The following is a 50105-nucleotide window of genomic DNA, read 5'->3' as shown; positions in this document are numbered from 1 at the left end:
TCATGGGGCGACTGGCAGCGCAGCGGACTTCGGAGCCCCATGAAGACTCAACACACCCCTTACCGGGTTGCCCGTGACTTGCTCCGGATCAGTAAACTTCCGCGATCATGCAGCGGAGTGAGCCGCCTGCCTTTTCGATTTCGTCGAGCTCGACGGCGTGCAGCGAGAAACCCCAGGCCTCGAGGGCGGCCAGGCTCTGCGGGCGCAGGGCGTCGGCGCCGGTCTGGCTCATGAACAGGTCGGTGTCGGTCAGGGCGATGCAGTTGGCGGCGAAGGCGTTCTTCTCGGCCTCGTCCAGCAGCAGGGTGCGGCCGGGGTAGGCCTGGGCGATGGCCTCGGCGGCCAGCGGCTCTGCCAGGCCGCCGGGGTGCAGCACGCAGGCGCGGTTGGCCAGCACCGACATCACCACGTTGGTGTGGTACTCGTCCGGCTGCAGGTCGAAGGCGAAGGTCAGCTGCAGGCCGAAGGCCTTGTGCATGGCCTCAAGGCCGGCCTCGTCGACGCGATTGCTCATGCCGCAAAAACCCATGCCGCGCGCGCGGTCGATGATCATCGCGCCGGTCAGTTCACCCACGCCGTCGCCCGTCGACAGGTCCACCAGGCGCCGGCCCTGCTCTTCTGTGAAGTAGTCGCGGATATCCTGGCGCCGCGCTTCGCGCTGCCGCGTGGGGTGAAACATGCGCCCGACGATCAGCCGCCCCGGCGTGGTGGCAAAGACATTGTTGGGAAAGATGTCGTCCGGGGTGTCCGGGTGACCGGGGAAACGGATCACTTCCACGCCGGCGGCTTCCACCGCGCGTGCCAGCGCTTCGCCCTGGGCGCGCGCACGGTCCGGGTCCACGCTCACCTCGGTGTCCATGTAGACGTTGTCGCGCGCCGATTCCGGGTCCACCTCGAAGGCGCGCGGCATGACCATGAACACGCCTTTGGGCAGCGCCGGGCCGGATGGCTTCGGCAGCGTCAGCAGCGCGTCCAGGAACGCGGCGGGGGTACGCGTGATCATGCCGCCTGCACCTCGCGCATCGCCGCCAGCGCGCCGTCCAGCAGCCCGGTATCGGCGTCATCGCGGTGCGCATTCTCGCTCAGGTAGCGGCGCCAGGCGCGGGCGCCGGGCTGGCCGCCGAACAGGCCCAGCATGTGGCGGGTAGCGTGCTTCACCGGCACGCCGGCCGTGGCCAGGCGCTCCAGGTAGGCCGTCATCGCCGGCAGTACGTCTTCGGGCGCTTCCGGACCACCGCCGCCCAGCAGCGCGTGCTGGCAGCGCGCCAGCACCCACGGGTCGTGATAGGCCGCGCGCCCCAGCATCACGCCGTCGACCTGCGCCAGGTGTTCGGTCACCTGGTCCACGGTCTCGACGCCGCCGTTCAGCACCACGGTCAGGTGCGGCATCTCCTGCTTCAGCCGGTAGACCCAGTCGTGGTGCAGCGGCGGCACGTCGCGGTTTTCCTTGGGGCTCAGGCCGGCCAGGAAGGCGATGCGCGCGTGCGCGATCACCGTGTCCACGCCCGTGCCGTCGGTCACTCGGCCGACGAAATCACGGAAATAGTCATAGCTGTACAGTTCGTCGACACCCAGCCGGGTCTTGACCGTCACCGGCACGTCGACGACATCGGCCATGGCCTTCAGGCCATCGCGCACGGTGTCCGGCTCCTTCATCAGGCAGGCGCCAAACCGCCCCTTCTGCACCCGGTCCGACGGGCAACCGACATTCAGGTTGATCTCGTCGTAGCCGTAATCCACGGCCACCTTCGCGCTGGCGGCCAGGTCAGCCGGCTCGCTGCCGCCCAGCTGCAACGCCACCGGGTGTTCCTCGGGGTTGTAGGCCAGCAGCCGCTCGCGATCGCCATGCAGCACGGCGCCGGTGGTGACCATCTCGGTATACAGCAGCGCCGACGGCGCCAGGCGCCGATGGAAATAGCGGCAGTGGCGGTCGGTCCAGGCCATCATCGGTGCCACCGAAAGCCGGCTGGAGTCCTTGTCGTGTGTGTACGTCATGGGCGGGGCCATGGCGGGCGGGTGCCCTTACCTAGTTCTTCACGTCCAGGAGGTGAATCTCGAACATCATCCAGGCGTTGCCGGGGATGGGGCCGCGGCCGCGTTTTCCGTAGCCGAGTTCGGGCGGGATCAGGAAGACAAACTTGCTGTCCACCGGCATCAGCTGGATGCCCTCTTCCCAGCCCTCGACGGTCTTGCGCAGCTGGATGACCAGCGGCTCGCCCCACTCGTAGGTGGTGTCGAACTGGCGCCCGTCTTCCAGGAAGCCGCGATACAGCACGGTGACCTTGCTCTTGCGGCTCTCCGGCTTGGGGCCGGTGCCCATCTTGATGACCTTGTACTGCAGGCCGGACTCGGTGGTGTGGACTTCCTGCGAATAGCCGTGCCAGCGCTTGAAGCCCTGCTCACTGGGCGGCGGCGCGCCCACGGCGGGCTCATCGGCGAATTCGTTGGCGGTAGCCGTGGCGACGGCGAACAGGCCGGCCAACAGCAGCGCCAGGCTGGCGAACGTCAGGATATTGCGGGCGTGGACTGGCTGGGTCATGCGGTCTTCCGGATTTAGCGTGAACCGCCCCATTATCCGATGAATGCCCCCGGCGGTCACCCCGGGGGCGTCCAGCCGAATCGTTCAGGCGCCGGCCTGGCCCACCACGCGCACGCGGAAGCCCAGCGCCTGGCTTAGCGCCACCATCTCCTCGAAGATGTCGCCGTAGGCCACGGCCACGTGGTTGCTCTGGTAGTGCGCCATCAGCGTCTCCTGCGAGCAGCCCAGGTCCGCCATCATCAGCGGCCACTGCGGCGTGGTGCCGTCCCAGTAATGGCGCACGCGCTCCTCGGGCAGCTCGACCACCTCGCCGCGGCCGATGTCCATGACGATCTCGTCACCGCTCAGCCAGGCGCGCGCCCAGGTCATCTCGCCCGGCTTGCTCAGGCCCGCGAAGGTGCCGCCCGGGTTGGGGAAATACATGCTCGGCTGGCGCCACGAATGCACGCCTTCGAGCGAATCCGGGTCGTGGTTGAAGGCGTAGGCGCCGCAGCTGCCGGAGTTCAGCAGCACCCACAGGAAACGACCGTTCTCTTCGCCACCCCAGCGCACGTCGTGGAACATCACCGCCTCGTGCAGGCCGCGTTTTCGCAGGATGCGCTTCATCATCTCCATCGGCACCACGTTGCCCTGGTCGGCCTCGGTGGCGGTGATCAGCGGGCTGCCGTCGGATTCCGGGCGGCAGGCCGAGTTCAGCAGTCCCTCGCAGAAATCACTGGGCGTGGTCACCGGGATCAGGCCCAGCTGGTACTGCCAGCCGATGCAGTCGGCCTTGAACTCGTGCGCCAGGTCCAGCGCGGCGAAGTACAGGCGCAGCTGCTCGCGGGTGCTGTCGGGGGTGAAGTCCCCGGCGCCGTCTTCGCCCCAGTGGAAGGTCACACCCTTCTCCTTGACGAAATCGAAGGCCTTTTCGACGCGCCCGGCGTCGATGGCGGCGGCGCGGCCAGGTAGCCAGGCCTGGTCGACCTTGTGCTCGGTGAAACCGTGGCGCAGCAGGCGGCGGTAGCCGAAATAGCCGTTGACCATGCCCATCGAGGTATCGCCCAGCATCAGCACCAGGATGCGCCGGCGCTCGATCTCGGCGGCCAGCTCGTCGGCGATGGCCTGCGCAGCGTCACCGACTGAAGGCGCACCGTGCAACTCGCCCTCGTCGTAGTGGATCTCGCCGGTCTCGCACCAGGTTTCCAGCCGGGCCATGAAGGCGTCATCGGTGGTCCAGTCGGCGGCCTCGGTCCAGGCGCGTGAGTGCTTGCGGCCCACGGACTCCAGGCAGGCGCCGGTGTTCAGCAGGCCCACCAGGCCCGGGAAGGTGCCGTCGAAATTGGACGCCAGCAGCAGCGGGTTGTCCTTGCCGGCCACGCCGTCGACGGTGTGCGGGCCATACACCCAGTGCACGAACAGGCCGATCATCGGGTCGTCGATGGGGCCCAGCTTCTCGATGGCGTCGGCAGGCCGGGCCATGAAGCCCTCCACCAGGTACGGGTCGCGGCCCAGGCGCTTCAGCGCCGCGGTCATCTGCGCGGTGGCCTCGCGCGCCAGCGGCAGGGCGAGTTCGTTGGGCTTGTCCCGGTAATCACCGGGCCAGAACAGGGCTATCTTTTTTGACATCGAATCATCCTTGGAAAACGGGCAGGCCGATCACGTTGTACGGCAGCAACAGTACCGCCACGGCCAGGGCAGCAATGCCGGCGGTGACGGCCAGCAGGCGGGCCCCGCCGCGCAGGCGGCCGGACAGCACCGCGAGTAACGTCACGATGGCGGACAGTAACAGCCCATTGGCGGCGATGACAAACACGGTAACGCGCGTGGCATGGCCGGCGAACCAGCTGCTCATCAAGGTCTCGCCTGCCGGCAGCGCGAGCGTCGCGCAGGCCGTCATCACCGCACCGGCGATACCGACACCGACCACGCCCAGGCGCGGCCAGCCGCGGTGACGGGGCGCGCGCCAGGCCAGCGCCAGAAGACCGAGAAGGGTCAGCGGCACGAGCAGGTGGATGGCGATGGCATGCCACTTGGGGTTGGCCCAGGCGGGCACACGGGTGAAGGTAAAGATGCCGATATCGGGCACCAGCACCGGCTGGTCGGTCTCCGGCGCCGACATGCGCGCGAATCGCGGCCGGGTCGGTGCATCGAACACCCAGCCACCCTGGCCGTCGGCGCGCCAGGGCGCGGCGCCGGCGATGCTGACACCGCCATCGGCGGCCTGCACCTGCAGCGGTGACTCGAAAAACACCAGCGCCGACAGCGCCTCGACCGTATCAAACGGCCGGCGGTCGGCCCGGTAGAGGCCGGCAATCTCCCGGGGAGAGCCGTCCAGCCCGGCCGCCGGCATCGGCCGACGCGGGCCAAACACCGCCGCCAGGAACTGGTCATGCGTGGCAGCCGCGCTGGCGATACCGGCCGATGGCGGCGGCGCCAGCGATGGCCTGGCGGCTCGAAGGAAACGCGTCGTCAGCGACTCCGGCGCCGGCTCGGACAGGATGCTCATGAAGAACCCGGCATCCTGGTCCGGCAGCAGGGTCATCCAGGTATGGAAGCCCGGCCAGTTGCCACCATGCGAGATCACTCGCTGGCCGGCCCAGTCCTGAAGGAAGAATGTCATGCCCATACGCCCCTGGCCGCTGGCGTTCTCGGCCAGCACGGCCCAGGCGGCCCGGCGCACGCCATCACCCAGGTCGCCATCGTGCCCCAGGTAGGCGTTCATGTAGCGCGCCATGTCTTTGACCGTCGAGACGATGGAGCCGGTCTGCGCGATGGCCGGGTTGATGGCGGTGAACGGTACCGGACCAGCCAAACCATCGGCATCCAGGTAGCCGGGGCTGCCCAGTCCCTCGGGCTCGGCCAGGTCGACCGGTAGCTCGGTATCGCGCATGCCCAGGGGACGGAAGATGCGCTCGTCCATGGCCTCTTCCATTGACTGCCCGGTAATGTCCTCGATGATCCAGCCCAGCGTGGCGACGCCGAAATTCGAGTACACCACGCGGGTGCCGGCCGGGCGGGCGAATTCGGGGCGCAATGATTCGATCACCTCCGCGCTGGCCGGTACCGGCACGGGGGTGTCGGCGCCGATAAACCAGAAGCGGTCGGCGAAGCCCGCGGTGTGGGTCAGCAGGTGCCGCAGCGTGATGACCGTGCCGTCGTTGTCGGGCAGCTGGATCCGCCGCAGGTACCGGTTGGCGGGCGTGTCGACACCCTCAATCCGCCCTTCCTGGATGAGTTGCGCGATGATCGTTGCGGTAAAGGTCTTGGTGGTCGAGCCGATGCGCACCCGGGTCGTGGCCGGGTCGGCCGGCGCGCCGGTCTCGATATCCGCCGCGCCATAGCCGCGGCTGAACAGCAGCTCACCCCCCTGCACGAAGCCAACCACGGCGCCGGTAAGCTGGTGATTTTCGAGCGCGGCCTGGAAATACCTGTCGGACCATTCGCGGACGGTGTCGGCGTCAAGGCGGGGTTCGGCCGGGGCGCCAGTGTTCTCGGCCAGAACGACCGGCGAAAACAACACCTGGAAACCTGCGATCGCGATCGCCGTAATTATCATATATGAAAAATTTTTCATAACGTGGATAATAGCAGTCACCCCGAGTTGTGCAAACGGTCAAACCACGATGCCCGAAGCGCCCCGCGACAACACCAGCAAGCCAAACACGGTAGGCCAGGGCATACGTCGCCGCCGCACTGCGCTGGGCTGGGCCCTGAAGGACCTGAGCCAGGCCAGCGGCGTACCGCTGTCGACACTGTCAAAGGTCGAAACCGGGGCCATGTCGCTGAAGATCGAGAAGCTGCTGGATGTGTGCGCCGCGCTGGGTATCGATGTCATGGACCTGGTTGCCCCGGGGGAACGGCCCGCCGGCGAACCGGAACCGGTCACCGGGCGGCGCGCGATCACGCAGTCGGCAACGGCGCCGGAGACGGTCACCGCCAACGCGGTCTACCGCCATCACGCCCACGATTTCGCCCACCGTCGCATGACGCCCAGCGTCATCCACCTGCAACCCGGCCATGAGCCGGAACTGGTGCGCCACCGCGGCGAGGAATTCATCTACGTGCTCGATGGACGCGTCGAGGTACTCACCGAGTTTTACACCCCCACGGTGCTGGAGACCGGCGACAGCATCTATATCGACGCCAACATGGCCCACAACGTCCGCGCCCTGGACGGCCAGCCGGCCCGGGTGCTCAACATCGCGGCGGCCCGCCCGGCGTGAAGGTGCCCATGTGAAGGTTTTTGCCGCCTACCTGGCGCACGAGACGAACTCGTTCTCGCCGCTGCCGACAGACCTGGACAGCTTCCGCGAGCTGGGTATCCACCGCGCCGGCATGGACCCGGAAGCGGCCGGCAACCCGCTGAAGGTGGCGGCTGGTTTCTACGCCGAGGCGCGCCGTCGCGGCGACGACATAACCGTGGGCCTGTGCGCCCATGCCCAGCCCAGCCAGCCGACCCGCCAGGCCGATTACGAGCAGCTGCGCGATGCACTGCTGGACGACCTGCGTGGCGCGCTCGATGGCCTGGACATGGTGCTGCTGATGATGCACGGCTCCATGCTGGCCGAGGGCTGCGACGATTGCGAGGCCGACGTGCTGGCACACGTGAGGAACCTGGTTGGCCCCGACCTGCCGGTGGGCCTGCTGCTTGACCTGCACTGCAACATCAGCCCCGCCATGCTGCGCCACGCCACCGTCATCAAGGCCTGCAAGGAATACCCGCATACCGACTTCGATGCCCGCGCGCGTGAGCTCTACGACATCTGCGCGCGCGTGGTCACGGGCGATGCGCGACCGGTCATGGCGTTCCAGCCCCTGCCGATGTTCGGGCTGTTCCAGACCGCGCGGCAGCCGATGCGCGGCCTGGTCGACCACGCGCTGGCGCTGGAGCAGCAGCCAGGGGTCCTGTCGATCACACTGGCGCACGGCTTTCCGTGGTCCGATGTTGCCTACTCGGGTGCCGGTGTGATCGCCGTCACCGATAACGACCCCGTGCTCGCGGCCGAGATCGCCGCCGACACTGGCCGCACCTTTTTCGCGCAGCGCCAGGCCGGCCAGGTGCCGCTGGACGGCATCGACCCCTGCCTGGACCGCGCGCTGGCCGCGCCGCCCGGCACCGTGGTCATCGCCGACATGTCCGACAACCCCGGTGGCGGGGCCGGCTCGGATTCGACATTTATCCTTCAGCGCGTGCTGGAACGCGGCATCGGCAATTGCCTGTTCGCCTATTTCTGGGACCCGGCCGCGCTTGACGCCGCCTTCGCGGCCGGCGAAAGCGCCACGCTGGCGCTTGCCATTGGCGGCAAGGCCGGGCCGGACTCCGGCCAGCCGGTTGAACTCCAGGTAACCGTCCGCGCGCTACGCACCGAAGCGACCCAGGCCCACATCGCCGACGGCGAGCCCACCGCGCTGGGCCGCACCGCGCTGGTGTCCGGCGCCGGCGTCGACATCATCCTCAACGACATCCGCCAACAGCCGTTCACACCGGAGGGCCTGCAGGCCTGTGGCGCGCGGCCCTGGGACAAACGACTGGTGGTGGTCAAATCCAGCCACCATTTCCACGCCGGCTTCCACCAGCGTGCCGCGGCCATCATCCACTGCGACGCCCCCGGCCTGCTGAACGCCGACGCGCGCGCGCGGCCCTATACCGCCATCCGCCGCCCGGTCTGGCCACTCGACGACATCGACGAGACCGCCCTGCCCCCGGTGATGACATGCTGACCGCCGCCCTCATCATCGCCCTGGTGATCGCACTGGCCGCGCTGGGCGTGTCGCTGGCCTACGCGCTGGGCACGGCCGCAGTGGTGGCTTTCGTGGTGACCGATTCGCTGCCGTTTCTGGCCGCGGCGCCGCAGCGCATCTTCAGCCAGTTGGACGTGTTTGCGATCATGGCCATGCCACTGTTTATCCTTGCCGGCGAGTTGATGAACCGCGCCGGCATCACCCGCGCGCTGATTGATGTCGCCATGCTGATGCTGGCGCGGCTGCCGGGCGGCCTGGGGCACGTCAATATCATGACCTCGGTGTTTTTCGCCGGCATCAGCGGTTCGGCCACCGCCGACATCGCCGCCATGTCCAACACCTTCGTGCCGCAGATGGAAAAACGCGGCTACGACCGCCAGTACGCCGGCGCGGTGACCGCGGCCTCGTCGGTGATCGGGCCGATCATCCCGCCATCGATTGTGCTGATCCTGTACGGCGCCATCATGTCCACCGACGTGGCCGCGCTGTTCGCCGCCGGCGTGGTGCCGGGGCTGCTGCTGGCGGCCGCGCTGTTCGCCACCAACGCCTGGTACGCGCGCCGCGAGGGCCACCCCGGCGGCGCCGGCGAGGAACGCCCGCCGCTGGGCCCGACGCTGAAGAAAGGCGCGCCGGCGCTGCTGTTGCCGGTGATCATCCTCGGCGGCATCGTCTTCGGCATCGTCACGCCCATCGAGGCCGGGGCGCTGGCCTGCCTGGCCGCCGTGGTCATCGGCTTCGCCGGCAACGGCCTGACCTGGGCGTCGATCACCCAGGCGCTGCGGCGTACGGCCACTCTGACCGGCTCGATCTTCATGATCATCGCCGCGGCCTCGCTGCTCAGCTACCTGATCGTGCTGCACCAGGTGCCCGACGACCTGGCCACGCTGGTGGCCAATATCCACGTCGACGGCATCTGGTTCGTGCTGGTCATCATGCTGACCTTCCTGCTGCTGGGCATGGGTTTCGATTTCATGCTGGGCCTGACCGTGGTGGCGCCGCTGCTGGTGCCGATCGCCGTCATGCAGGGCGCCGACCCGGTGGCCATGGGCCTGCTGATCTGCCTGAACCTGTCCATCGGCCTGATCACCCCGCCGCTGGGCGGCGCCATCATGATGGTGGCCACCATCACCGGCGACGGCTACTGGGGCCTGTGCCGGCGGGTGCTGCCGTTCGTGCTGGCGGAACTGGCGGTGCTGTTGCTGATCGCGGTGTTCCCCGAAATCGCGCTGGCGCTGCCGCGCGCACTGGGGCTGTTGTGAAGCGGCGCGCGTTCATTGGCGGCCTGGGCGCGGCCGGCGGCGTGGCCCTCGCCGGCTTGCCGGCGCAACAGGCGCTGGCGTCGCTGGCCAGCGACACCAAGGTGGGCATGTCGCTGCCCGCCAACCTGGAACGCAACGGCGCCTACGTGTGGGTGAAGGTCTGCACCGACCACCTGCGCGCCGGCGGCATGAACGTGCGCGTCTACCCCAACAGCACCATCGGCGGCGAGCGCGAGCGCACCATCCAGGCGCAGCTGGGTTTGCTGGAAATCAATGTCACCGGCGGTGACGAAATCGGCCGCTGGTCGCCGATCGCCGCGGCCGGCTCGCGGCCGTTCCTGGTCGATTCCTACGACCACATGAACCGCATCATCGACGACACCGACTACCTGGCCACCATCACCGCCGACCTGGCGGCCGTGGACCTGGTCATGGTCGATTTCGTCTACGTGGCCTCCATGGTCGGCCTGTTCACGCGCGGCAAACCGGTGCGCCGCATCGAGGACCTGCGCTCGCTACGCCTGCGGGTGCTCAGCGAGGCCGACATGAACCTGTTGCGGGCCTGGCAGGTGCGCGGCGTGCAGGTGGCCTGGGAGGAAGTGGCGCAGGCGCTGCAGACCGGCATCGTCGACGCCTACCTGAACCCGCCCAATGTCGCGCCGATGTTCGGCCACGGCTCGGTGCTGGATTACTACACCAACCTGCGCATGGGCCCGGCGATGCGCGTTGTAGTGGCCTCCAAACCCTGGATGGACGCCCTGTCGCCGGCGCAGCGCGCACTGGTCAGGCAGGCCTTCGGCGCGGCCCGCGCCGCCAACCGCGCCTGGTCGGAGCAGATGCTTGAAGCCGACCACCAGGCGCTGGACAAGGCCGGCATCGAGTGGATCGAACTGGACGACGACGAACGCGCCACCTGGCTGGAGGCCAGCGCGCGCATCGCCCCCAGCCACTGGGAAACGCCCGCCGAGGCCGAGCGTTACCTGCGCTTCGTGGAATCCACCCGGCCCGAAGGAGCCCGCCCGTGAGGCGCCTGTCCGAATGGCTGGATCGTGGCGCCCGCTTCATCGCCACCTGGGGCCTGCTGCTGATGGCCGCGGCCATGCTGTTCCAGGTGGTCGCGCGCTACGGCCTGAACGAGCCACCGGCCTGGACCGAGGAACTGGCCCGCATCGCCATGCTCTGGGCCGGCCTGGCCGGCGCCACCACGGCGCTGCTGCGGCGCCGCGACCCGGTACTGGTGCGCTCGGAACACTTCGCCTCGCCACGCCTGCGCCGGGCCGCCCACTGGGTGCAATCGGTCGCCGTGATGCTGTTCTGTGGCGTGGTGCTGTGGGTCTCGCCGCCGTGGCTGGCGGTGCACGGCTGGCGCGTCACCGAGGCCCTCGGCCTGCCCAGTCAGTGGGTGGTAGCCATCGTGCCGCTGGCTTGCGCCATACTGATCATCCATGCGCTGACCCTGCTGGTCAGCGAGTCCGCTGCGGAGAACTCCGACAATGAATGACGCCCACCCCGCCCCGTCCCACAACCCGGCCTGGCCCTGGACCTGGCTGGCCCTGTGCCTGCTCGCGCTGGCGCTGATGTACGCCGGCACCGGCATTCACCGCATCGGCCCCGACCCGGACGCGCTGGACTTCGACACCGGCGCGGCGCTGGCCACGGTGCGCCAGCTGATCCCAGAGAACCGCCCCCACCCCACGGGCTCGGCCGAGAACCGCGCCGTCGCCGACCGGGTCGAGGCCGGGTTCCGCGCCGCCGGGCTGACGGTGGAGCGCCAGGCCACCGACCTGTGCACGGCCATGAGCCCGGGCTGTAGCCGGGTGGAAAACATCATCGCCACGCTGCCCGGAAGTGGCGGCGACAACGGCGAGCGCAACGTGCTACTGCTGCTGTCCCACTACGACAGCGTGCCGGCCTCGCCCGGCGCCGGTGACGACATTTCCGGCACCGCCGTGCTGCTGCGCGCGGCCCATGAGCTGGCCGCCGAGGGCCCGTGGCGCAACGACATCGTCTTCCTGGTCACCGATGCCGAGGAGACCGGCCTGCGCGGCGCCATGGCCTTTGTCGAGCAGCACCCGCTGGCCGAGCGTGTCGGCCTGGTCATCAACCTGGAAGCGCGCGGCGCCGCCGGTTCCAGCGCCCTGTTCGAGACCAGCACCGGCAACCACGCGCTGATCAGCGCCTATGCCGACGCGGTGGAACGCCCGGTCAGCAGCTCGCTGATGGTGGAGGTTTACCGGCGCATGCCCAACGGCACCGACCTGACCATTTTCATCGACGACGGCGTGCCGGCACTGAACTTCGCCTACACAGGCGCCGGCTCGCTGTACCACACCGAGCGCGACGACAGCGACCGCCTGTCACCCGGCAGCCTGGCCCACCATGGCGAGCAGATGCTGGCGCTGGCCCGCGCCTGGGCCAACGCCGACCTGGCCGAAGCCCGCGCCGACGGCGATGCTACCTATACCGACCTGTTCGGCCGCTGGGTAGTGGCCTGGCCACAGGGCTGGAACCTGCCGCTGGCGATCCTGGCCGTGCTGCTGACGGCGGTGCTGTGGTTGCGCAGCGAAGGCGGCGTGCTGGCCAAACTGGGCGCGCTGTCGCTGCCTCTACTGCTGCTGGTCGCACACCCGCTGCTGGGCGCCGTGCTGACCTTCCCCCTGGCCAAGTGGCCGGGCGCGCACCTGCTGGACCACCCCCAGCCGATGGCCGGAGACTGGTCGATCTTTATCGGCAGCGTGCTGCTGGCCCTGCTCGCCGGCACCCTGGCGGCCCGGCGCCTGTCACCCCGCGCCCTGCTCTACGGGGCCTGGTTCGTGTATGCCCTGCTGGCCCTGCTGCTGGCGTTAACCCTGCCGGGCGGCAGCTACATTGGCCTGCTGCCGCTGGCCGCCTTCCTGTTGCCGCTGGCGATCGAGTCGCTGCTGCGGCGCGGCCGCTATCCCCTGGCCAGCGCCCTGCTGGGCCTGGCCGCGGCCACCTACATGGCCATCTACCATTACGCCGTGCTGGAGGCGCTGGGCAGTTTCAACGCCAGTGCCATGCGCATGGCCGCGCTGGCGCTGTTCGCCATCGTCGCCATGCCGTTGCTGGCGGCGCGCCCCAAAACCGGCCTGAAGCTGCGTGGCCCGGTGCTGGCCACGCTGGCGTTGCTGCTGGTGGTCACCACGGTGGCCACCACCCGGCCAGTGGCCACGCCGGACCGGCCGCGCTGGGCCAACCTGGTCTACGACCTGGACGTGGACGCCAACGGCGTGGCCACGAACCCACAATGGCGCCTGAACACCTATGGCGTCACCGCGCACGCGGCCGCCAGCCTGATGGGCTTCACCGCCCCACCGGCCGCTGTCGACCTGCCCGGCACGCCGCGCCGGCCCATGTACACGAAGCCGGCCCCGTCACTGGCGCTGGACGCGCCGGCGCTGGACATCCGCTCGCAGCGACAGGATGGCGATACCCGCGTGATCGAGGCCACGCTGCGCGGCGCCCGTGACGGCTACCTGCTGGCGCTGGTGTTCGACACCCCGGCGGACCTGCTCGGCCTGGCCGCCAGCGGCGTGATGATGACCGGCCCGGACGGCCGCGGCATCGCCACCTTCAACGGTTTCGGCAATGACGGCATCGACGTCACGCTGACACTGCCGGCGGACCGTGATGTGAGCGCCACGCTGGTGGAGTTCTCTGCGCTCCCCGATACCCCGGAAGCCAGGGAAATGCTCGAAGCGCGCCCCGCCGATACCTCGCCGGTGCAGCGTGGCGACCACGCCGAAGTGCGCCGCCGGCTGGTCCTGTAGCGCCGGCTCGCCCTAAATCAAACTGGAACGTTGACGATGAACCCCTTCGACACGCCCTGGCGCATCCCCGCCGGCATCCAATCCCGCTCGATCTCGTTCGAGAACCCCACCGGCAAACGCGGTGCCGGCGGCCGCGCCGCCAGTCCGCTGGGCCCGGGCCGCAAGGGTGACCCGGTACGCCACGTACACGACGGCGAGACCGTGGTGCTGGCGGACATCCAGGGCCGCGGCACCATCCGCCACATCTGGATGACCCTGCACGACAAGCCGCAGCTGCTGCGCGGCTCGGTCATCCGTATCTATTGGGACGGCCATGACCAGCCCTCTGTGGATGTGCCGGTGGGCGAGTTTTTCGGCTTCGCCCACGGCCGTTGCAGCGGTTTCCAGTCGGCCCTGCACTCGGTCACCAGCACGCGTGGCATGAACAGCTGGCTACCGATGCCGTTCCGCAGCGCCGCGCGCATCGAATTCCACAACCGTTCCGGCGCGCGACTGCCGCTCTTCTACCAGGTCGATTACACGCTGGGCGATGACCATGGCGATGACGCCGGCACCCTGCACGCCAGCTTCAACCGCCAGAACCCGACCACGCCGGGCCGCGATTTCGAGATCCTGCCCGAACGCGCAGGCCGCATCCGCTACCTGGGCTGCGTGCTGGGCGTGCGCCCGCTCGACCCGCTGTGGTGGGGCGAAGGCGAGATGAAGGCGTACCTGGACGGCGATGACGAGTGGCCGACCATCTGCGGCACCGGCGCCGAGGACTATGTCGGCCAGGCCTGGGGCATCCAGGACGAGGCCTGCGCGCACCATGGCTGTAACTGGCGCGAGAACGACGATGAGGCCGACACCGGCCGCGTGTCGCTGTACCGCTGGCACCTGGCCGACCCCATCGTCTGCAGTGAGCGCATGAGGATCACCATCCAGCAGATCGGCCACCGGCCCACCTACCAGGCCCGCACCATCGACGACTACAAGGCCGAACTGTTCGAGCGCAGCGACGACTGGTCGGCGGCGGCGTTCTGGTACCAGCCCGGCCCCGCCGCCGTGCCGCCCTGCCCTCCGTCCGATGTGTTGCTGGCCGACCTGCCCGAACCCGCGCCCAGCGACAAGCCAACCAACCCCGACCCCGATGCCGATACTGAACCTGGCACGTGAGCACCGTATCCGACGCGGCCCGCGCCGCCATCGATGAGTTCCGCCGCCGCGAGCAGCGCCAGCCACCCCGTCTGCCCGGCGCGGACGACCATGACGGCTGGCGGGAACTGCAGGCCTTTGTCGAAGATGCCATGACGCCGCGCATCGAGGCCGCCCTGGCCGCGCACGACGTCGACGTCGAACCGGCCGACATCGCCGACATGCCCGCGCTGCGGCTGCGCCCCAGGGTAGCCCGGCCGCGGCGGTTGCCACTGGTGTTCCTGCATGGCGGCGGCTACACCAGCTACTCGGCCCGCTCCGCGCTTCCGGGCACCCTGGCGCTGGCCACCGCGCTGCAGCGCGAGGTGCTGGTCCCGGACTACACGCTGGCGCCGGCCTCGCGCGTCGCCCAGACCGTGCCGGCCGTGAGCGGAGCACTGCGCGCGATCATGGCCGAGCGCGGCCCGTTCCACCTGGCCGGCGATTCGGCCGGTGGCGGGCTGGCCGTCGCCGCCACGCTGGCCATGATTCGCGCCGGCGGCCCGCGCCCGGAGACCGTGACGGTGTTCTCGCCCTGGACCGACCTGGCCGGCAATGGCGACAGCCACCGCGACCCGGATATCAACGACCCGCTGCTGCGCTGGGACGGCATGCTGGACCGCTGCGCCGCCGCCTATGCCGGCGACGACCCGTCGCACCCCGATGCCTCGCCGGTCAATGCCGACTTCAGCGGCGGGTTCCCCGACACCCTGGTCATCTGTGGCAGCCGCGAGATCCTGCTGTCCGACAGCCAGCGCCTGCACCAGCGCCTGCGCGGTGCCGGCCAGCGCTCACAGCTGCAGGTTTTCGACGGGCTTTACCACGCCTTCCCGGTGGTTACGCCGGACATTCCGGAGGCCGCGCAGACCCGGCAAAGGATGCGAAACTTCATTCAACACGGCGCATGACATCTGGGTATCATCAGGCGATGAAACGGACAATCGACAGGCTCACCCGAGCACGCTCACTGCCGGCCCTGCTACTGGCGCTGGCCGCCTTCACGCAACCGGCCTATGCCGAACCCGGAGACGCCCGCCTGTGGTACGACGAGCCCGCCAGCGAGTGGATCGAGGCCCTGCCCGTCGGCAACGGCCGCCTGGGCGCCATGGTCTTCGGCGGCGTCACCACCGAGCGCCTGCAGCTGAACGAGGACACACTGTGGGCCGGCGGCCCGTACAACCCGGCCAACCCGAAGGCGCGTGCCGCGTTGCCGGAAATACGCCGCCTGATGGCGAAGGGCGACTACGGCAAGGCCCAGGCGCTGGTCGACGAGGCCTTCATGTCCGTGCCGCTGCGCCAGCCGTCCTACCAGACCGTCGGTAGCCTGTTCATTTCCATGGCCCCCAGCGAGTACGCGTTTGAGTACGAGCGCGAGCTGGATCTCGACACCGCCATCGCCACCACCCGTTTCCAGGTGGGCGGTAACCAGATCGTCCGCCAGGTGCTGTCCAGCCCGGTGGATGACGTCATCGTCGTGCGCATCGAGTCGACCAAGGTGGACGACCCCGAGGAGCCCGGCTGGCTGGGCTTTTCACTGGGCTTCCAGACGCCGATGCCGGCCCGCGCGCAGACGCTGGGCAATGACACCCTGGTGCTGGAAGGCCGCAACGAGGCCATGTTTGGCATCGACAGCGCGCTCACCTACCAGGCACTGGTCAAGGTCATCGCCGACAACGCCGACGCCCAGATCAGCGCCACCGGCCAGCAACTGCACGTGGCCAACACCTCGGCGGTGACCATCGTCATCGCCGCCGCCACCAGCTACAAGCGCTTTGATGATGTCAGCGGCAACCCGCGCACGCGCACCACCGCCGCCGTGACCGCCGCCAGCAAGCGCAGCTGGGACGATATCCGCAAGGACCATGTCGCCGAGCACCAGCGGCTGTTCCGCCGTGCCCGGCTCGAACTGCCGCGCACCGATCGCGCCGACCTGCCCACCGACGAGCGCATCGCCGGCTATGCCGATGGCGGCGACGAGGCGCTGGCCGCGCTGTACTTCGACTACGGCCGCTACCTGCTGATCTCCAGCTCGCGCCCCGGCACCCAGCCCGCCAACCTGCAGGGCATCTGGAACGCCTCGACCACGCCGCCGTGGGGCTCGAAATACACCATCAACATCAACACCGAGATGAACTACTGGCCGGCCCAGCCCACGGCACTGCCCGAGCTGGCCGAGCCGCTGCACCGCATGGTGGGCGAGATTGCCGAGCGCGGCGCCGTGTTTGCCCGCGAGCACTACGGCACCGGCGGCTGGGTGACCCATCACAATATCGATTTGTGGCGCGCCACCGGCCCCATCGACGGCGCGTTCTGGGGCATGTGGCCCACCGGCGGCGCCTGGCTGAGCACGCACCTGTGGGAGCACTACCTGTATGGCGGCGACCTGGAATTCCTGGCCCGCGCGTACCCGATTTTCAAAGGCGCCTCGCAGTTCTTCATCGAGAACCTGCAGCCGGTCGAGGACGGCCTGTACCTGGCCACCGGCCCCAGCAATTCGCCGGAAAACGCCCACCACGACGGCGTCTCGCTTGCGCTGGGCCCGGCCATGGACAACCAGGTCCTGCGCGACCTGTTCGCACAGACCGCGGCCGCCGCAAGCCTGCTGAAGCTGGACCCCGAATTCGCCGCGAAAGTGCTGGAAACCCGCGCGAAACTCGCCCCGGACCGCGTCGGCGCCGACGGCCAGCTGCAGGAATGGCGCGACGACTGGGACAGCGACGCACCGGAGCCGGACCACCGCCACGTCTCGCACCTGTACGCGGTGCAGCCCGGCGCGCAGATCACCCCGCGCGGCACCCCGGAACTGGCCGACGCCGCCCGCGTCACGCTGGATCGCCGCGGCGACATCACCACCGGCTGGGCCATTGCCTGGCGCATCAACCTGTGGGCGCGGCTGTTGGATGGCGACCGCGCGCACGGCATCCTGAAGCTGCTGCTCAGCCCCGAGCGCAGCTACCCGAACCTGTTCGACGCCCACCCGCCGTTCCAGATCGACGGCAACTTCGGCGGCGTCTCGGCCATCACCGAGATGCTGATGCAGAGCCACGTCCGCCTGAACCCCGACGACCCCGCCGGCAGCGACCTGGGCTTCGAAATCGAATTGCTGCCCGCCCTGCCCTCGGCCTGGCCCGACGGCAAAATCACCGGCCTGCGCGCACGCGGCGGCTTCGATGTCGACCTCGAATGGACCGGCGGCTGCCTGGCCAGCGTCACGCTGACCTCCCGCCTGGGCAAGCCCACCCGCCTGCGCTACGGCGAAACCACCCACCCGCTCACCCTGGAGAAAGGCCAGTCCACGACGTGGACCCCCGAAACCTGTCACGGGTGACGGGTGACGGGTGACGCGTGACGCGTGACGCGTGACGGGCTAGTCAATTAACGGGTCGGGTGTCGCACAAGTGGTGGCGGGTTGCGTTAACCCGGCACCTTCGGCGGCATGGATGCCGCCGATGAGCGATACAGGGATGTACTCGAGCGCGTGCCGGGTTAGCGCAACCCGCCACCACTTCCCGCGACACACCCACCCTGTTAATTAATTAACTGTTCAGTTAATATGCGGCCATGAACCGCAGACCACGACAGCGCGGCCGGCCCGCGGACGCTGAGAATGAGGACCGCCGCGCCGATTTACTGGACGAGGCCGAGCGGCAGTTCGCCGAGCAGGGTTATGCCGCCACCTCCGTGCGCAGCATCGCCGAGGCCGCCGGGGTCACGCCGGCGATGGTGCATTATTACTTTGGCAGCAAGCGCGAACTGCTGACCGCCGTACTGGACCGTGTACTGCAGCCGCTGATGGAAAAAATGGCCGCGCTCAAGGCCGCGCCAGAACCGGCCCTGGACCCGGTCATCGAGGCGCTGGCCTCGACAATGGCCGCCCACCCCGCCCTGCCACGCCTGGTCACCCGCGAGGCGCTGTTACCCGGCGGCGAACTCGCCGATCACTTTGCCGAACACTATGCCCCCCGGCTGGGCGGGCTGCTGCCCGGGCTCATCGCCCGGGGGCAGTCGGAGGGCCGCCTGTCGGACCGCCACGACCCGCGCCACCTGGCGCTGTTCCTGATTGGCCTCAGCATGTTCCCGTTCATCGCCCGCCCGCTGGCGGAACCGGTCCTGGGCCTCGACTACGACAAGGACGGCGGCGCCGGCCTTGCCCGCGAAATCGTGGCCATTTTCCAACGAGCGATCCAACCATGAGTCATCGACACCCGCACAGCCGCTGCCGTAGCGCCATCACCCGCCTGGCCACCCTGCTGGCCACACTGGCCGCCGGCCTGGCACTGGCTGCCTGCCAGGACGAGGGCCAGGCCACCCACATGGTCGGCACGCTGGAGCGCGACCGCATCGAAATGACCGTCGAGACCACCGAGCCGATCGCCGAGATCGCCGTCGCCGACGGCCAGGTCGTGACGACAGGCGAACTGCTGCTGCGCCAGGACGACCGCCGCTACCAGGCCCGCCTGGCCCAGGCCGAGGCACAACGCGACCAGGCCGCCGGCCGCCTGGCGGAACTGCGCCGCGGCCCGCGCGAGGAGACCATCAAGGAGGCCCAGGCCAACCTGCTGGCGGTCCAGGCCCAGGTCACCAACTCGCAATCCGAGTATGAGCGCGAAAAAACCATCTTCGAGAAGGGCCTCAGCGGCCAGGCCGCCGTGGACCGGCGCAAGAACCTGCTCGACGCCGACCTGGCGCAGGAAAAAGCCGTGCGCGAGGAGCTGGCCAGCCTGCTCAACGGCACCACCGTCGAGGAACTGGAGCAGGCCGAAGCCGCCCACCGCGCCGCCCAGGCGGCGGTCGAACAGGCCCGCGTGGACCTGTCGCGCCTGGCCCTGTACGCGCCGTCGCCGGCGCGCGTCGACAAGGTCTGGTGGGAGGTGGGCGAGCGCCCCACGCCGGGCCAGGCCGTGGCCGTGCTGATGGATAACGCCCGCGTCTACGCGCGCATCTACGTGCCCGAGCACCAGAAGGCCGCGGTCAGCGTCGGCGACAGCCTGAACGTGCAACTCGACGGCCATGCCCAGACGCTGCGCGGCACCGTCAGCTGGGTCTCGGCCGACGCCACGTTCACGCCGTATTTCGCACTCACTGAGTACGACCGCTCGCGGGTGTCCTACCTGGCCGAGGTCAAACTCGACGATGCCCACGACCTGCCCTCCGGCCTGCCGCTGGAAGCCTGGCCGGACTGAGCCCCGCGATGAGCGATTCGTCCGACACGGCCGCGTCCGACGCCCCCGCGATCGTCACCCGCGGGCTCTCGAAGGACTTTGGCGACGTGCACGCCGTGGTCGACGTCGACCTGGCCATCCCCAGGGCGCGCATTTTCGGTTTCCTGGGCCCGAACGGCTCCGGCAAGACCACCTGCATCCGCATGATGTGCGGCCTGCTCACGCCCACCCGCGGCGACATCAGCGTACTGGGCATGAAGGTGCCGGAGCAGGCCGAAGCACTGCGCCGCAAGGTCGGCTACATGACGCAGAAGTTTTCGCTCTACACCGACCTGACCATCGCCGAGAACCTGGATTTCATCGCCGGTGTCTACAACATGAACCGCGCCACCCGCCGCCAGCGCATCGAGGAAGTGACCGAGCGGTACCGGCTGGAGAGCTACTTCAACAAGCGCGCCGGCGCCATCAGCGGCGGCCAGCAGCAGCGCCTGGCGCTGGCCTGCGCCATGCTGCACGAGCCGGAGCTGCTGTTCCTGGACGAGCCCACCAGCGCCGTTGACCCGGAGAACCGCCGCGCCTTCTGGGAGTCGCTGTTCGACCTGGTGGAGGACAACACCACCATCCTGGTGTCCACGCACTACATGGACGAGGCCGAGCGCTGCCACGCGCTGGCCATCCTCGACCGCGGCCGGCTGGTGGCCCACGGTAGCCCGGCGCAGCTGGGCCGCGACATCGACGCCGCCATCGTGCTGCTGGACACCGACCAGCCCCGTCGCGCCGGCAAGCTGCTGCACACGCACGACTGGGTGCGCAGCGTGGCCCAGGTGGGCAACCGCCTGCGCGTGCTGGTCCAACGCGACCACCCCGACCCGGCCGGCTCGGTGGGCCGCGTGGTGCGCGACGCGGGCCTGGCCGTGCGCCGCTGCGAACCGGGCGAGGCCAGCCTGGAAGACGTGTTCGTGGCCGCCACCCTGGACCCGGCCGCCGGGGCGCCGGAATGAAGCGCCTGCAACGCATCCTGGCCATCGCCGCCAAGGAGGTCCGGCAGCTGCGCCGCGACCGCATCACCTTCGGCATGATCGTCGGCATCCCGGTGATGCAGCTGCTGCTGTTCGGCTACGCCATCAACATGGACGTGCGCGACCTGGCCGCCGGCGTCGCCGACATGGCCGGCACCGCGGCCTCGCGCCGCTACGTCATGGACATGTCGCAGACCCAGGTGCTGGAGTTCCGCCACCAGGCCGCCTCGGCCCAGGAACTGGAGGACCTGATGCGCCGCGGCGAAATCACCGTCGGCCTGTACATCCCGCCGGACTTCGACCGCCGCCTGGAAGACCCCAGCCGCGCCGCCGCCCAAGTGCTGGTGGACGGCTCCGACACCGTGGTCGGCGGCGCGGTCAGCCAGCTCGCCGGCGGCGCCCGCACCTCGCCCTACACCGACCGCCCACCGGACCTGGAAGTGCGCACCTTCTACAACCCCGAGCGGCGCTCGGCCGTGAATACCGTGCCCGGCCTGATCGGCGTGATCCTGACCATGACGATGACGCTGTTCACCGCTGTTGCCATCGTCCGCGAGCGCGAACGCGGCAACCTCGAACTGCTGATCACCACGCCGATTCGCACCAACGAACTGATGCTGGCCAAGATCCTGCCCTACATCGTCATCGGCCTGGTGCAGGTGACGCTGATCCTGGTGCTGGGCGCGTGGCTGTTCCGCGTGCCCATGAACGGCACGCTGCTGGACGTCTACGTGGTTTCGCTGCTGTTCATCATCGCCAACCTGGCGCTGGGCCTGATGATCTCGACGCTGGCCAGCAACCAGTTCCAGGCCATGCAGCTGACCTTCTTCATCCTGCTGCCATCGATCCTGCTGTCAGGCTTCATGTTCCCCTTCGAAGGCATGCCAACGGCCGCCCAGTGGATCGCCGAAGTCCTCCCCATGACCCACTTCATGCGCCTGATCCGCGGCGTCATCCTGCGCGGCGCCAACCTCGCCGACCTCGCCCCCGAGCTATGGGCGCTCGGCGCCTTCATCGCCATCGCGATGACGGTGGCTGTATTGCGCTTCAACAAGCGCCTGGACTAGGTGACGCGTTACGCGTGACGCGTGACGGGCGAGCAGACAACTGGAAGGGGTGCCGCAGGGCGTGGTGGCGGGTTATGTTGACACGGCACCTTCGGCGGCAAGGATGCCGCCGATGAGCGATACAGGGATGTACTTGAGCGAGTGCCGGGTCAACATAACCCGCCACCACGCCCCGCGACACGCTACCCCGCGATGATCTGGTCCGCCACCCGAAGTCGGTTCGCCATGACCGCCATGATGTGCAGCGCGAAATCAGGGTTATCACGCACGATGCGCCGGAAGTTCTCGCGGTCCACGCGCGCCACGCGGGTCTTTTTCAGCGCTACGGCCGTGGCACTGCGGCGGGCGTTGTTGATCAGCGCCATTTCGCCAATCACACCGCCCTCAATCTCGGCGCCCAGCGGCTCCCCACGCAGCGTGACTTCCACTTCGCCGGACAGGATGACGAACATGTAGTCCGCCTCGTCGAGTTCATGAAAAAGCTGTGACTTTTTCTTGAATTCGACAACGTCGTCCCAGTCGCTGAAATAGTTGAGCAGGTCCATTGTTATTGTGCCCCTTGCGGCCCTTCGCCGTCTTGTTGAGATGCCGGTTTCAGTATAAATCAACTTTGTCGATATAATCGGTGCCCCGCACACAACCACGCAAAGGCGCATGTCAGACAACGAAACGCCACGCGAAGTCATGGAGTACGACATCATCATCGTCGGCGCCGGCCCGGCCGGCCTGGCCTGCGCATTACGAATGCGCCAGCTGAACGACGAGCTGATGGTGGCCGTCATCGAGAAATCGTCGGAAATCGGCGCCCACATTCTTTCCGGCGCGGTCATCGAAACGGCCCCGCTGGACGATCTGCTGCCCGGCTGGCGTGACAACCCGCCGCCGATCTGCGTGGACGCCACCGAGGACGAATTCTGGTACCTGACAAAGGACGGCGGCCGCAAGCTGCCCACGCCGCCGCAGCAGAACAACCATGGCAACGTCATCGTCTCCCTCGGCGCCACCTGCGCCTGGCTGGCCGAGCATGCCGAAGCCGCCGGAGTGGACATTTTCCCCGGCTACGCCGCCGCCGGCATCCACTACAACGACGACGGCTCGGTGGGTGGTGTCATCATCGGCGACATGGGCGTGGCCCGCGATGGCTCGCACAAGGACACCTACATGCAGGGCATCGAGATCCACGCCCCGGTGACGGTGCTGGGCGAGGGCTGCCGCGGGCATCTGAGCAAGCAGCTGATCAAGAAGTTCGGCCTGGACGCGGAGTCCGACCCGCAGACCTACGGCATCGGCATGAAGGAGCTGTGGAAGGTGCAGCCCGGCAAGTCACAGCCCGGCAAGATCCAGCACAGCGTCGGCTGGCCGCTGGACCCGGCCACCTACGGCGGCAGCTTCGTCTACCACCTGGACGACGACCGCATCGCCGTGGGTTTCGTCTGCGGCCTGGACTACGAAGACCCCGAGTTCCAGCCCTGGGAGGCGTTCCAGCAGTTCAAAAACCACCCCAAGATCAAGGATCTTCTGGAAGGCGGCGAGATCATCTCCAGCGGCGCCCGCGCCCTGGTCGAGGGCGGCATCCAGTCGCTGCCGAAGGTCGAGATGCCCGGCGCGCTGCTGATCGGCGACGCCGCCGGCCTGCTGAACGTGCCCAAGATCAAGGGCACCCACCAGGCCATGCGCTCCGGCATGCTGGCCGCCGAGCACCTGCACGCCACGAAGGCCGCCGACGGCTTCGACGCCAAGCTGCGCGATTCCGAGGTCGCCACCGAGCTGCACAAGGTCCGCAACATTCGCCCCGGCTTCAACAAGGGCCTGTGGCGCGGCCTGATCACCGCCGCCATCGAGACCGTCACCGGCGGCAAACTGCCGCGCACACTGAAAAACCATGCCGACCACTCGGCGCTGGAGAAAGTCGCCGACTACCAGGCGCCCGACCGCGAATGGGTCGACCGCGACCTGCCCCCGCGCGACCGCCTGGCCTCGGTTTACTTCGCCGCCACCGAGCACGACGAAGACCAGCCCATCCACCTGCAGATCCTGGAACCCGACGTCTGCGTGGAAAAATGCGGCGACGAGTACGACCACCCCTGCACCCGCTTCTGCCCCGCCAACGTCTACGAATGGATCGCCGACGACGGCCCGGGCCACCTGCAGATCAACTCGGCCAACTGCGTCCACTGCAAAACCTGCGACATCAAGGATCCATACCAGGTCATCAACTGGGTCACACCCGAAGGCGGCGCGGGGCCGAACTACCAGAACCTGTGAGTGACGGGTGACGGGTGACGGGTGACGGGTGACGGGTGACGGGTGACGGGTGACGGGTAGAATAGCTGCGTATGCGAATCGTTGAAGAAATCAAAGCGGCTGTCGTGGCACTTTCTGATCAGGAGCTGAAAGAATTTCGTTCCAGGCTGGCAAAGCATGACGACAAGTGCTGGGACGACCAAATCGAGCATGATGCAATGACTGGTAAGTTTGATCCCTTGGCGAAGGAAGCGATCGCCGATCACAGCCGTTACAAAAGCGCTTGATTTTAGGTTCAGCCGTGAACGCGATGGAACTCGACGGACTCAAAGCCAAAATCCAGTACGACGCCGAGCTTGGGCAGTTCCGGGGCGAAATACTTGGGCTGAACGGTAGCGCCGATTTCTATGGCAACTCCCAAGAAGCGTTACGACGCGAGTTTCGGCACTCACTGGAAGTCTTCAAGGAAGTGTGCCGGGAAAACAACATTCCGCCACTCCAAAGTTAATAGAGAACGTTGGTCGAATGAGCGCAAACTACACACTCATGCTCTTGGTAATCGCGCCGTGCTTCCTGATGGGCATTATCATGCAAGCCATGGCCGCTAACCGGGGCCTCAGCCGCCCCGCCTGGTTCGTTCTGGGCTTCATCCCCTTCGTGAACCTCGTCGCCCTGATCCTGCTGGCTTTAAAGCCCACCCGGCAGAAGACAACGCCACAGTAACGCGCCACCCCCACAAGCAACTAAACTACTCACCACTCACTACTCACTACTCACCACTCACCGAAAGGCTCCAACAGAACATGAAAATCCTCGTAGGCATAAAACGTGTCGTGGACTACAACGTCCGCGTCCGCGTGCGCTCCGATGGCAGCGGCGTCGAAACCGACGGCGTGAAGATGAGCATCAATCCCTTCGATGAAATCGCGCTGGAAGAAGCGCTGCGGATCAAGGAAGCGGGCAACGCCGAGGAGGTCATCGTGGCCTCAATTGGCGATGCGGCCTGCGAGCAGCAACTGCGCACGGGTCTCGCCATGGGCGCCGACCGCGCCATCCGCGTCGACCACACCGGCCTGCTGCAGCCGCTGAGCGTGGCGAAGGCTTTCTTAGGACTGGCCGAGCGCGAGGAACCCGGCCTGGTGATCCTGGGCAAGCAGGCGATTGACGACGACAACAACCAGACCGGCCAGATGCTGGCCGCGCTGTGGGGCCGTCCGCAGGCCACTTTCGCGTCGAAGATCGTGCTGGACGGCGGCAGCGCCACCGTCACCCGCGAGGTCGACGCCGGCCTGGAGACCATCGCCGTCGACCTGCCCGCCGTCATCACCACCGACCTGCGCCTGAACGAGCCGCGCTTCGTCAAGCTGCCGGACATCATGAAGGCCAAGCGCAAGCCGCTGGACGTGGTGCCCATCGACGACCTGGGCGCCAAGAGAGATGAGCTTGCCGGGCACGATCTCGCCTACGGCAGCTTCGCACCGCCACCCAAGCGCGAGCGCGGCATCATGGTCGAAGACACCGCCGCCCTGGTGGCGGAACTCAAGAATCGCGGACTGCTGTAAGGAGCCGGACATGAGCAAAATCCTGATCATCGCCGAACACGACGGCGACACCCTGAACCCCGGCACCGCGAAGGCCGTCAGCTGCGCCAAGGCCATCACCGAAAGCGCCGGCGGCGACATCGACATCCTGGTGCTGGGCGACAACATCGCCGACGTGGCCAGCCAGGCCGCCGCCATCGACGGCGTGGCCACCGTCCACGCCACCAGCGCAGCGCACCTGGCCGCACCGCTGGCCGCCAACTGGGCCGCCGAGATCGCGGCCGCCGCCGAAGGCTACAGCCACGTGCTGGCTCCCAGCTCCACCTTCGGCAAGGACGTGCTGCCCCGCGCCGCCGCCCTGCTGGGCGTGAACATGGTCAGCGACATCGCCAGCGTCGACGGCGAGCGCAGCTTCAAGCGCCCGGTCTACGCCGGCAACGCCATCGCCGAAGTCAGCGTCCCGGACGGCGACACCGTCGTCGCCACCGCCCGCACGGCATCCTGGCCCGCAGCAACGGAAGGCGGCAACGCGACCATCAATGAACGCCCCGCAGAAACGGAAGACGCCGGCCACACAAGATATGTCGGCCTGGAATCCGGAGGCGGCGACCGCCCCGACCTGCAGACGGCAAGAATCGTCCTGTCAGGCGGCCGCGCCTTCGGCAGCGCCGAAAACTTCGAGCAGCTCTACACCGTGGCCGACAAGCTGAAAGCGGGCGTCGGCGCCAGCCGCGCCGCGGTCGACGCCGGCTATGTGCCCAACGACATGCAGGTGGGCCAGACCGGCAAGATCATCGCGCCGGAACTGTACATGGCCTTCGGCATCTCCGGTGCCATCCAGCACATCACCGGCATCAAGGACGCCGGCACCATCGTCGCCGTCAACAAGGACGCCGACGCGCCCATCTTCGAAATCGCCGACATCGGCCTGGTGGCCGACCTGTTCAAGGTACTGCCCGAGCTCGAGCAGCAACTCGGCTAAAGGAATACGAATGACCGATAGCGCCGCCGGCCAAAACATGACGCTCTGGCACCCCCACCCCGACGACATCCCGAACACCCGCCTGGCCCAGTTCCAGGCGGAGCTCGGCCGCCGCCGCGGCAAGGGCTACGACAGCTACGCCGAACTGCACGCCGACACCGTGGCCGACCCGGTCACCTTCTGGCGCCTGGTCTGGGAGTCCTTCGACGTCATCGGCGAAGAAGGCCACGACGCCCTCATCAACGCCGACCAGATGCCCGGCGCCCAGTGGTTCCCACAAGCCAGACTGAACTTCGCCGAAAACCTGCTCCGCTACACCGACGACCGCCCGGCCATAAAATTCCGCGCCGAAACCGGCCAGGAACGCACCCTGACCTACGCCGAGCTGTACAACGAAGTGGCCAGGGTCGCCCACGCCCTGCGCCAGCACGGCATCCAGCCCGGCGACCGCGTCGCCGGCTTCCTGCCCAACCTGCCGGAAACCATCATCGCCATGCTCGCCGCCACCAGCCTGGGCGCGACCTGGAGTTCCTGCAGCCCCGACTTCGGCACCGCCGGCGTGGTGGACAGACTCGGCCAGGTCGAGCCCAGAATCCTGTTCTGCGTGGACAGCTACGCCTACGGCGGCAAGACCCACGACTGCCTGGCCCGCGTCGAGGAGATCATCAAAGCCATCCCCAGCATTGAGAAGGTCGTGGTCGCGCCCTACCTGCAGCCCGAACCCGGCACCGGCCGCATCGACAAGGCCGTCACCTGGCAGGCCTTCACCGACAACGACGCCACCACCATCGAATACCGCCGCCTGCCCTTCGACCACCCGCTGTACATCCTGTACTCCAGCGGCACCACGGGCGTGCCCAAGTGCATCACCCACGGCGCCGGCGGGACACTGCTGCAACACCTGAAAGAACTCGGCCTGCACACCGACCTCACCCGCGACGACAGGTTGTTCTACTTCACCACCTGCGGCTGGATGATGTGGAACTGGATGGCCAGCGGCCTGGCGCTGGGCTGCACCCTGGTGCTGTTCGAAGGCTCGCCCTTCCACCCCGGCCCAGAAGCCCTCTGGGACCTGGCCGACGACTTCGACGTCACCGTCTTCGGCACCGGTGCCAAGGCCATCAGCGCCTGGGAAAAAGCCGGCACGACGCCCCGTGAAACCCACAAACTGACCAACCTGAAAGCCATCCTCTCAACCGGCTCAGTGCTGGCCCCCGAAGGCTTCGACTACGTCTACCGCGATATCAAAGAGGACGTCAGGCTGTCCTCGATCTCCGGCGGCACCGACATCGTGAGTTGCTTCGCGCTCGGCTGCCCCACCCTGCCCGTGCACCGCGGCGAGCTGCAGTGCCTGGGGCTAGGCATGGACGTCAAGATCCGCGACGAAAACGGCAAGATTTTAGGTAACAACGAAATCGGCGAACTCTGCTGCGACACGCCATTTCCGAGCATGCCCGTCAAATTCTGGAACGACCCCGACAACAGCAAATACAAAGCCGCCTACTTCGAGACATTTCCGGGCACCTGGGCCCACGGCGACTTCGCCAAGATCACCCCCCACCAGGGCATGATCATCTACGGCCGCTCCGACGCCACCCTAAACCCCGGCGGCGTCCGCATCGGCACCGCCGAAATCTACCGCCAGGTCGAAAAACTCCCCGAAGTCCTCGAATCCATCTGCGTCGGCCAGGACTGGGAAGACGACGTCCGCGTGGTGCTGTTCGTGCGCCTGCGCGACAACCTGGTGCTAGACGATGAACTGCGCGACCGGATCCGCAAGACGATCCGCGCGAACACCACGCCCCGCCACGTACCAGCGGTGATTGTGCAGGTGGCGGATATTCCGCGTACGGTGAGCGGGAAGATTACTGAGCTCGCCGTCCGTGACGTGATTCATGGGCGGGAGGTTAAAAATCTGGAGGCTTTGGCTAATCCGGAGGCCTTGGAGCGTTTTAGCGGCTTGATCGAGCTAGAAACTTAGTGATTGAGCTAAAAGCACACTGTATTGCGTTGTTACATTTGACTGTATCTAAAAGACTAGTCGCTCTGGCCCAGGCCCTTACTGTTGTGCATAAATGAAAATCTGACTAGTTAAGACAGTTCACAACTAGAACTCAATCAGTCGATTGGGCGGTTCAGTAAATCAATTTGGCCGATTTCAGTCGGGCAGAAGTTACGTTGGGGAAAGGGGAACGATGGATCAGTATCTGATTTGGGCGACATTCATTGCTGCCAGCTTGGCATTTTTGTTTTCCATCGCCACAGTCGTCCTTTCAGGAAGACCCAATAAAAATCTTAGCCGGGAGGTTCGTGAAGAATTGCGAACGGGGCGAGAGGAGTCAAGGTCGGCAGGCAAAGAACTTAGAGAAGAAGTTAGCCGCCTTATTCAATCTGCATCAACCAATTCGATCGACACACTCAATAAGGCATTTGAGCATCAATTGGCGCAGCTGTCTGCCATGACACAGCAATTGAAAGAACTCGAGAAAACAAATCGTGAGTCGCTCGATAACGTGCGTTCGAATCTGGATCGCCGAGTAATTCAGTTACAAGAAAACAATGAAGCCAAGATCGGAAAGTTCCAAGACTCTATGTCCGACGGCCTCAAGCAAAACCGAACCATGCTCTCTGATTCAATTGAAAAACTGTCAAATACTCAGAAATCTCAGCTTGAATCAGTTGCTAAAGAACTTAGGCAATTAAGCGACTCCAATCAGCAATCGTTAGATCGGATCAGGCAAACTTTTGATGAAAGAGTAGTGCAGCTTCAGTCAAGCAATGAAAAGAAACTTGATGAAATGCGAAATACTGTCGATGAGAAATTGCATGACACTCTCGAGAAGCGTTTAGGCGAGTCGTTCAAGCTCGTCAGCAACCAACTTGATGCTGTTCATAAAGGGCTGGGTGAAATGCAGTCACTTGCAACCGGTGTAGGTGATCTCAAAAGAGTACTCACAAACGTCAAAGCGCGCGGAACTTGGGCAGAAGTCCAACTTGGCAGCATCCTCGAACAAGTACTAACTTCGGAACAGTTTGAGAAAAACGTTTGCACGAAACCCAATACCACTGAGCGAGTTGAATTTGCGGTGAGGTTACCAGGCCCTAAAGACGATCCTGCTCGAGTAGTTTATTTGCCTATTGACTCTAAGTTTCCCCAAGAGGACTACGCTCGACTTCAAGATGCATCTGAAAAATCCGATCCAATTCTAGTGCAAACAGCGACAGATGCCCTAATGCGATCAATCAAGTCCTCCGCAAAAGAAATCCACGATAAGTACATCAATCCACCGGAGACGACTGATTTCGCAATAATGTTTCTTGCAACTGAAGGACTCTATGCTGAAGTGCTTAGACAGCCAGCTTTAGTTGAGGACCTTCAACAAAATTTTCGAATTGTTGTTGCTGGCCCAACAACCCTTGTCGCCATCCTTAGTAGTTTGCGGGTTGGATTCCAGACGCTTGCAATTGAGAAACGTGCTTCGGAAGTTTGGCGAGTACTTGCTGCCGTCAAAACTGAGTTTGGAAAGTTTGGGGGCGTACTAGCAAAAGTTAAGAAACAACTAAATACCGCCAGTAAGACAATTGACCAAACTGAAGTCAGAACCAGAGCAATGGAACGAAAGCTGAGAGAAGTTGAGCATTTGCCTACCGAAGAAGCGAATGAAATTCTGGCGCTGGACGATTCAAAAGAAGATGCTGGATCCGCAGAAGACGAAACTGAGGATCAACCGTCTTAATCCAAATTCCTATTCGGAAGCTTGGAGCTCTTCAAATAACGTAAGGGGGAAACATGAGAATTAAGTCTATTGGCATAAAGGGATTTAGGGGCTACTCCGAACCAATCGAAATCAAGTTTTCCGATCTCTTGGTTCTTGTCGGAAAGAATGACATTGGAAAGTCTACGATTCTTGAAGCGCTAGACATCTTTTTTAATGAGGGCAAGGGAAGTGTCAAATTAGACAAAGAGGACATAAACAAATCCAATCTTGCTAATGGGGATGACTGTGTCGAAATTTCTGTTGAATTTGAATCGCTTCCCAAATCGATCATCATCGACAGTTCAAACGAGACATCCCTTTCGGATGAATACTTGTTAAGTTCGACCGGAACGCTTTGGGTAGTCAAGAAATATCCGAAAGCTGGGAAAGAAAAAGTTTTTATCAGGTCCAATCACCCCACTGCTAAAAACAGTAGCGACCTTCTATTAAAAAAGAACACTGAGCTAAAAAAAATTCTCAAGGAACAAGGATTAGAGTGCGTCGATAAGTCGAAAAACTCTGAATTGCGAAAGTCAATATGGTCTGGGCAAGGTGATCTAGAACTACGGGAAATTGAAATTGAGGTAGCGAAAATTGATGCAAAGAATATTTGGGAGCAATTAAAAAACTACATGCCAATGTTTACGCTGTTCCAGGCTGACAGAAAGAACAGTGACGGAGACAGCGAAATCCAGGATCCAATGAAAATTGCCGTACGGGAAATCCTTGGCAACCCCTCAATTCAATCAAATCTCAAAGAAGTCGCGGAGGAAGTAAAGCGCCACTTAGATCATGTTGCCGACCAAACCCTAGTGAAATTAAAGGAACTGAATCCCGAAATTGCATCATCTCTAACCCCTCAGATTCCTGAATCAGAATCGCTGAAGTGGGCAGATGTCTTTCGAAGCGTGGCCATCGCTGGTGATGAAGACATACCAATCAACAAGCGCGGAAGCGGAGTTAAGAGATTGATCCTGGTGAGCTTCTTTAGAGCCGACGCTGAAAGAAGACAGCGAGAAGCAAACTTACCGAGCGTGGTCTACGCAATCGAAGAACCAGAAACATCGCAACATCCCGGGCACCAAAGGGCATTGATCTCCGCATTGAAAACCCTGTCCAAAGCTAAAAACACACAGATAATCCTTACCACGCATAGCCCTGAGATCGTAAAACAGTTGGATTTTGAAAACATCTTGCTGATTGCCGGACAAAGCCCTGAACGTATTCAAAGCGTTGAAGAGAGCGAACTTCCATACCCCAGTCTAAATGAAGTGAATTTTGCTGCCTTCGATGAGTCCACTTTCGAGTACCACAATGAGTTATATGGATTTATAGAAGCAGAGGGGAAGCTCGCCGAGTTTAAGGGGGGCAAAACGACGATGCTTTACCACAGACAAAATCGAGATGGGACAACGACACAACAACAGATAATCCAAACCGAATACATTCGGCATCAAATTCACCACCCTGAAAACGAAGCAAACGCACGATTCACGGACCACGACCTACGTCAATCGATTCAGGAAATGCGAGCGTTTATACAAACAAATATGCAGAACCGGCCCGTACAGTAGCTTTTATTAATGTCTAATCAACTACTTGAAGAACAGAAGTTCGCAGCGAGAAATTTTTCGCGTATAAGTAAAGTAATTCCTAGACGACTCGCAATTCGTGAAGACAATATCAGCGCTCAGCTCGCCAAAGCAAAGACCAGTCCAAGACGGAAGCTGGAAACGCTTTATACATTGATGGACGAACTGTTCCAGACCGTATTACCACTCACGCCATGCAGAAATCGCTGCAGCTCTTGCTGCCATTATGAGGTCAATATCACCGAAATTGAGATTGCCCACATTGAAATTCATTCGAAAAGAAAGCGGTCAAAAGTAGTGGGGCCGAAAGTCAATTTTCACGGCACCGCTTGCCCCTTTCTGGAAAATGGATCGTGTTCGATCTATGAAGCTCGGCCTTTTACTTGTCGTAAACATCTTGCATTAACTAAATCGAACTTCTGGTGCGATCCAGTCCGTAGCAATTTAGAAAAGTTCCCGCTTATTCAGTTTTCGGGTTTTGAAAATGCTTTTAATCTCATTAGAAGTGAGAGCAAGTCATATGACTCAGTAGACATTCGCCAAGTGTTTAAAAGGAATGCGACCGGTTAGCGACGTTTGGTATTTCAGTTTCAGGGAACTGAGTTTTTATCGTCTCTCTTTTCTCCATTTCCTACGTCAGGCAGAACATCTCTTAATCACCTTCATTTTGACAATTGAACGCCATTATCAAGTTTTGAGAACTCAGTGCCGTACGGTACTGAAGCCAACGTAGCTATCTCAAATAGCTCTCCAGGCATTGAAGCGATAAATAACCTAAATGATAGTGAGGTGTTCATGGCACGAACTAGCACAAGCCAAATACGGCAAAAAATGCGCCAGGCGCAACGTCAAGCGGAGCAAAAGCTCAGGCATAGGGCTCGGCAAACCGAACAGAAACTTCAACGTGAACTGGACAAGGTAATCCGCGAAAACAAGAGAAAAGTAGATGCCTACAACCGCCGGGTGGACGCTCATAACAAGAAGGTAATATCCAACCACAACGCAAACGTCCACCGGGTTAATACGCACAACCAGAAGGTTATAGCGGATCTGAATCGCCAGCTGCGGTCTGGGCACCGCGGGGTTCGTTACACTGAATCTGAACAACGCCTCGCCGACCGTGTACATACAGCCGTCGGTCTGCTGGACCCAAGGGAGTACGACTCTTTTCTCAGCTACGCCCGTATTGATGGGAGTGAAATCGCATCAGAACTTCGAAGAGAATTAGAGGCGCTTGGAGTCGCAGTTTGGTTCGACGAAGTGGCAATAGCACCCGGACGTAGTCAGTCTCTCCAGATGGATTCAGGTTTGCGAAAAGCAAGGTCGGGTATTGCGTTGCTCACACCAGCCTATCTCACAGGTCGTTTTTGGACAGAGAGAGAACTCGGTGCCTTGTTAAGCAAAAATATTCTGATTCCTGTCCTTCATAACGTTTCATTCGACGATGTGAAACAGTACAGCGGTATCTTGCCCGACCTTGCTGGGTTCACTACAACGCAAGACACGGTCAAAGATATTGCTAAAAAGATTGCTGCTGCAGTCGTACTCAATTGACCCTGAGTGATCAGCCTTATAAAGGCACGTTCTATTGCAACTTGGTTCTAGTAAATGGCGCATCAAATTTATTTTAGTGCCCAAGAAACGACAGCCGAATTGCTCACTAGGCCCAGAAACCTCGCATTGGTGAAAAATATTGGAAGCTAAGTACGTACTTGCACAGTTGACAGAATCAACACCAGAACCTCTGAGTGAACTGAGCAATGATTTTGGGTTATATGCCCTTTGGGACCATGAAGGTCAGATTCGCTACATTGGATGCACACCGAAAGCAACTGAGGGATTTCGGACTCGAATTACAAACAAACATGTGACCGGGAGCGAGGGCAGAAGTCACAAGTTTAGCCAAGCGTACTGCTGTGGAAGAATGTGGCGCTACTGCAGGAAGCTACACCCTGAGATTGCCGGAGCTCACCAAAGTGAATTGGATGCCAAACTTGCCAAAAAGCTTCGGACTATTTTCATACGAACATACTGCAAAGCTACTTATGTTCAGGTGCCCAACGATCCGACTAGCGCCAACTACTTCGAAAGCCTTACCAACTTAGAGTCAGAAGTACAGCAATTGGCATCGCCGGGAATGAGGGCCTGGGAAGGTATACGTTTTACATCCCTAGAAGAGCCTACCGCGCTTGTTGACGAACTGCTCACCAAGTTTCCTGAACTCAAAGAATCGACAGAACGGCAAGGGCTTCTCTATGACCGATACGTAATTGCACATGCCTGAACATCACCACCAGAATGGTGGCGAGTTTGAACTAGGCCAATTGTGTGACGAAGTGGGAGCAACCTTGACCACACCCAGCTCGATACTTAAATTGAAACGATGAACAAAACGAAATTAATACGCAACGTTCAGACACTGGCCTCCTATCTCTTCTTCGGACTCGGCCTGTGGTTCTTTTTGTATTTCCTGCTTTTCGGGCGCTATCTCCCGTCGGGCGGCATGGGCTACGAATCGCGTGTCTGGCAGGTGCTGTGGGAGCTGCGCGGACTGGTCATCGTCCCGGCACCGTTTGTGTTGATCGGAATGATGCTTCGCCGTAAAGCCAACCGTTCGACGGGATTGATCGCGCCAAGTACGGGTAATTGACGATTCCGAATTCCCAACTTGTTTGACGACTACCCCAAATTACTTGGGCAACCGGCGGCGCTGGAAGCGAGACTGCGCGACGTTGAACAGCCGCACATCGCACCACTGACTAAATTCGTTCGAGAACTTCGCAAGGAAGCGGGTCCGGATGCCTCAATCCCGTTCTTCGATCCGTGGGATGGCGGAACGGAAGCTGAAGTTCTGTTTCTACTAGAGGCACCGGGGCCGAAGGCGCGCAATTCAGGTTTCGTTTCCCGTAACAATCCCGATGAGACGGCGAAAAACTTGTTTGAGCTACTGAACGAAGCAGGCATTCCGCGGAAATCTTCTGTGGTCTGGAATATCGTTCCCTGGTACATCGGATCTGGGACGAAGATAAGGCCGGCTAAATTAACTGATATTTCCGCCGGTATGACATCGCTGGACGAACTCATCGGCCTGTTACCAAAGCTCCGTTGCGTCGCCCTGGTTGGCCGCAAATCTCAACAAGCCGAATATCATCTTCAGGAGCGGTACCCGTTACTCATTATCGAGCAAACGCCGCACCCCAGCCCGATGTTCATCAATCGACGGCCGGAAAACAGGACCGTTCTTCTAGATCGCCTCTGTCACATCAGAAAGCTCCTAGAAAGCCGGACAAATGAGTAAGGGGCGCACCCAACGAGTGCTCAATCACGGGCAATTCCAAACCCTCGTCAATCAACTCTACGCCACCGTCCGCGAGCTTGAGGCCATGTTTCCTGGGCGGCACTTCACGCCCGATGGGCACCTGGTGGGGTCGCTGGGGGAGTGTCTGGTGGCCGATGCCTATGGGCTGGAGTTGCTGGCGGCGTCGAATAAGGGGTTTGATGCCGTCACGGCGGATGGGGTGGAGGTCGAGATCAAGGCGACGCAGGGGCGGAGTGTGGCGTTTCGGCATGAGCCGCGGCATGCGATCGTGATTCGGATTCTTCCGGACGGGGCGTTCGAGGAGGTCTACAACGGGCCGGGGGCGTTGGTGTGGGCGCTGTTCAGGGGCAAGCCGCTGCCGAGCAATGGGCAGTACCAGGTGTCGGTGGCCAGGCTTCGGCGGTTGGGTGAGGGTGTTCCTGAGTGCGACCGCGTTCCGCAAGTGCGGTGATTACGTGCACTTCCCCTTCTGGCGTAACAGGCAATAGCGAGAGCATTCTGGCTGGATTGAGCCAGGGTGGTTTGATGAAAAGAGTCTGTTTTAGCGAGACGCTGTTTGGCCCGGCTTCGGGCTTAAAACCCGTTTTCTACTCTCGTAGTTCATTCGCCAGCCTTTTCAGTTCTTGACTAAATTCTTCTACCGGAATGTTGAATGCATCCGCCTCTCCATCGACATCCGCTTTGGAAGGTATTGCGCTTTGAACCTGAACGACTGGTTCGCCATCCACCATCAGGACCTCAACGGCACTTTGTCCGCGTCCTGTAAGAAACCATTTTCCTTCGTAGAGTGGGCTGAGACTCGCAAACAACAGGTAATTCGTCTCCAGGAATAAAAAATAAGAGTGGGATTCAAACTTTACGACATCACCGTTTATCCCACCTCTATGATAAATATCAATAAATTCATCGGCATATTCGCCCTTCAGCACCTGGATAATTTCGACTTGGTTCGATGAAAAGAGCCGTTTTTCCGGGAAAGTGACTTCTGGCGTTTCGGGGTCGTAATTGACGTTGACGTCCATCATGAATGACCTGTAATCGCGCACTTTCCCGATAAAAACCAGGTCCGCGCGTTCAATATTCTGAGCCACCGCACTTCTGATTGCGGAACGCTCATCTTCACCAATTTCAGATGCGTTGACGCCTGAAAAGAGGAAGACCGATAGCACAACAAATTCAAACCTGATCAGTTTAGTCAGCACCGGGATCCCTCGTCATTGGCATGCTGTCACTCCGCCTGCATTCGACTGAACATGTCACTATCCTAATCACTGACTCTCATAAGCGCACAAAACTGCGTTTGGCTTTTTGGGGCAAGCCGCTGCCGAGCAATGGGCAGTACCAAGTGTCGGTGGCGAGGCTTCGGCGGTTGGGTGAGGGTGTTCCAGAAGATAAACGCATATCTCCGATGCATAAAAAAATCGTTTAGTCTGAAGGTTATGGCGTGCGCGATTGAGATTCGCGCAAGTTGAGTAATCTCGGAGAAGCTGGGTATGGAAACAGCATTAACCACTGACCAGAACCAGCGAATTTGTCCAACAACCAGAACAAAATGAGGACGCAACATGGAACGTTGTATTCAGGCCTCCACCCTTCTCGCGCTGGCGTTGCTCACCGCCGGTTGCGCGTCTAACGGACGCGTCAGTTCATCGACGCTTGATCCCCAAACGGGCGAATTTGTACAGACCCAGTACTCGGAGTACTTCGAGGATTCGCAGGTCGTCGAGGACGGCGCACTCAAGCTCCACCTGGTAATCACATTGGGGGCCGAGCGACTGCCCAAGCAATATGAGATTCAGAACTCTTGGGGCCGGGTTCAGCGCTCACAGGGTGATATTGAAGAGGTCTATGAGGTCTACATCTCCAATCTTGGAGAAAGCGCGGTGGATCTGGAACTCAGCACGCTCAACAACATGGCCCTCGCGCCTGCGAGCGTGTCGATCACGCCAGGCTCGCATGTCAAAACCGACCCGCTGGTCAGGATGACTTCTGCTTACAAGATGGAAAATCCTTATGTCCTGACTTACAACTACAAAGGCGTCCAGAAAGAACTGAAGGGCACTGCCAGGCGCCTTGCATTCGAAGACCTCCGGGCGCTCAAGACTCAGCAAGGACAATCTAAATGACCCGCTTCTTTGTACTGCTTATGGTCACCATGTTGTCGAGCCCGGTGCATGCACAGTCGTTGGGCGTCAATCCGCAGGGTGAGTTCGCGGAGGTCGACACCTCAGTAGACATCAAGGCCGTCGAAAAACTGCTGAAGAAACGGAAGTCGCAGGTCAAAAAGGTGCTCGCCGAGCCCAACGACTTCTCGCCGCCAGTGCTTTACGCGCTGTCGTATGCGCTGTTCGAGCGTGACCGCAAGGACGAGGCGGCGTTCTGGTTTTATGCCGGACAGTTACGGGCGAGCAGTGATGCGGAGAAGTCCCTGGACGCCAGTGCCGGGCAAGCCGTTGCGGTGCTTAACCAGCAGTTTGGCACCCCGATCAATCAATACATGATCACCGATATTCCTGCGCTGCGAACGACCGTCGAGCGCGTGGTTCAGTGGGACCGGGAAAACCAGCGCAACTATGATCCACGCTGGATCGCGCTGCATGGCATGGATGCGTTTACAGAAAGCACCATCGCGTTTGAGCCGGCCGAGGAGTGGGACCGTATCAACGAAGAAACGCGCGTGAAGTACCGGGAGGACTTTCTGGCTGCGATTGAGGAGTTTGGGCTGGGCGCGGCGGCCCAACAACAGTAGTCAGTCGTACAGTGAGGTGAATCAATGAGGTTGCGCACTACGAAGATTACCGTTGTGCTCGTTGCGATGTTGTCGGCAAGTCTGACGGCCAACGCGGCCGAGCCAATGGCCTGCAACACCGGCCCGGTTAACACTGAGCTTGGCGGCACGACCTGGCAATTATCGTCATGCTCAGATGGGCGGTCGCTGGTCTTTGTTACGGCAGAAGGCAACCCGGCCATGCCGTTTGTTTTCATGATTCAGCGTGGTGGGGAGAAAACGAGAATCGCCGGCGAAGGCAACGGCGACAAGACGTATACCGCGGCGGCTTTCGAGCATTTGAAGACCATGTCCGAGGCCGATTTCGACAAACTCGTCATCAAAACAATGGAGAACAACAATGACCGAGATTGAAGTCAAGAAAGTCAGCACCGGCACCGTCTACAAGCTATTCGCCATCGGGCTGAGTGTGGGCTTTGTCCCCCTGTTCCTGTTCTTCGGCGTGTTCGGCGCAATGGGTTACGAAGTCCTGACCTGGAACGAGCAGCCCGTCACGGGCATCAAGGCCATCTTCCTCGGCCCGTTCATGGGCGCTTTCATGGGGCTGATGTTCGCCGGAATGCTGGGCACCGTGTGCGCTTTTGGCCTGTGGCTGTTTTCCCTGTTCAGGCCGATGAGTGTTTCGTTAGTTCCGAAAGAGTCTTGATGGTGTGCGGGTGCAATCGACATACGTGAGCCGTGGAAGCTGACCGCGAGAAACTGCGTGAGTCCTGGGCAAACTGCTCGCTCCAGGAACTCGAAGCAACCTACGAGGCGATGGATGTTGACCGCCACCCCGCGAATGCGCGGGAACTCAAACAGCAGATTGATCAGCGCCGGAAAGCGACTGCGGAGCCAGGTGGTTCAGTCCCGGCTCCCGGGGAGGACAATGCGTCCGAGAGGCTGTTTGGTCAGTTTCTGTTCGTCAGCATAATTGGACTTGGGGTCACAATCCTGATCTTCAGAAGCGGCATATTTTTTGAGCCTGAAGCCAATGGCATCGCTCTCGAAAATACCTCCCTGGTCGTTGTGGCTTATTTTTTCGCAACGCTACTCGCTATATGGCTGTACGGCGTTCGCGTGGGCAAGCCCGCCGCCTACGTTCTGGCGACCGTTACGTGGGTCTGGTTTGGATTCTGCATGTACCAACAGACGGCCGTTTATGTGCCCTTCGTTGGATTGCTGTTTTTCCATTTCACAGTCGGCCGCGTCTTGATGACTGGTCGGTGGTTGGTTGAGCGGAGAAAAGATGGATAGGTTTAGTGGGGCGTCGGGGTACGATTGTGTTGCGCTAGGGCAAGCGGCTAAATATCAAGGGGATTTGCAGGTGCGTTTATCGATACCTTTTCGACGCCTTACTTTGGGCGCCTGAGTGATGGCTTCGCAGGCGTTACAAGCTTTTGATCATGCCATACAGGATGCTGGGGATCTCCTGAACCATTTCGATGCCCTGAATGTGCACCCACCACCGCCTGAAATTGAAGTACTGAAACGGGCAAGCCTGGTCATGGCACTGGCAGCGCTGGAAGCGTACTTCGAAGACCTTCTGACGGAGTCGATCGACCACGTTTGCAGTGACAGCAAGGGTGACGGGCGGCTTACCGAGTTTTTTCGGGCCTCACTCAAGAGTGACCTGAAGTTTTTCCACGCGCCCAGCACTCAAAGGGTCAAACCCATATTCAAAAAGTATCTCGGGTTTGATGTGACCGAAGGATGGACCTGGAATCACTGCGACCCGAAAAAGGCGCGTGCTGAGCTCAATCGTCTGGTGAAGAAGCGCGGTGACATTGCCCACCGTTCTGCCCGGCCGGTTCCTGGGCAACCCGTCCCGCATGCGGTAACAAAGGATGAAATGCGCCGGCACATTCATTTCTTCAAAGAGTTGGCGAAAGCCACGGACTCTTACGTACTAGAGAAGATCGCGACATAGGCAGGCACCTCATGACTCGATACATAGCGATTTCCATTACGCTGGTTTTACTCTCAACCGGAGCAGACAGCGTCAGCGCCGACGACCTTGGTCTTGATGTCTGCCGAAACATTCAGGGCCAGATCGAGTACTACGACAAGCTCAGAAAGAAAGGCGGAAATGCCCAGCAAATGGAGTCGTGGAAGCAGACGCGGGAGCGCTACAAGGAGCAGTTTCGAGAGGGTAACTGTAAGCGCTGGAAGAAGGAGTTGCGCTAAACCCGCACTGGAGCGATGAGATGAGCCTTGCCAGATTTGAGGCTGCACAGGACGACGCTTACCCGGACGCTCTGGAGGAAATTCGTGCTGGTGAGAAGTATGGCCACTGGATGTGGTTTGTATTTCCACAGCTCAGGGGGTTGGGGCGCAGTGAGACCAGTGAGTTTTTTGGCATTCGCGGTGCCAAAGAGGCCCTGGCGTATGTTCAGGATCCTGTGCTGGGCGCCAGGCTGGTTGAGGCTTCAGCTGCACTTCTGGAACTTCATGATCGAACGGCTGAGGATGTCTTCGGCGAAGTTGATACGATGAAACTGTGCTCTTCCATGACGCTCTTTGCATGCGTTTCCCCGAGCCCTTCGGTGTTTGAGGACGTCCTGGAGCGGTTCTTTGATGGGGAGCGGGATCCGCGCACACTTGAGATGCTGGGCGTCGAGTGAATGCAACGCATCCACATCCCACGCACCCAGGGCAAGCCGCTGCCGAGCAATGGGCAGTACCAGGTGTCGGTGGCCAGGCTTCGGCGGTTGGGTGATGAGGTACCTGGGTATGATCAGATCGGGCGAGTGCGCTGAATCTCCTTCCCGTCCTTGTTTCATGAGTACAAGAACTCTCATGGCATGTAGGATTTTTCAGCGGTTGCGCGTAGGAAAAGCTTGCAACAGCATTGCAAGCCTGTAACAGCACGGACTTTTCAGCTAAACTTCTCAGCAACAACTAACCCTAGATGCGGGCGTGGCTTGACCATCCAGCGCTAGGGGGGAAAAGCCGGCGAATGCCGGTTTTTCCGTTTTAAGGGGGCAGAAGATGCAAAACAACTCGCTAAGAACGCGAGTGTATGTCGACGGCTACAACTTCTACTACGGTTGCCTGAAAGGCACCTCATTCAAGTGGCTGGATCTCGTCAAACTGTTCGAAGAGCAGATTCTTCCTTCAATACTCATACCCAACCAGAGCAATCCACCCGTTCTGGCATTCCACGATCCCGCCGTAAAATTCTTTACCGCAAAGATTATCGAGCGTGCCGCCAGATCCACTGATTCAGTCTCGTCACAGGCGCGCTATCACACAGCGCTCAGAAAAACCCACGGACAACGCCTGGAACTCATTGAAGGCTACTACGCCATCAACGAAGCAAAAGCGAAACTGATCGACGCAGAAGACCCGAAGAAATGGCCACGGGACTGTTCGGAAGCGCCCTACTGGAAACTTGAAGAAAAACAGTCGGACGTGAACCTCGCCCTGAATCTCTACCACGACGCGCTGACCGGAGAAATTGATCATGCAGTCGTCGTTACCAATGATACTGATGTTGCACCTGCGATGAAGTTTGTACGTTCAAACACAAACGTCATCGTTGGGCTGATTGTTCCTTCGTGCGACAACACGCGTAAACCCAATACAGCACTCACAGACCTAGCTCACTGGGTCAGGCGGTCAGTCACTGAAAAGGAATTACTCAAGTCACAACTCCCAAGAGTCGTTCAAGGTGGGAAACGACCCACTTCAAAACCGGTGAGTTGGTACCCACGTCCGGACTTACTGAAACCAGCATTGGAACTTGCAACCCAGGTACTTGGGACCAAGGTGAAGGCGTTTAAGTGGCTTGGGGAACGTAATGAACGATTCAATGGCGAGACCCCATTAGGCCTGCTTGAGTCAAACGCCGGCGCAAGAAAAGTGATGAAGTATATGGGTACATACATCGAAAACATTGCTAAAGATTAACTGAGCGGCCGAGTTTGATGCGCAGGGTGTTTTCGACGTGCGAGTTTGCGCCGCCCAGTGGAGGGAACCCCGCCGTAACCCGACGGGCCGCAGGGGTGTTCGGTGGTAAGGTAAATCCATTCGGAACGGAGGTGACGCACCGTATGAAGGCTCTATCGGTCGCAAGCATCGTGTTGTTGGCTGCCGCAACCCAGTCACCGGTGGCGGCCGATCCGCCGGTGCCCGACGTGCCGGAGCCGGAAATCGAGATCAATCCCTCGGCACCTTTTGCTCCTGTGGAGGGGCCTGAAGAAGAATTGCTCGTGTACAAGGTTGGCGGCCGGTGCAAGCTGACCGGGGAACAGCGGGACCGGGCCTGGATCAACTTCATCAAAACCATCTCGAAGGATCACCCGGACTTCCTTCGGCATTGTGACCCGAAGCTTTATCCGCAATGGAATTCGATGAGGCTCGTTAACGATGTTTGCCGTGCGAGCGTCGCGTGCGCCAAAAATGTCGATGGCGTGGACATTCTGCGTGGTGAATTTGTCGTGGAGGTCGATCAGGAAACGCAGGAGATTCAGCGGGTACTTGAGGTGCCGTGGTAGGCGGTTTGATCGATCGAGCGTCTGGATGACAGGTTTTCGCGCAGATTGCTGATACCGGATGGTCTTAAATCCCGAAGATAATGATTCGGTGCACGTTCTCCACTTCACATTGCATCAAAAGACACGATCTGGTCGCCAGCAACCAGAATTCATGGAATTGGCTGACCCACCAACAACGCGCGGACGATGGGTATGATATTGTCATACTCTCATAACCACCAGAGCAACAACATGGGCATGCAACGGAAAACCATCACGCTGACCGCGCAGCAGGATGACTGGGTGAAACGACAGATTCAATCCGGTCATTTCGGCAATGACAGCGAGTACATTCGTCATCTCATCAGGCATGACCAACAGGCCCAGGAGCGGGTAGATGCCCTCCGCCAGGCGTTGCTGCAAGGTGAATCAAGCGGAGAACCCAGGCCGATGGATATGGCTTCGATCAAGGAAGCTGGCCGGAAACGGATGACGCCGACTGAATAGTGCGCCCGCTCCGAATCACGCCCGATGCCGAGTCCGACCTTGTTGGAATCTGGATATATACCTGCGAGGAATGGGGCGTCGAACGGGCGGATGCTTACCTGGATTCCCTGGAAGCTGGCATGAAGCAACTCGTTCAGCACCCCTCGCTGGGCGCAGACTACACGCATATCCTGCCCGGGTACCGCAGGTTACAGATCGAACATCACGCCGCGTTTTATAAACTGACCGAACAAGAAGTGCTCATTGTCCGTGTGTTACACGAGGAGATGGATGCGCCCTCCAGGTTGCCTGGGATAGCAACGTAGGTCTCGGGTCAAGAATATGTGCGAAATTTGTAGCGCTGGTGCAGAGACAATGTTTTTTGCCGTAGATCACTGGGCACCAAGCCCCTCCCGCTCGATCACCTGCCCATCCAGCAACACCGTCGTAATCGAGTCATAAGCCTCAACACTCTCCAGCGGATTGCCCTTCAACAACAGCAAATCCGCCTGCTTTCCCACTTCCACGCTGCCAATCTCGGCCTCCATCTTCAAAAGCCGAGCGTTACTGAGCGTCATGGCAACAAACAACGCCTCGGCGCTCTGCCCGGCTTCAATCCAGCGGTCCATTTCCTGGCGGGCGTTGATGCCGGGGAACTGGGTGTAGAAGGGACCGCTGGGGGTATCGCTTCCGAAATGGAGTTGGCCGCCGTGTTGGGCGATGGCGGTGCTCAGAGTTGAGACCTGGTTGATGGGCTTGTCGTAGGCGTTGGCGACCTGTTGGTAGCGCGCGGTGGGGTCGTCGGTTGGGGGGAAGTTGTTGGCGAGTTCCTGTTTCATCCATTGGCCGGCGTCGGTCTGGTACCAGGCAATCAGGGCCGGGGGGATGGCGGCGCGGGCCTGGGGTGTGTCGAAGAAGCCGGGGTTGAACATCTCCTTTTCGCCGAAAATGACCTGGATGGTGGGTTGAACGGCGATGCCCTTGCTGGCGACGTTGCGGGCGAATTCGTTGACCCCGTTGGGGTCGTCCAGTGACAGGTCGCTCCAGTGCCACATGCCGTGGGCCATGGCGTCGACGCCGGCGGCCATGCCGAATTCGTACGAGGTCTGGGCGTTGCCGTGCAGGAACACCGGCAGGTTGTACTGGTGGGCGGCGGCGACCAGTTTGCGCGCCAGGGTGATGGTGGGTACGGGCAGGTCCTTCAGGCGGCCGAAGCCGGTTTCGAAGTAGAACTTGATGCAGCTGGCGCCGTCGGCGACGGCCTTGTCGACCACGGCGGTGGGGGTGTGTTGTTCTGGATCGAAGTCGGCGGGGTACTTCTCCGCCTGGCGCTCGTCGAACAGCATGTAGCGCAGGTTCCACGGCTGGAACTGCTCGTGCTCGTCCAGCCAGGCCAGGGGGTAGCCATTGGGGATGGTCACCGGGGAGCAGTACAGCGCGGTCGGGGCTTCAGGATGCTCATTCCAGCCCTGCATGCTGGCCGGGCCGGAGGCCAGGTCCAGCAGCGTGGTGAAGCCGAAGTACAGGTAGCTGCGCGGGATCTGTCGGTTCGCCTCGGCGAGCAGTTCCGCGTGCTGCTGGGGGTCGCCGTTGAAGCCTGGCACGTCGCGCAGGTGGACGTGGGCATCGATCAGGCCGGGGACCAGGTACTGGCCGTTGGCGTCGATTTCACTTTCCGCCTTCTCGGCGTACTCGCCAATCTGGATGATGCGGCCGTTGGCGACCGCCACATCCGTGGGCGCCGTGGGCTGCGGCGTGACGCCGCTGATGATCCGGGCATTGCGGATGACCAGGTCCGCGTCCGCGGCGCCGGCCAGGGGGGCGAGCAGCCATGCGATCAGCGCGATGGCGTATCGGGTACAGTGGGTTCGTGATCGGGCGGGGCCGGACATCAACATAATTGCTCCTTCAGACGCTGTGACTATCGGTCGTTTCGGCCTGGATCATGTAACTTTCGGGTGCCGGAGGCGTCCTGAAACGCGTTCGAGGACGCTGAATCCGTCAAATTAGCCGCATGCCCGACTTCATTACCCATATCCAACTGGCCACGTTCGCCATTTGCCTGCTGCTGGCGGGACATTTCCTGTTCACCGACGCGCAGCGCAAATGGCCCTCGCGGCTGCTGGGGCTGAACTTCCTGCTCTATGCCGTGCTCAGCCTGCTGATGATCGGCCGGCTGAACCACTGGCTGGGGCCGATGCTGTTCGTGAGGCCCGTGCTGGCGCTGCTGGTCGGGCCCGCCTTCTACTTTTTCTATCGCAGCGTCAAACACCCCGACGCCCGGTTTTCGCGCTACGACGTCCTGCACCTGCTGCCGTCGGCCACCATCGCGGTGCTGTTCGCGCTGGACAGTCCGCTGCTGCGGTTCGTGGACGCCATGTACATCGGCAGCTGCGCGACGTATTCGCTGGTCATCGCCCACGGCATCCGCCACGGCCACCGCAGCCTGGCGCACCTGGGCGGCTATTCACGGGTCGCGTTTCGCTGGATCCGTTTTCTGATGACCATCCTGCTGATCAGCGTGGCGCTGGACGTGGCCATTGTGCTGGAAATCCGCAGCGGCACACCGTTGGGGCGGTCCTACGCGCTGGCGGTCGTGAGCGTGGTGTTCCTGCTGGTGTGCGGATTCACGGCCTTTGCCGCGTTGCGGCGCTACCCGTTACTGGAATGGCTGGTCAGCCTGGGTGAGTCAGTGGTCTATGAGCGCAGGAATGAACTGGACGCCGACCAGTCGCGGCAGATTTTCGACCGATGGCAGGCACTGTTGGAGGAACAGGAACTGTACAAAGTGGAGTACGGCATCACCCTGGGCGAGGCGGCGAAGAAACTGCAGGTGCCCAGCCGCCAGCTCTCCAACGCCATCAACCAGCAAGCCGGTGAGAGCTTTTCCCGCCACCTGAATCGCCGCCGAATCGAGGAAGCCAAGAAGCTGTTCGCCTCGCAGCCGGACATCACCGTGACCGAGGCCATGCACGCGGCGGGCTTCAGCAGTAAGTCCAACTTCAATCGGGAGTTTTCGCGGATCACTGGGATGACGCCGAGTGCGTTCAGGGGGGCGGATTCTCCGGAAAAGTCCCATTAGCGATCACGCCCAGCGACAGGAAGTTTTCCCTACATGAATTCAGGGTTTTGTACTACATCAAATACAGAGTACGCCTGTTACTCTGGCAGCCAGCCATCTTGCCCGTGAACTCCAACCCAGTTGACATGTACACCATCTGTGCATACATTTATCGATGAAGGCTACATGGGATCCGTATAAGGCTACGTCCAACCTGAAGAAGCATGGAGTCGACTTTGCGGATGCCGTTATCGCGCTTGAAGACATGAATGCCCTCACAATTGAGGATGTCTTTCATGATGAGCAGCGATTCAAGTCACTGGGGAAGGATTCGGGGTCGCATGTTCTGCTGGTTGTCTTTTCTTACGAGGATCAGGACACCGTTCGACTAATATCGGCCCGGAGGGCAGACCGCAGTGAGATACAGCAGTACTACCAGGGTGTAAACCATGAGTGAAGATTTCAGCGGAGGCAAACGCGGACCGGTATTGAAACCGGATCCCGCCAAGAAGCGGATCACCATCCGGCTGGACGGCGACATCATCGAGCACTTCAAACAGCAGGTGCTCAAGGCCGGGGGCGGCAACTACCAGACGCTCATCAATGATGCGCTTCGCAAGCACATTGAATATCCCGCGCGGCCGCTTGAGGAGACGCTCCGTTTGGTGATTCGCGAGGAACTGGGGAACACGCGGTATTTGAAAGAGAAGGAATGAGTCGTGGCAAACCAGGCAAAGAAAACCGAGCATTCCGGCGCGAAGAAGGGCCAGGGTGCGTTTTGGGGGCGTAAGCGCGACGCCAAGGCCGAGAGCAACAAGGCTCGCCGCGAGAATGATAAGCGCACATCCGCCGAATGGCGCTCCAGCCAGTGAAAGAAGGCATCGGCTACCAGACACTGATCAACCAAACGCTTCGGCAAGCGCTGAGCCAGCAGCCGGTTGATGAAGACACGTTGAGACGGGTGTTGCGGGAAGAACTTTCGTGACCACTTCCTGAGTAAATATCCCCATTCCTCTACCACCGGATACTCACGGTATGATGTTGCGGAACCGGTTCTGGAAATGAACCATGGCGCGAACACTGGACAAAATCGGAGAGGACATTCGCGGGCTCAGCGACTCGGAGCGCGATGTGTTGCTGCGTGACCTGATCGCCAATCTGGATATTGACCCGGAGCTGAACCTCGAGTCCGTATGGCTTGAAGCAGCTGTACGGCGCTATGCCGAGTTGCAGTCTGGCGTCGCGGAAACAAGCCCAGCGGATGTCGTGCTCGAAAAAGCCCGAGACCGCGTTCGCGGTGCGGGTTGAGTTTCAATTAGCACAAGCGTCAGCCACCGGCTCAACCGTGATTAAACCTGAGTCGGAACTCGCGAAAAAATCATGACCACCCACCCCATCGAATACAAAAAAGACGCCCCGCTCACCCTGGAGCAGTTCACCGCGCTGTACCGCAACTCGACGCTCGCGGAGCGGCGGCCGGCGGATGATCCGGACGTGATGCGGCAGATGATGGAGAACGCGCCGCTGACCATCACGGCCTGGGCGGGGGATGAGCTGGTGGGGATTTCCAGGACGCTGACGGATTATGGCTATGTCGCCTACCTGGCGGACCTGGCGGTTTCGAAGTCGGTCCAGGCCAGCGGCATTGGCCGACAGCTGGTGCGCGAAACGCGCGCCGCGCTGGGGCCGGGTTGTATGCTCGTGCTGCTGGCCGCGCCGGCGGCGAATGAGTTCTATCCGAAGATCGGCTTTGAGCACAATCCGCGGGCGTGGGTTTTGAAGCCGGATGATGACGTTCTCTAAGGTCGAAAACAGCTTATGAACCCAGAATCTTTTGACGCTTTCCATACCATCGCCGAGATCGCCGTCGCCATGCTGGGCGTTACGGGACTTGTCCTTGCGCTGGGCCACAAGGATTTCCGCTTTCCGAAGGTCGCGGTCTTAAGCATTTTCGGCACCACGATGTCCGCCATCATTTTCGCGTTCGTCCCGGAAATACTGTTCAGGCCTTTGGGTGAGGTCGCAGCGTGGCGGATTTCAGCCGGACTGTTCGGCCTGGTGCACCTTGGTCTGCTGGTCAATCACCAGGCCAGGCAGCTGCAGTTTCGCAAGAACACACCATTACAGCTGGCGATTACCCTGGCCTCGTTCCCGGTCATCGGCCTGAAGCTGGCCGTGGGCCTGGGCTTCCTGTTGCCGTACGCGCAAGAGATTTACCTGCTCGGATTGCTGTGGTGCGTGGGCATTCCGGCGTATTTCTTCCTGATGCTGATGATCGACTACCTGGACAGTCGGCACTGACACGGAAGCCTCCCGTCATCACATTGCTGGACTAAGACGCAGCATGGGACGATTGACGACAGAAACGATCGCCTTTTGCTGATACCCGGGCGCCCTGACCTTCGCTACAACAGCGGGGTGACCACCAAAACTCAAAACCACCCATCCGAAGCCGGCCCTTTCCATACATATCATCATCTGATATTTTAATGCATCCGGCGCGTTGAATGGGATCACAGGCATCGGTGTGACCGGATTACGCCGTACCGTTACGTGGATGCCGCCAGGCTCCTGGAAGATTTTTACGCAGACGTCGACAGGTGGCTCGAAAATGCCCGGTAAGACAATGAAGATCGGCATCATTTCGTGGCAAGCCTACAAGGCCCGCACCATTGCGATCGCGCGCGGCGAGCTCGAACCACGTCCCACGGACCCGAAGGTCTGGATGCCGTCCATTGAAACGGCGGCAAAGGTCTTGAGTGAGCAGAACATCGCGTTACTCAAGACCATTAAGGATCGGAAACCCGGGTCCGTCACGGAACTTGCCGTGCTGACAAACCGTGCGCAGGGTAATGTGTCCAGGACGCTCAAGACCATGTGTAACTACGGCATCGTCAGGCTGGAGAAAACCGGTGGTCGCTCAAAACAGCCCATCGCAATGGCGACTGAATTCCAGCTGGAATTGAGGTCTTTCACAGGAGACTTGCCCTGAACACCAGAAAACCCCTGCTCACCCTGCCCTGCTTGCTGCTTCTCGTGCTGGCCTGGCCACCGCCCTCCGCCGCACAGGTCTCGGCCCTCGAAACCGATGGCGCCAGCGCCTACTACTACACCGACCATTTCGAGGTGTTAATCGACCGGCCTGTCGACGAGACCTGGCTGCATGTCGTAGAGCTGGGCACCTGGATGCCCTGGATGGCGAGTGAGGATTCACCCACGGGCACGGCGGTGGAGGGGCGGCGCGTCACGCTCTATGGCGATAACGTCATGGAAGTCGTCAAAGTCATCCCGGATCGCATGATTCTGCTGGCCAACCTGCCGGTTGAGGAAAACGGCGAGCACTCGCAGGGCACCGCGATGGTCTCGGTCATGGCAACGGGCGACGGCACGCTGGTATCGATCTTCATGAACCGGGTGTACATCCAAGTCGATGATGTTGAGAGCCCGCAACGCGCCAAGCGTGAATCCACGGCGTTCGCTGAACAGCGCCGAAAAACATTCCGGGACGGTTTTCTCAGCACGTTGAAACACCTGGCGGAACAGTAAACGCAAGCCGGGCCTGCACGGGACTATACTCAAGCGATGAAAACACTCACCACGACCGCATTCCTCGCCCTGGCGCTGACCACTACAGCGCTGGCCTCTGACAACGACAGCTGGGACGCACGCGTCCAGGCCGAAGACAGCATCGACCGGCTCGGCCGGCTGTACCTTGAACTGCTGCTGGAAGAAGACCCGACCGGGGCGGCGCAGTTCGGCGTACATGGCCGTGACGACGACACGTACTACTACGACCGCCGCATGCCCGATGCGACGCCGGCGGCACGCGCAGCCTTCGCGGCCAAGCGTGAACTTCTGCAGGGCAAGCTGGCGTCCTTCGACCAGGACGCGCTGTCGCGCCCGGACCAGATCGACCTGCATATCCTGACCAAGCGCGTGGCGCTGGACCGCATGATTGCCGAGGAGCTGAAAAGCTACGAGAACCCGCTGAGCTGGACTGGCAGCCTGGGTTCGGCATTCTCCGGACTGGTGTTGCGCGACTACGCGCCGCTGGACGACCGGCTTGTGAGTTTCGGGGCGCGCTGCAAAGCCACGCCGGCCTTTGTTGAAGGCGCCCAGGCCACGCTGGCGCCGGAAACCGTG

Annotated in this window: 59 protein-coding genes (1 of these 59 cut by a window edge); 50 read left to right on the top strand and 9 right to left on the bottom strand. The window is 61.9% G+C overall.

Annotated elements, in window-relative coordinates; all coding sequences use genetic code 11:
* Positions 1 to 88: 88 nt before the first annotated feature.
* From F3N42_RS15205 to F3N42_RS15185, 5 genes are all read right to left on the bottom strand, one after another.
* A complete protein-coding gene (locus F3N42_RS15205) occupies positions 89 to 1003 on the bottom strand; it encodes an arginine deiminase-related protein (RefSeq protein WP_150865685.1) in 915 nt (304 codons plus the stop codon).
* Positions 1000 to 1995 (bottom strand): tRNA dihydrouridine(20/20a) synthase DusA, encoded by a 996-nt coding sequence (dusA, locus tag F3N42_RS15200; protein WP_191621475.1) that lies wholly within the window; start codon positions 1993 to 1995, stop codon positions 1000 to 1002. Before dusA ends, F3N42_RS15205 begins: the two co-directional genes overlap by 4 nt.
* Positions 1996 to 2026: 31 nt before the next feature.
* The gene (locus F3N42_RS15195) at positions 2027 to 2539 is read right to left on the bottom strand and encodes an FKBP-type peptidyl-prolyl cis-trans isomerase (protein WP_191621474.1); all 513 of its coding nucleotides are present in this window, start codon (positions 2537 to 2539) and stop codon (positions 2027 to 2029) included.
* An 84-nt stretch (positions 2540 to 2623) separates the two neighbouring features.
* A complete protein-coding gene (locus F3N42_RS15190) occupies positions 2624 to 4147 on the bottom strand; it encodes a fucose isomerase (protein WP_150865677.1) in 1524 nt (507 codons plus the stop codon).
* Between the two features lie 4 nt (positions 4148 to 4151).
* Positions 4152 to 6077, bottom strand: coding sequence for a serine hydrolase domain-containing protein (locus tag F3N42_RS15185; RefSeq protein WP_191621473.1), 1926 nt, complete (start codon positions 6075 to 6077; stop codon positions 4152 to 4154).
* Positions 6078 to 6144: 67 nt separating this feature from the next.
* On the opposite strand from F3N42_RS15185, the gene F3N42_RS15180 reads away from it, so the two are divergent.
* The 13 genes from F3N42_RS15180 (at position 6145) to F3N42_RS15120 (ending at position 21734) form a co-directional block, all read left to right on the top strand.
* Positions 6145 to 6744, top strand: coding sequence for a helix-turn-helix domain-containing protein (locus F3N42_RS15180; protein ID WP_150865671.1), 600 nt, complete (start codon positions 6145 to 6147; stop codon positions 6742 to 6744).
* Positions 6745 to 6754: 10 nt separating this feature from the next.
* Positions 6755 to 8242, top strand: coding sequence for a M81 family metallopeptidase (locus tag F3N42_RS15175; protein WP_191621472.1), 1488 nt, complete (start codon positions 6755 to 6757; stop codon positions 8240 to 8242).
* Positions 8236 to 9522, top strand: coding sequence for a TRAP transporter large permease (locus F3N42_RS15170; protein ID WP_150865665.1), 1287 nt, complete (start codon positions 8236 to 8238; stop codon positions 9520 to 9522). Before F3N42_RS15175 ends, F3N42_RS15170 begins: the two co-directional genes overlap by 7 nt.
* Positions 9519 to 10547 (top strand): TRAP transporter substrate-binding protein, encoded by a 1029-nt coding sequence (locus F3N42_RS15165; RefSeq protein ID WP_150865662.1) that lies wholly within the window; start codon positions 9519 to 9521, stop codon positions 10545 to 10547. The genes F3N42_RS15170 and F3N42_RS15165 overlap by 4 nt, the downstream gene beginning before the upstream one ends.
* Complete coding sequence (locus F3N42_RS15160) at positions 10544 to 11023, top strand: TRAP transporter small permease (protein WP_150865659.1); 480 nt, start codon at positions 10544 to 10546, stop codon at positions 11021 to 11023. Before F3N42_RS15165 ends, F3N42_RS15160 begins: the two co-directional genes overlap by 4 nt.
* The gene (locus F3N42_RS15155; protein WP_150865656.1) at positions 11016 to 13313 is read left to right on the top strand and encodes a M20/M25/M40 family metallo-hydrolase; all 2298 of its coding nucleotides are present in this window, start codon (positions 11016 to 11018) and stop codon (positions 13311 to 13313) included. Before F3N42_RS15160 ends, F3N42_RS15155 begins: the two co-directional genes overlap by 8 nt.
* Positions 13314 to 13349: 36 nt before the next feature.
* Complete coding sequence (locus F3N42_RS15150; protein WP_150865653.1) at positions 13350 to 14468, top strand: glycoside hydrolase family 172 protein; 1119 nt, start codon at positions 13350 to 13352, stop codon at positions 14466 to 14468.
* Positions 14465 to 15394, top strand: a complete 930-nt coding sequence (locus F3N42_RS15145; RefSeq protein ID WP_150865650.1) for an alpha/beta hydrolase fold domain-containing protein — start codon at positions 14465 to 14467, stop codon at positions 15392 to 15394. Before F3N42_RS15150 ends, F3N42_RS15145 begins: the two co-directional genes overlap by 4 nt.
* Before the next feature lie 20 nt (positions 15395 to 15414).
* Positions 15415 to 17814: a glycoside hydrolase family 95 protein gene (locus F3N42_RS15140; protein WP_191621471.1), complete on the top strand. Its 2400-nt coding sequence runs from the start codon at positions 15415 to 15417 to the stop codon at positions 17812 to 17814.
* Positions 17815 to 18047: 233 nt separating this feature from the next.
* Positions 18048 to 18680 carry a TetR/AcrR family transcriptional regulator gene (locus F3N42_RS15135; protein WP_150865644.1) on the top strand — a complete coding sequence of 211 codons (633 nt, stop codon included), beginning with the start codon at positions 18048 to 18050 and terminating at the stop codon, positions 18678 to 18680.
* Positions 18677 to 19669, top strand: coding sequence for an HlyD family secretion protein (locus tag F3N42_RS15130; RefSeq protein ID WP_150865642.1), 993 nt, complete (start codon positions 18677 to 18679; stop codon positions 19667 to 19669). Before F3N42_RS15135 ends, F3N42_RS15130 begins: the two co-directional genes overlap by 4 nt.
* A gap of 8 nt (positions 19670 to 19677) precedes the next feature.
* A complete protein-coding gene (locus tag F3N42_RS15125; protein ID WP_224784976.1) occupies positions 19678 to 20649 on the top strand; it encodes an ABC transporter ATP-binding protein in 972 nt (323 codons plus the stop codon).
* Entirely contained in the window at positions 20646 to 21734 is a 1089-nt protein-coding gene (locus tag F3N42_RS15120) for an ABC transporter permease (RefSeq protein WP_150865639.1), read from the top strand. Before F3N42_RS15125 ends, F3N42_RS15120 begins: the two co-directional genes overlap by 4 nt.
* Before the next feature lie 182 nt (positions 21735 to 21916).
* Here the strand turns inward: F3N42_RS15120 and F3N42_RS15115 are convergent, their stop codons facing one another.
* Positions 21917 to 22279: a Crp/Fnr family transcriptional regulator gene (locus tag F3N42_RS15115; protein WP_191621470.1), complete on the bottom strand. Its 363-nt coding sequence runs from the start codon at positions 22277 to 22279 to the stop codon at positions 21917 to 21919.
* A 109-nt stretch (positions 22280 to 22388) separates the two neighbouring features.
* On the opposite strand from F3N42_RS15115, the gene F3N42_RS15110 reads away from it, so the two are divergent.
* From F3N42_RS15110 to F3N42_RS15040, 15 genes are all read left to right on the top strand, one after another.
* Positions 22389 to 23999, top strand: a complete 1611-nt coding sequence (locus F3N42_RS15110) for an electron transfer flavoprotein-ubiquinone oxidoreductase (RefSeq protein WP_150865633.1) — start codon at positions 22389 to 22391, stop codon at positions 23997 to 23999.
* A gap of 71 nt (positions 24000 to 24070) precedes the next feature.
* Positions 24071 to 24265: a hypothetical protein gene (locus F3N42_RS15105; RefSeq protein WP_150865631.1), complete on the top strand. Its 195-nt coding sequence runs from the start codon at positions 24071 to 24073 to the stop codon at positions 24263 to 24265.
* 14 nt (positions 24266 to 24279) lie between these two features.
* A complete protein-coding gene (locus tag F3N42_RS15100) occupies positions 24280 to 24486 on the top strand; it encodes a type II toxin-antitoxin system HicB family antitoxin (RefSeq protein ID WP_150865628.1) in 207 nt (68 codons plus the stop codon).
* Positions 24487 to 24503: 17 nt separating this feature from the next.
* The gene (locus F3N42_RS15095) at positions 24504 to 24701 is read left to right on the top strand and encodes a hypothetical protein (RefSeq protein ID WP_150865625.1); all 198 of its coding nucleotides are present in this window, start codon (positions 24504 to 24506) and stop codon (positions 24699 to 24701) included.
* A gap of 80 nt (positions 24702 to 24781) precedes the next feature.
* Positions 24782 to 25540 (top strand): electron transfer flavoprotein subunit beta/FixA family protein, encoded by a 759-nt coding sequence (locus F3N42_RS15090; RefSeq protein WP_150865622.1) that lies wholly within the window; start codon positions 24782 to 24784, stop codon positions 25538 to 25540.
* A gap of 10 nt (positions 25541 to 25550) precedes the next feature.
* Positions 25551 to 26501, top strand: coding sequence for an electron transfer flavoprotein subunit alpha/FixB family protein (locus tag F3N42_RS15085; RefSeq protein ID WP_150865619.1), 951 nt, complete (start codon positions 25551 to 25553; stop codon positions 26499 to 26501).
* A gap of 10 nt (positions 26502 to 26511) precedes the next feature.
* The gene (locus F3N42_RS15080; protein WP_224784975.1) at positions 26512 to 28482 is read left to right on the top strand and encodes an acetoacetate--CoA ligase; all 1971 of its coding nucleotides are present in this window, start codon (positions 26512 to 26514) and stop codon (positions 28480 to 28482) included.
* 214 nt (positions 28483 to 28696) lie between these two features.
* Positions 28697 to 30238, top strand: a complete 1542-nt coding sequence (gene rmuC, locus F3N42_RS15075) for a DNA recombination protein RmuC (RefSeq protein ID WP_150865616.1) — start codon at positions 28697 to 28699, stop codon at positions 30236 to 30238.
* 53 nt (positions 30239 to 30291) lie between these two features.
* On the top strand, positions 30292 to 31833 hold the full coding sequence (locus tag F3N42_RS15070) for an ATP-binding protein (RefSeq protein ID WP_150865613.1): 1542 nt from the start codon (positions 30292 to 30294) through the stop codon (positions 31831 to 31833).
* 9 nt (positions 31834 to 31842) lie between these two features.
* On the top strand, positions 31843 to 32421 hold the full coding sequence (locus F3N42_RS15065) for a YkgJ family cysteine cluster protein (protein WP_150865610.1): 579 nt from the start codon (positions 31843 to 31845) through the stop codon (positions 32419 to 32421).
* A 135-nt stretch (positions 32422 to 32556) separates the two neighbouring features.
* A complete protein-coding gene (locus tag F3N42_RS15060) occupies positions 32557 to 33405 on the top strand; it encodes a TIR domain-containing protein (protein ID WP_191621469.1) in 849 nt (282 codons plus the stop codon).
* A 139-nt stretch (positions 33406 to 33544) separates the two neighbouring features.
* A complete protein-coding gene (locus tag F3N42_RS15055) occupies positions 33545 to 34135 on the top strand; it encodes a hypothetical protein (RefSeq protein WP_150865604.1) in 591 nt (196 codons plus the stop codon).
* Positions 34136 to 34234: 99 nt separating this feature from the next.
* Positions 34235 to 34501: a hypothetical protein gene (locus tag F3N42_RS15050; RefSeq protein ID WP_150865601.1), complete on the top strand. Its 267-nt coding sequence runs from the start codon at positions 34235 to 34237 to the stop codon at positions 34499 to 34501.
* 18 nt (positions 34502 to 34519) lie between these two features.
* Positions 34520 to 35149 carry a uracil-DNA glycosylase gene (locus F3N42_RS15045; protein ID WP_150865598.1) on the top strand — a complete coding sequence of 210 codons (630 nt, stop codon included), beginning with the start codon at positions 34520 to 34522 and terminating at the stop codon, positions 35147 to 35149.
* Positions 35142 to 35621: a DUF6998 domain-containing protein gene (locus tag F3N42_RS15040; protein WP_191621468.1), complete on the top strand. Its 480-nt coding sequence runs from the start codon at positions 35142 to 35144 to the stop codon at positions 35619 to 35621. Before F3N42_RS15045 ends, F3N42_RS15040 begins: the two co-directional genes overlap by 8 nt.
* A gap of 136 nt (positions 35622 to 35757) precedes the next feature.
* On the opposite strand, the gene F3N42_RS15035 is transcribed toward F3N42_RS15040, so the two are convergent.
* Complete coding sequence (locus tag F3N42_RS15035; protein ID WP_150865595.1) at positions 35758 to 36372, bottom strand: hypothetical protein; 615 nt, start codon at positions 36370 to 36372, stop codon at positions 35758 to 35760.
* A 363-nt stretch (positions 36373 to 36735) separates the two neighbouring features.
* Between F3N42_RS15035 and F3N42_RS15030 the strand changes: the two genes are divergently transcribed.
* The 12 genes from F3N42_RS15030 (at position 36736) to F3N42_RS14975 (ending at position 43227) form a co-directional block, all read left to right on the top strand.
* The gene (locus F3N42_RS15030; protein WP_150865592.1) at positions 36736 to 37296 is read left to right on the top strand and encodes a hypothetical protein; all 561 of its coding nucleotides are present in this window, start codon (positions 36736 to 36738) and stop codon (positions 37294 to 37296) included.
* A complete protein-coding gene (locus F3N42_RS15025) occupies positions 37293 to 37919 on the top strand; it encodes a hypothetical protein (RefSeq protein ID WP_150865589.1) in 627 nt (208 codons plus the stop codon). Before F3N42_RS15030 ends, F3N42_RS15025 begins: the two co-directional genes overlap by 4 nt.
* A 54-nt stretch (positions 37920 to 37973) precedes the next feature.
* Positions 37974 to 38312, top strand: a complete 339-nt coding sequence (locus F3N42_RS15020; RefSeq protein ID WP_191621467.1) for a hypothetical protein — start codon at positions 37974 to 37976, stop codon at positions 38310 to 38312.
* Positions 38299 to 38604, top strand: a complete 306-nt coding sequence (locus tag F3N42_RS15015; protein WP_150865584.1) for a hypothetical protein — start codon at positions 38299 to 38301, stop codon at positions 38602 to 38604. Before F3N42_RS15020 ends, F3N42_RS15015 begins: the two co-directional genes overlap by 14 nt.
* Positions 38605 to 38636: 32 nt before the next feature.
* Complete coding sequence (locus tag F3N42_RS15010) at positions 38637 to 39194, top strand: hypothetical protein (protein WP_150865580.1); 558 nt, start codon at positions 38637 to 38639, stop codon at positions 39192 to 39194.
* A gap of 118 nt (positions 39195 to 39312) precedes the next feature.
* Positions 39313 to 39867, top strand: a complete 555-nt coding sequence (locus F3N42_RS15005) for a HEPN domain-containing protein (protein ID WP_150865694.1) — start codon at positions 39313 to 39315, stop codon at positions 39865 to 39867.
* 11 nt (positions 39868 to 39878) lie between these two features.
* Entirely contained in the window at positions 39879 to 40124 is a 246-nt protein-coding gene (locus F3N42_RS15000) for a hypothetical protein (protein WP_150865577.1), read from the top strand.
* 20 nt (positions 40125 to 40144) lie between these two features.
* A complete protein-coding gene (locus F3N42_RS14995; protein ID WP_150865574.1) occupies positions 40145 to 40561 on the top strand; it encodes a DUF1810 domain-containing protein in 417 nt (138 codons plus the stop codon).
* A 394-nt stretch (positions 40562 to 40955) separates the two neighbouring features.
* Positions 40956 to 41849 (top strand): antitoxin Xre/MbcA/ParS toxin-binding domain-containing protein, encoded by an 894-nt coding sequence (locus F3N42_RS14990; protein ID WP_224784974.1) that lies wholly within the window; start codon positions 40956 to 40958, stop codon positions 41847 to 41849.
* 143 nt (positions 41850 to 41992) lie between these two features.
* On the top strand, positions 41993 to 42436 hold the full coding sequence (locus tag F3N42_RS14985; RefSeq protein ID WP_150865568.1) for a hypothetical protein: 444 nt from the start codon (positions 41993 to 41995) through the stop codon (positions 42434 to 42436).
* Between the two features lie 231 nt (positions 42437 to 42667).
* Positions 42668 to 42922, top strand: coding sequence for a type II toxin-antitoxin system ParD family antitoxin (locus F3N42_RS14980; RefSeq protein WP_150865564.1), 255 nt, complete (start codon positions 42668 to 42670; stop codon positions 42920 to 42922).
* Complete coding sequence (locus F3N42_RS14975; RefSeq protein ID WP_150865561.1) at positions 42922 to 43227, top strand: type II toxin-antitoxin system RelE/ParE family toxin; 306 nt, start codon at positions 42922 to 42924, stop codon at positions 43225 to 43227. Before F3N42_RS14980 ends, F3N42_RS14975 begins: the two co-directional genes overlap by 1 nt.
* A gap of 66 nt (positions 43228 to 43293) precedes the next feature.
* On the opposite strand, the gene F3N42_RS14970 is transcribed toward F3N42_RS14975, so the two are convergent.
* Positions 43294 to 44793, bottom strand: a complete 1500-nt coding sequence (locus tag F3N42_RS14970; RefSeq protein WP_191621466.1) for an amidohydrolase family protein — start codon at positions 44791 to 44793, stop codon at positions 43294 to 43296.
* Positions 44794 to 44915: 122 nt separating this feature from the next.
* Between F3N42_RS14970 and F3N42_RS14965 the strand changes: the two genes are divergently transcribed.
* The 7 genes from F3N42_RS14965 (at position 44916) to F3N42_RS14940 (ending at position 48263) form a co-directional block, all read left to right on the top strand.
* Positions 44916 to 45983: an AraC family transcriptional regulator gene (locus tag F3N42_RS14965; RefSeq protein WP_150865554.1), complete on the top strand. Its 1068-nt coding sequence runs from the start codon at positions 44916 to 44918 to the stop codon at positions 45981 to 45983.
* Positions 45984 to 46137: 154 nt separating this feature from the next.
* Positions 46138 to 46419: a BrnT family toxin gene (locus tag F3N42_RS14960; RefSeq protein ID WP_150865551.1), complete on the top strand. Its 282-nt coding sequence runs from the start codon at positions 46138 to 46140 to the stop codon at positions 46417 to 46419.
* Positions 46412 to 46678 (top strand): BrnA antitoxin family protein, encoded by a 267-nt coding sequence (locus F3N42_RS14955; RefSeq protein ID WP_150865548.1) that lies wholly within the window; start codon positions 46412 to 46414, stop codon positions 46676 to 46678. The genes F3N42_RS14960 and F3N42_RS14955 overlap by 8 nt, the downstream gene beginning before the upstream one ends.
* 3 nt (positions 46679 to 46681) lie before the next feature.
* A complete protein-coding gene (locus F3N42_RS15675; RefSeq protein WP_191621465.1) occupies positions 46682 to 46834 on the top strand; it encodes a hypothetical protein in 153 nt (50 codons plus the stop codon).
* A 196-nt stretch (positions 46835 to 47030) separates the two neighbouring features.
* Positions 47031 to 47270 (top strand): addiction module protein, encoded by a 240-nt coding sequence (locus F3N42_RS14950; protein WP_150865545.1) that lies wholly within the window; start codon positions 47031 to 47033, stop codon positions 47268 to 47270.
* 72 nt (positions 47271 to 47342) lie between these two features.
* Positions 47343 to 47765, top strand: coding sequence for a GNAT family N-acetyltransferase (locus tag F3N42_RS14945; RefSeq protein ID WP_150865542.1), 423 nt, complete (start codon positions 47343 to 47345; stop codon positions 47763 to 47765).
* 15 nt (positions 47766 to 47780) lie between these two features.
* Positions 47781 to 48263, top strand: a complete 483-nt coding sequence (locus F3N42_RS14940) for a hypothetical protein (protein ID WP_150865539.1) — start codon at positions 47781 to 47783, stop codon at positions 48261 to 48263.
* Between the two features lie 18 nt (positions 48264 to 48281).
* Here F3N42_RS14940 and F3N42_RS14935 read toward each other — a convergent pair whose 3' ends face one another.
* Complete coding sequence (locus tag F3N42_RS14935; RefSeq protein WP_191621464.1) at positions 48282 to 48602, bottom strand: hypothetical protein; 321 nt, start codon at positions 48600 to 48602, stop codon at positions 48282 to 48284.
* Between F3N42_RS14935 and F3N42_RS14930 the strand changes: the two genes are divergently transcribed.
* The 3 genes in view from F3N42_RS14930 to F3N42_RS14920 are tightly spaced (at most 36 nt apart) and all read left to right on the top strand, a layout consistent with a single transcriptional unit that may run on beyond the window.
* The gene (locus F3N42_RS14930) at positions 48589 to 48954 is read left to right on the top strand and encodes an HVO_A0114 family putative DNA-binding protein (protein WP_224784973.1); all 366 of its coding nucleotides are present in this window, start codon (positions 48589 to 48591) and stop codon (positions 48952 to 48954) included. The two genes, F3N42_RS14935 and F3N42_RS14930, sit on opposite strands and share 14 nt — an antisense overlap.
* A gap of 32 nt (positions 48955 to 48986) precedes the next feature.
* Positions 48987 to 49508: a hypothetical protein gene (locus tag F3N42_RS14925; RefSeq protein ID WP_150865531.1), complete on the top strand. Its 522-nt coding sequence runs from the start codon at positions 48987 to 48989 to the stop codon at positions 49506 to 49508.
* A gap of 36 nt (positions 49509 to 49544) precedes the next feature.
* Positions 49545 to 50105, top strand: partial view of a DUF885 domain-containing protein gene (locus F3N42_RS14920; RefSeq protein WP_150865528.1) — the start only. It continues 1284 nt past the right edge of the window; only the first 561 of its 1845 coding nucleotides appear in the window; it begins with the start codon at positions 49545 to 49547; its stop codon lies beyond the right edge, outside the window.

The sequence above is a fragment of the Marinihelvus fidelis genome, assembly GCF_008725655.1.
GTDB classification, from domain to species: domain Bacteria; phylum Pseudomonadota; class Gammaproteobacteria; order Xanthomonadales; family SZUA-36; genus Marinihelvus; species Marinihelvus fidelis.
Note: the sequence above shows the minus strand (reverse complement) of the source record. Positions and strands in the feature narration are given on the sequence as shown.

Excerpts from the sequence above, each read along its gene's own strand:
- F3N42_RS15030 (WP_150865592.1), top strand. The coding sequence starts at position 36,736 with ATGGAACGTTGTATTCAGGCCTCCACCCTTCTCGCGCTGGCGTTGCTC.
- F3N42_RS14960 (WP_150865551.1), top strand. The coding sequence starts at position 46,138 with ATGAAGGCTACATGGGATCCGTATAAGGCTACGTCCAACCTGAAGAAG.
- F3N42_RS15185 (WP_191621473.1), bottom strand. The coding sequence starts at position 6,077 with ATGATAATTACGGCGATCGCGATCGCAGGTTTCCAGGTGTTGTTTTCG.
- F3N42_RS15105 (WP_150865631.1), top strand. The coding sequence starts at position 24,071 with ATGCGAATCGTTGAAGAAATCAAAGCGGCTGTCGTGGCACTTTCTGAT.
- F3N42_RS15080 (WP_224784975.1), top strand. The coding sequence starts at position 26,512 with ATGACCGATAGCGCCGCCGGCCAAAACATGACGCTCTGGCACCCCCAC.
- F3N42_RS15130 (WP_150865642.1), top strand. The coding sequence starts at position 18,677 with ATGAGTCATCGACACCCGCACAGCCGCTGCCGTAGCGCCATCACCCGC.
- F3N42_RS14995 (WP_150865574.1), top strand. The coding sequence starts at position 40,145 with ATGAGCCTTGCCAGATTTGAGGCTGCACAGGACGACGCTTACCCGGAC.
- F3N42_RS15090 (WP_150865622.1), top strand. The coding sequence starts at position 24,782 with ATGAAAATCCTCGTAGGCATAAAACGTGTCGTGGACTACAACGTCCGC.
- F3N42_RS15015 (WP_150865584.1), top strand. The coding sequence starts at position 38,299 with ATGACCGAGATTGAAGTCAAGAAAGTCAGCACCGGCACCGTCTACAAG.
- F3N42_RS14930 (WP_224784973.1), top strand. The coding sequence starts at position 48,589 with ATGAAGATCGGCATCATTTCGTGGCAAGCCTACAAGGCCCGCACCATT.
- F3N42_RS15085 (WP_150865619.1), top strand. The coding sequence starts at position 25,551 with ATGAGCAAAATCCTGATCATCGCCGAACACGACGGCGACACCCTGAAC.
- F3N42_RS15170 (WP_150865665.1), top strand. The coding sequence starts at position 8,236 with ATGCTGACCGCCGCCCTCATCATCGCCCTGGTGATCGCACTGGCCGCG.
- F3N42_RS14955 (WP_150865548.1), top strand. The coding sequence starts at position 46,412 with ATGAGTGAAGATTTCAGCGGAGGCAAACGCGGACCGGTATTGAAACCG.
- F3N42_RS15005 (WP_150865694.1), top strand. The coding sequence starts at position 39,313 with ATGGCTTCGCAGGCGTTACAAGCTTTTGATCATGCCATACAGGATGCT.
- rmuC (WP_150865616.1), top strand. The coding sequence starts at position 28,697 with ATGGATCAGTATCTGATTTGGGCGACATTCATTGCTGCCAGCTTGGCA.
- F3N42_RS14965 (WP_150865554.1), top strand. The coding sequence starts at position 44,916 with ATGCCCGACTTCATTACCCATATCCAACTGGCCACGTTCGCCATTTGC.
- F3N42_RS15000 (WP_150865577.1), top strand. The coding sequence starts at position 39,879 with ATGACTCGATACATAGCGATTTCCATTACGCTGGTTTTACTCTCAACC.
- dusA (WP_191621475.1), bottom strand. The coding sequence starts at position 1,995 with ATGACGTACACACACGACAAGGACTCCAGCCGGCTTTCGGTGGCACCG.
- F3N42_RS15140 (WP_191621471.1), top strand. The coding sequence starts at position 15,415 with ATGAAACGGACAATCGACAGGCTCACCCGAGCACGCTCACTGCCGGCC.
- F3N42_RS15115 (WP_191621470.1), bottom strand. The coding sequence starts at position 22,279 with ATGGACCTGCTCAACTATTTCAGCGACTGGGACGACGTTGTCGAATTC.
- F3N42_RS14935 (WP_191621464.1), bottom strand. The coding sequence starts at position 48,602 with ATGCCGATCTTCATTGTCTTACCGGGCATTTTCGAGCCACCTGTCGAC.
- F3N42_RS15155 (WP_150865656.1), top strand. The coding sequence starts at position 11,016 with ATGAATGACGCCCACCCCGCCCCGTCCCACAACCCGGCCTGGCCCTGG.
- F3N42_RS15190 (WP_150865677.1), bottom strand. The coding sequence starts at position 4,147 with ATGTCAAAAAAGATAGCCCTGTTCTGGCCCGGTGATTACCGGGACAAG.
- F3N42_RS15205 (WP_150865685.1), bottom strand. The coding sequence starts at position 1,003 with ATGATCACGCGTACCCCCGCCGCGTTCCTGGACGCGCTGCTGACGCTG.
- F3N42_RS14950 (WP_150865545.1), top strand. The coding sequence starts at position 47,031 with ATGGCGCGAACACTGGACAAAATCGGAGAGGACATTCGCGGGCTCAGC.
- F3N42_RS14970 (WP_191621466.1), bottom strand. The coding sequence starts at position 44,793 with ATGTCCGGCCCCGCCCGATCACGAACCCACTGTACCCGATACGCCATC.
- F3N42_RS14940 (WP_150865539.1), top strand. The coding sequence starts at position 47,781 with ATGAACCCAGAATCTTTTGACGCTTTCCATACCATCGCCGAGATCGCC.
- F3N42_RS15110 (WP_150865633.1), top strand. The coding sequence starts at position 22,389 with ATGTCAGACAACGAAACGCCACGCGAAGTCATGGAGTACGACATCATC.
- F3N42_RS15070 (WP_150865613.1), top strand. The coding sequence starts at position 30,292 with ATGAGAATTAAGTCTATTGGCATAAAGGGATTTAGGGGCTACTCCGAA.
- F3N42_RS15180 (WP_150865671.1), top strand. The coding sequence starts at position 6,145 with ATGCCCGAAGCGCCCCGCGACAACACCAGCAAGCCAAACACGGTAGGC.
- F3N42_RS15025 (WP_150865589.1), top strand. The coding sequence starts at position 37,293 with ATGACCCGCTTCTTTGTACTGCTTATGGTCACCATGTTGTCGAGCCCG.
- F3N42_RS15135 (WP_150865644.1), top strand. The coding sequence starts at position 18,048 with ATGAACCGCAGACCACGACAGCGCGGCCGGCCCGCGGACGCTGAGAAT.
- F3N42_RS15040 (WP_191621468.1), top strand. The coding sequence starts at position 35,142 with ATGAGTAAGGGGCGCACCCAACGAGTGCTCAATCACGGGCAATTCCAA.
- F3N42_RS15125 (WP_224784976.1), top strand. The coding sequence starts at position 19,678 with ATGAGCGATTCGTCCGACACGGCCGCGTCCGACGCCCCCGCGATCGTC.
- F3N42_RS14985 (WP_150865568.1), top strand. The coding sequence starts at position 41,993 with ATGAAGGCTCTATCGGTCGCAAGCATCGTGTTGTTGGCTGCCGCAACC.
- F3N42_RS15195 (WP_191621474.1), bottom strand. The coding sequence starts at position 2,539 with ATGACCCAGCCAGTCCACGCCCGCAATATCCTGACGTTCGCCAGCCTG.
- F3N42_RS14945 (WP_150865542.1), top strand. The coding sequence starts at position 47,343 with ATGACCACCCACCCCATCGAATACAAAAAAGACGCCCCGCTCACCCTG.
- F3N42_RS15095 (WP_150865625.1), top strand. The coding sequence starts at position 24,504 with ATGAGCGCAAACTACACACTCATGCTCTTGGTAATCGCGCCGTGCTTC.
- F3N42_RS15120 (WP_150865639.1), top strand. The coding sequence starts at position 20,646 with ATGAAGCGCCTGCAACGCATCCTGGCCATCGCCGCCAAGGAGGTCCGG.
- F3N42_RS14980 (WP_150865564.1), top strand. The coding sequence starts at position 42,668 with ATGGGCATGCAACGGAAAACCATCACGCTGACCGCGCAGCAGGATGAC.
- F3N42_RS15050 (WP_150865601.1), top strand. The coding sequence starts at position 34,235 with ATGAACAAAACGAAATTAATACGCAACGTTCAGACACTGGCCTCCTAT.
- F3N42_RS15065 (WP_150865610.1), top strand. The coding sequence starts at position 31,843 with ATGTCTAATCAACTACTTGAAGAACAGAAGTTCGCAGCGAGAAATTTT.
- F3N42_RS15150 (WP_150865653.1), top strand. The coding sequence starts at position 13,350 with ATGAACCCCTTCGACACGCCCTGGCGCATCCCCGCCGGCATCCAATCC.